Origin of the sequence: Clostridium sulfidigenes, from assembly GCF_000732635.1 — a bacterium.
GTDB classification, from domain to species: domain Bacteria; phylum Bacillota; class Clostridia; order Clostridiales; family Clostridiaceae; genus Clostridium_J; species Clostridium_J sulfidigenes.
Genome location: NZ_JPMD01000003.1, coordinates 57,672 through 103,376 on the forward strand (window position 1 = coordinate 57,672; position 45,705 = coordinate 103,376).

Annotated in this window: 45 protein-coding genes and 1 riboswitch; of the genes, 10 read left to right on the forward strand and 35 right to left on the reverse strand. The window is 28.6% G+C overall.

Features of this window, described 5'->3' with window-relative positions; genetic code table 11:
- Positions 1 to 125: 125 nt before the first annotated feature.
- The 6 genes from IO99_RS02750 to nrdD all read right to left on the reverse strand — a co-directional run bounded on the left by IO99_RS02750 (position 126) and on the right by nrdD (position 6,231).
- On the reverse strand, positions 126 to 734 hold the full coding sequence (locus IO99_RS02750) for a hypothetical protein (RefSeq protein ID WP_035129926.1): 609 nt from the start codon (positions 732 to 734) through the stop codon (positions 126 to 128).
- A gap of 211 nt (positions 735 to 945) precedes the next feature.
- Positions 946 to 2,130 carry an AI-2E family transporter gene (locus IO99_RS02755; protein WP_051823877.1) on the reverse strand — a complete coding sequence of 395 codons (1,185 nt, stop codon included), beginning with the start codon at positions 2,128 to 2,130 and terminating at the stop codon, positions 946 to 948.
- 240 nt (positions 2,131 to 2,370) lie between these two features.
- A complete protein-coding gene (locus tag IO99_RS02760; protein WP_035129928.1) occupies positions 2,371 to 2,895 on the reverse strand; it encodes a hypothetical protein in 525 nt (174 codons plus the stop codon).
- An 89-nt stretch (positions 2,896 to 2,984) separates the two neighbouring features.
- Entirely contained in the window at positions 2,985 to 3,440 is a 456-nt protein-coding gene (locus IO99_RS02765; RefSeq protein WP_035129931.1) for a dCTP deaminase/dUTPase family protein, read from the reverse strand.
- A 37-nt stretch (positions 3,441 to 3,477) separates the two neighbouring features.
- Entirely contained in the window at positions 3,478 to 3,972 is a 495-nt protein-coding gene (nrdG, locus tag IO99_RS02770) for an anaerobic ribonucleoside-triphosphate reductase activating protein (RefSeq protein ID WP_051823879.1), read from the reverse strand.
- Between the two features lie 15 nt (positions 3,973 to 3,987).
- Positions 3,988 to 6,231, reverse strand: a complete 2,244-nt coding sequence (gene nrdD / locus IO99_RS02775; protein ID WP_051823880.1) for an anaerobic ribonucleoside-triphosphate reductase — start codon at positions 6,229 to 6,231, stop codon at positions 3,988 to 3,990.
- A 373-nt stretch (positions 6,232 to 6,604) separates the two neighbouring features.
- On the opposite strand from nrdD, the gene rbr reads away from it, so the two are divergent.
- Complete coding sequence (rbr, locus tag IO99_RS02780) at positions 6,605 to 7,213, forward strand: rubrerythrin (RefSeq protein ID WP_035129934.1); 609 nt, start codon at positions 6,605 to 6,607, stop codon at positions 7,211 to 7,213.
- A gap of 100 nt (positions 7,214 to 7,313) precedes the next feature.
- Positions 7,314 to 7,472, forward strand: coding sequence for a DUF1540 domain-containing protein (locus tag IO99_RS18625; RefSeq protein ID WP_084178046.1), 159 nt, complete (start codon positions 7,314 to 7,316; stop codon positions 7,470 to 7,472).
- Between the two features lie 139 nt (positions 7,473 to 7,611).
- Here the strand turns inward: IO99_RS18625 and IO99_RS02785 are convergent, their stop codons facing one another.
- The 3 genes from IO99_RS02785 to IO99_RS02795 all read right to left on the reverse strand — a co-directional run bounded on the left by IO99_RS02785 (position 7,612) and on the right by IO99_RS02795 (position 11,780).
- Positions 7,612 to 8,481 (reverse strand): cation diffusion facilitator family transporter, encoded by an 870-nt coding sequence (locus tag IO99_RS02785; RefSeq protein ID WP_035129936.1) that lies wholly within the window; start codon positions 8,479 to 8,481, stop codon positions 7,612 to 7,614.
- 236 nt (positions 8,482 to 8,717) lie between these two features.
- Positions 8,718 to 10,919 (reverse strand): type IA DNA topoisomerase, encoded by a 2,202-nt coding sequence (locus IO99_RS02790; protein ID WP_035129939.1) that lies wholly within the window; start codon positions 10,917 to 10,919, stop codon positions 8,718 to 8,720.
- Between the two features lie 438 nt (positions 10,920 to 11,357).
- Entirely contained in the window at positions 11,358 to 11,780 is a 423-nt protein-coding gene (locus IO99_RS02795; RefSeq protein ID WP_035129942.1) for a carboxymuconolactone decarboxylase family protein, read from the reverse strand.
- A 137-nt stretch (positions 11,781 to 11,917) separates the two neighbouring features.
- On the opposite strand from IO99_RS02795, the gene IO99_RS02800 reads away from it, so the two are divergent.
- Entirely contained in the window at positions 11,918 to 12,364 is a 447-nt protein-coding gene (locus IO99_RS02800) for an Lrp/AsnC family transcriptional regulator (protein WP_035129945.1), read from the forward strand.
- A gap of 145 nt (positions 12,365 to 12,509) precedes the next feature.
- Here the strand turns inward: IO99_RS02800 and IO99_RS02805 are convergent, their stop codons facing one another.
- The 5 genes from IO99_RS02805 to IO99_RS02825 all read right to left on the reverse strand — a co-directional run bounded on the left by IO99_RS02805 (position 12,510) and on the right by IO99_RS02825 (position 15,498).
- Entirely contained in the window at positions 12,510 to 12,860 is a 351-nt protein-coding gene (locus IO99_RS02805) for a zinc ribbon domain-containing protein YjdM (protein WP_035129948.1), read from the reverse strand.
- A gap of 134 nt (positions 12,861 to 12,994) precedes the next feature.
- A complete protein-coding gene (locus IO99_RS02810; protein ID WP_035129951.1) occupies positions 12,995 to 13,441 on the reverse strand; it encodes an MOSC domain-containing protein in 447 nt (148 codons plus the stop codon).
- An 18-nt stretch (positions 13,442 to 13,459) separates the two neighbouring features.
- On the reverse strand, positions 13,460 to 13,939 hold the full coding sequence (gene moaC / locus IO99_RS02815; protein WP_198028549.1) for a cyclic pyranopterin monophosphate synthase MoaC: 480 nt from the start codon (positions 13,937 to 13,939) through the stop codon (positions 13,460 to 13,462).
- A 21-nt stretch (positions 13,940 to 13,960) separates the two neighbouring features.
- Positions 13,961 to 14,971 (reverse strand): GTP 3',8-cyclase MoaA, encoded by a 1,011-nt coding sequence (moaA, locus tag IO99_RS02820; protein WP_035129957.1) that lies wholly within the window; start codon positions 14,969 to 14,971, stop codon positions 13,961 to 13,963.
- Between the two features lie 23 nt (positions 14,972 to 14,994).
- Positions 14,995 to 15,498, reverse strand: a complete 504-nt coding sequence (locus IO99_RS02825) for a MogA/MoaB family molybdenum cofactor biosynthesis protein (RefSeq protein WP_035129960.1) — start codon at positions 15,496 to 15,498, stop codon at positions 14,995 to 14,997.
- 371 nt (positions 15,499 to 15,869) lie between these two features.
- Here IO99_RS02825 and IO99_RS02830 point away from each other — a divergent pair, with 371 nt between their 5' ends.
- Positions 15,870 to 16,928 (forward strand): hypothetical protein, encoded by a 1,059-nt coding sequence (locus tag IO99_RS02830; protein WP_156964275.1) that lies wholly within the window; start codon positions 15,870 to 15,872, stop codon positions 16,926 to 16,928.
- Positions 16,929 to 16,957: 29 nt separating this feature from the next.
- Here IO99_RS02830 and IO99_RS02835 read toward each other — a convergent pair whose 3' ends face one another.
- Positions 16,958 to 17,548, reverse strand: coding sequence for an MgtC/SapB family protein (locus IO99_RS02835; protein ID WP_051823881.1), 591 nt, complete (start codon positions 17,546 to 17,548; stop codon positions 16,958 to 16,960).
- 141 nt (positions 17,549 to 17,689) lie between these two features.
- On the opposite strand from IO99_RS02835, the gene IO99_RS18945 reads away from it, so the two are divergent.
- Complete coding sequence (locus tag IO99_RS18945; protein WP_156964276.1) at positions 17,690 to 17,944, forward strand: hypothetical protein; 255 nt, start codon at positions 17,690 to 17,692, stop codon at positions 17,942 to 17,944.
- Positions 17,945 to 18,009: 65 nt separating this feature from the next.
- Here the strand turns inward: IO99_RS18945 and IO99_RS02840 are convergent, their stop codons facing one another.
- The 4 genes from IO99_RS02840 to IO99_RS02855 all read right to left on the reverse strand — a co-directional run bounded on the left by IO99_RS02840 (position 18,010) and on the right by IO99_RS02855 (position 21,652).
- Positions 18,010 to 18,651, reverse strand: a complete 642-nt coding sequence (locus IO99_RS02840) for an HAD family hydrolase (protein ID WP_035129965.1) — start codon at positions 18,649 to 18,651, stop codon at positions 18,010 to 18,012.
- Positions 18,652 to 18,686: 35 nt separating this feature from the next.
- Positions 18,687 to 19,013: a hypothetical protein gene (locus IO99_RS02845; protein ID WP_035129968.1), complete on the reverse strand. Its 327-nt coding sequence runs from the start codon at positions 19,011 to 19,013 to the stop codon at positions 18,687 to 18,689.
- Between the two features lie 144 nt (positions 19,014 to 19,157).
- On the reverse strand, positions 19,158 to 20,804 hold the full coding sequence (metG, locus tag IO99_RS02850) for a methionine--tRNA ligase (protein ID WP_035129971.1): 1,647 nt from the start codon (positions 20,802 to 20,804) through the stop codon (positions 19,158 to 19,160).
- A gap of 473 nt (positions 20,805 to 21,277) precedes the next feature.
- On the reverse strand, positions 21,278 to 21,652 hold the full coding sequence (locus IO99_RS02855; RefSeq protein ID WP_035129974.1) for a YbaN family protein: 375 nt from the start codon (positions 21,650 to 21,652) through the stop codon (positions 21,278 to 21,280).
- Positions 21,653 to 22,309: 657 nt separating this feature from the next.
- On the opposite strand from IO99_RS02855, the gene IO99_RS02860 reads away from it, so the two are divergent.
- From IO99_RS02860 to IO99_RS02870, 3 genes are all read left to right on the forward strand, one after another.
- Positions 22,310 to 22,936: a GntR family transcriptional regulator gene (locus tag IO99_RS02860; RefSeq protein WP_035129977.1), complete on the forward strand. Its 627-nt coding sequence runs from the start codon at positions 22,310 to 22,312 to the stop codon at positions 22,934 to 22,936.
- Between the two features lie 181 nt (positions 22,937 to 23,117).
- On the forward strand, positions 23,118 to 24,242 hold the full coding sequence (locus IO99_RS02865; protein WP_035129979.1) for an ABC transporter ATP-binding protein: 1,125 nt from the start codon (positions 23,118 to 23,120) through the stop codon (positions 24,240 to 24,242).
- A gap of 4 nt (positions 24,243 to 24,246) precedes the next feature.
- A complete protein-coding gene (locus IO99_RS02870) occupies positions 24,247 to 25,818 on the forward strand; it encodes an ABC transporter permease/substrate-binding protein (protein ID WP_035129982.1) in 1,572 nt (523 codons plus the stop codon).
- Between the two features lie 145 nt (positions 25,819 to 25,963).
- Here IO99_RS02870 and IO99_RS18250 read toward each other — a convergent pair whose 3' ends face one another.
- The 5 genes from IO99_RS18250 to IO99_RS02900 all read right to left on the reverse strand — a co-directional run bounded on the left by IO99_RS18250 (position 25,964) and on the right by IO99_RS02900 (position 31,017).
- Positions 25,964 to 26,932, reverse strand: a complete 969-nt coding sequence (locus tag IO99_RS18250; RefSeq protein WP_051823882.1) for a GH25 family lysozyme — start codon at positions 26,930 to 26,932, stop codon at positions 25,964 to 25,966.
- Positions 26,933 to 27,110: 178 nt separating this feature from the next.
- Positions 27,111 to 28,067: a siderophore ABC transporter substrate-binding protein gene (locus IO99_RS02885; protein WP_035129985.1), complete on the reverse strand. Its 957-nt coding sequence runs from the start codon at positions 28,065 to 28,067 to the stop codon at positions 27,111 to 27,113.
- Positions 28,068 to 28,358: 291 nt separating this feature from the next.
- Positions 28,359 to 29,114, reverse strand: a complete 756-nt coding sequence (locus tag IO99_RS02890) for an iron ABC transporter ATP-binding protein (RefSeq protein WP_035129989.1) — start codon at positions 29,112 to 29,114, stop codon at positions 28,359 to 28,361.
- Positions 29,115 to 30,074, reverse strand: a complete 960-nt coding sequence (locus tag IO99_RS02895; protein ID WP_035129992.1) for an iron chelate uptake ABC transporter family permease subunit — start codon at positions 30,072 to 30,074, stop codon at positions 29,115 to 29,117.
- Positions 30,064 to 31,017, reverse strand: coding sequence for an ABC transporter permease (locus IO99_RS02900; protein WP_035129996.1), 954 nt, complete (start codon positions 31,015 to 31,017; stop codon positions 30,064 to 30,066). The genes IO99_RS02895 and IO99_RS02900 overlap by 11 nt, the downstream gene beginning before the upstream one ends.
- 473 nt (positions 31,018 to 31,490) lie before the next feature.
- Here IO99_RS02900 and IO99_RS02905 point away from each other — a divergent pair, with 473 nt between their 5' ends.
- Positions 31,491 to 32,417, forward strand: coding sequence for a DMT family transporter (locus IO99_RS02905; RefSeq protein ID WP_035129999.1), 927 nt, complete (start codon positions 31,491 to 31,493; stop codon positions 32,415 to 32,417).
- An 82-nt stretch (positions 32,418 to 32,499) separates the two neighbouring features.
- On the opposite strand, the gene IO99_RS02910 is transcribed toward IO99_RS02905, so the two are convergent.
- The 11 genes from IO99_RS02910 to IO99_RS02960 form a co-directional block, all read right to left on the reverse strand.
- The gene (locus IO99_RS02910) at positions 32,500 to 33,051 is read right to left on the reverse strand and encodes a GNAT family N-acetyltransferase (protein ID WP_035130002.1); all 552 of its coding nucleotides are present in this window, start codon (positions 33,049 to 33,051) and stop codon (positions 32,500 to 32,502) included.
- Positions 33,052 to 33,266: 215 nt separating this feature from the next.
- Positions 33,267 to 33,782: a hypothetical protein gene (locus tag IO99_RS02915; protein WP_035130005.1), complete on the reverse strand. Its 516-nt coding sequence runs from the start codon at positions 33,780 to 33,782 to the stop codon at positions 33,267 to 33,269.
- A gap of 1 nt (position 33,783) precedes the next feature.
- Entirely contained in the window at positions 33,784 to 34,185 is a 402-nt protein-coding gene (locus IO99_RS02920; RefSeq protein WP_167403019.1) for a DUF4430 domain-containing protein, read from the reverse strand.
- 405 nt (positions 34,186 to 34,590) lie between these two features.
- Positions 34,591 to 35,124, reverse strand: coding sequence for a putative ABC exporter domain-containing protein (locus IO99_RS02925; RefSeq protein ID WP_423219412.1), 534 nt, complete (start codon positions 35,122 to 35,124; stop codon positions 34,591 to 34,593).
- Entirely contained in the window at positions 35,039 to 36,163 is a 1,125-nt protein-coding gene (locus tag IO99_RS02930) for a putative ABC exporter domain-containing protein (protein ID WP_035130011.1), read from the reverse strand. The genes IO99_RS02925 and IO99_RS02930 overlap by 86 nt, the downstream gene beginning before the upstream one ends.
- Positions 36,163 to 36,870 carry an ABC transporter ATP-binding protein gene (locus IO99_RS02935; protein ID WP_035130014.1) on the reverse strand — a complete coding sequence of 236 codons (708 nt, stop codon included), beginning with the start codon at positions 36,868 to 36,870 and terminating at the stop codon, positions 36,163 to 36,165. Before IO99_RS02935 ends, IO99_RS02930 begins: the two co-directional genes overlap by 1 nt.
- A gap of 240 nt (positions 36,871 to 37,110) precedes the next feature.
- Positions 37,111 to 38,091 (reverse strand): sodium:calcium antiporter, encoded by a 981-nt coding sequence (locus IO99_RS02940; protein ID WP_035130017.1) that lies wholly within the window; start codon positions 38,089 to 38,091, stop codon positions 37,111 to 37,113.
- Positions 38,092 to 38,374: 283 nt separating this feature from the next.
- Positions 38,375 to 39,649: a hypothetical protein gene (locus IO99_RS02945; RefSeq protein ID WP_156964277.1), complete on the reverse strand. Its 1,275-nt coding sequence runs from the start codon at positions 39,647 to 39,649 to the stop codon at positions 38,375 to 38,377.
- Between the two features lie 38 nt (positions 39,650 to 39,687).
- Positions 39,688 to 40,743 carry an HD-GYP domain-containing protein gene (locus tag IO99_RS02950; RefSeq protein ID WP_035130020.1) on the reverse strand — a complete coding sequence of 352 codons (1,056 nt, stop codon included), beginning with the start codon at positions 40,741 to 40,743 and terminating at the stop codon, positions 39,688 to 39,690.
- Between the two features lie 678 nt (positions 40,744 to 41,421).
- Positions 41,422 to 41,598: riboswitch (cobalamin riboswitch) on the reverse strand.
- A 168-nt stretch (positions 41,599 to 41,766) separates the two neighbouring features.
- Positions 41,767 to 43,434 carry an ABC transporter permease subunit gene (locus IO99_RS02955; RefSeq protein WP_035130023.1) on the reverse strand — a complete coding sequence of 556 codons (1,668 nt, stop codon included), beginning with the start codon at positions 43,432 to 43,434 and terminating at the stop codon, positions 41,767 to 41,769.
- A 25-nt stretch (positions 43,435 to 43,459) separates the two neighbouring features.
- Positions 43,460 to 44,404: an ABC transporter ATP-binding protein gene (locus tag IO99_RS02960; RefSeq protein WP_035130026.1), complete on the reverse strand. Its 945-nt coding sequence runs from the start codon at positions 44,402 to 44,404 to the stop codon at positions 43,460 to 43,462.
- A gap of 461 nt (positions 44,405 to 44,865) precedes the next feature.
- On the opposite strand from IO99_RS02960, the gene IO99_RS02965 reads away from it, so the two are divergent.
- A complete protein-coding gene (locus IO99_RS02965; RefSeq protein ID WP_035130029.1) occupies positions 44,866 to 45,288 on the forward strand; it encodes a hypothetical protein in 423 nt (140 codons plus the stop codon).
- Positions 45,289 to 45,705: the final 417 nt, after the last annotated feature.

Sequence of the window (45,705 nt, forward strand, 5' to 3'; positions counted from 1 at the left end):
CCCCTTATATGCAAATTAACAAAGATCCGCTAAAAATCTGTCATAATTTCCACTCCGCTAAGGGAAGATAAATAAAATAAAATATAAATATAATATAAATATAATCGGCCATTAAACCTGTTTAACTATTTTTCTATTCTTCTATTTATTGCATCAAGAGTAGCCTTTGCTATTGCCTCATTTACATCATTTCTTACAATGGCAGTTCCTATTAGAACCTCTTCTGCAATGTCATTTATCATATTTACAATAACGGTTACATAGGATATGTCTCTAATTGAATTTATTACTATATCCTCTACATCAAAAACAGAGACTTGTCCAATTATTTCCTCTATAGCTGACACAGTAGCTTTAGCTACTACCTTAAGTCTATTAATACTTGTTCCAATTGCAGTTTGTGTAGACGTATACTCATCATCATCCATATTCAATCTAATTTCACATCTTACGTTATTATCTTTAACTTCTAAAGAAATACCTTCATATCTAATTCTCTTTATAGACTTCGTTTCCCCAGTATCTATTTGAGCTATACTAATTAATTTTCTATCTATTCTATAATTAAATATCGCAAGAAGTGCTGATTCGATGTCTCTTACAATCTGTTTAGGTGATCTTGTAGTATTGGCAATTATATGAACCTCTTCTACTTCTTCCTCATTATATACTACTTTACTATGAGTTACACCTTGAATTTTCGCTATAACATCTTCAAAGGACATAAAATCCATAATTAACACCTCATTTTTATATTTTCAGTTAAATTATACATCATATTTCCTTTATTAACAATATTAATATCTGTAATTTTTTTGAAGTGTGCTGTTTACATTATATTATCATTGAAATATGAATTATTTTTCACTAGAGTTTAAGACTATAAAATAAAAATATATTGAGATATAGATTTATCCCATATCTCAACATATTAATGTACATTTTCTAAAATTTAATTTTATTTTCTGGAGCTGCATACTCTTTAGCTTCTACTGGCAATCCCTTTTCCTTTAGTGCATTATTAATTACACTTACTATAATTGAATAAATTACAGCAAATGTTGGAACTCCTAATATCATTCCTACCACTCCAAATAATCCATTTCCTAAAAGTATGGCAAACATTACCCAAAAGGCAGTCAATCCTGTGGAGTTTCCTAAAATCTTAGGCCCTAATATATTTCCATCAAACTGTTGAAGCACTAAAATAAATAATATAAACCATAATGCCTTAATTGGACTAGCAATAAATATAATTATAACGCTAGGAACTGCCCCTATAAATGGTCCAAATACCGGTACAACGTTAGTTATTCCTATTATAAAGCTTACAAGAAGTGGATATGGCATTTTAAATATCTTCATACCCACAAAACATATGATTCCTATAATTAATGAATCTAACAACTTACCACCAAGAAAACCTATGAAGGTTTTATGACTAGACCTAGTGAGCTCTATTACATATTTTACAGGTTTCTCCGGCAACATAGCATATAAGAATTTTTTAATCTGTGCAAAAAATTTTTCTTTTCCTGCTAATAAGTAAATAGATATAATTGTTGCTATAAATATGTTTAGTATATATTGAGTAATATTAGCAGAGAATTGGAATAAATCTAACACTGCTGTACCTGCAATACTGGTTATATACTTAGATATACTATTAAAATCTTTTACTAGATCTTCTACCATATCCCCATTCAAATTTAAGGCTATAACGATATTATTTATGTATTCCTCTAGAGCCTTAATATATTCAGGTATATTTTCTAAAAGTGTATATATACTACGACTTAGCTCTGGAACTAATATAGAAAATACAATACTAATTAATATAGCTGCAGATATATATGTAATAGTTATTGAAATAAACCTTTTTGCTTTGTACTGATTTTTCTTGTCCATAAATTTAAGAACTTTATCTTCTAAAAACTTTAATGGTATAGCTAATAAATATGCCATAGCAAAACCATATATAAATGGCATTAATAGTTTAATTATTTCTCCTACTTTATTAAAAATACCTCCTAGATTTTTTATTATAAAAAACAGTATAATCCCTACTGAAACTACAATAATATTAGATATGGTTCTTTTAGCAATATTGGAGTTTAGTTTTATTTTCATAATTGTCTCCCTTATTTTACATTTTAAATTTTTCTATGTTCTAAATTATATATCAACAATACTTATTTAATACTTAAGTTTATTGTTTTTTTCCACATTATTAACTTAGGCTACACAATTATACTATTTTTTAAGCTTATTTACTACAATAAACCTCGAAACAAAAGAAGTTCTTATATATCGCCATAAATAAGAACTTCTTTATAACATATTTATCTACAAATTATCTACAAAGTTAATCTACCTTATACTTGAAATAGCCCATTTATTATCATTGTACATTATAGTTAATGTGTTATAGACTGGTTTCTCATTGCCCTCTGCTGTAGCTAAATTGAATTTTATCTTATGCAATTTAACCTTGCTACTTACATCAACTTGGTCTATGATTTCATAGCTAGTAATCCATGGACTTGAAGTCCCTGTTACCCATGATGTATTATTTTCATTAGAAAGATGATTTTTAAAATCTTGCTGAAGTTCCTTATTCATAACAGCGTATTGAAGTACTCCATTTCTAGTCATCATTCCCTTTGCCCAAAGCTTTGCAGCTTCTTCACTACTCATAGCCCCGAACTCCTTTAAAGCTTCTTCTGCTAAGCCTATATGCTCAATGATTTTATTATTAACTAATAAATTATCACTTACCATAGCTTCTACAAATGGTTCATTTTCTTTTCTTTCAATAATGTTTAAAAAATATACCATAGAAATAGCTGAAATAATTAAAGTCCAACTTACTACTGTTATCATAGTTCTTTTCATTTACCATATCCCTACCTTTATAAGCGTTAATAAAAGATTAAGAATATAGTGCCCATATTCTAAAAAATAAATACACCTATTAAAACTTATTATTTACCTGTACTACCAAAACCTCCAACTCTTTCCTCTTCAGTATTACAGTTATCACTTACTAAGAAAGGTATAAACATAGCTTGAGCTATTCTATCACCTTTTTTAATTATATAAGGCTCTTTTCCTAGATTTAAAAGATTTATTCCCAAATTTCCATCATTCTTAGGATTGTTATAATAGTCACACTCTACCCAGCCTTGAGCATTAGCCATTAAAACTGGATGACTTCCCATAGAACTTCTAACATTAATAATCAAAGCTTCCCCTGGTTGAAAATATGATTTTACATCCGTCCATATTAATTGCTTACCCATAGGCTCTATAACTACATCTATAGGTGAATATATATCATAGGCTATAGCATGCTTGCTTCCCCTTGTTGGTAACTGTATGTCTTCTTGCAGATGCTTTCTTTTCTCATCTGTAACTATTTCAAATCCTCTTGTTCTCATTGCGTCTCCCCTCTTTCTAATGCTCTTATATAAATTTTTATAACTTAAACTCTTTAACCTTATTTTCCCTAAGGCTTTCTTTAACATCTATAATTCTTTGTGAGCTACTTCCTCTAAATTTTAGAGTTACATCCCTTTCGCTTATTTCAAATCTTCCATCTACAATTACATCTACATAATTTAAAACTTCTTCTTTATTTAGTTCAAATAATTGCTCCCAAGTATAACCCGTATATAACCATATATTCTTATTACATTTTTCTTTTAATCTCTTAAGTAATTCTAAGGTATTTTTATATTGAACAGTTAGTCCATCTCCACCACTAATAGTTATACTCGTAATTGGATTTTTAGTAAGCTTATCTACAACCTCATCTATTTTATATAAATCCCCTTTTTCATACCAATACTTTTCATTGTGACACCCATGGCATTTATGTGTACACTCTGCTATATAGCACACTTCCCTAAGACCTATTCCTTCATTTAAAGAACAGGGATTATACCCTATTAACCTTATAGTATCAATCACTTTTTACTGTCCTTCCTATAGCTTAGTTATAGTGCTATGCTTAAATCTTTCTTTAACTTCAGCTTGCTTAGCTTTATTAAAGTTGCGATAATCTGTAGTCAAATATCCTGTAACTCTTCTAAGTTGTTCTATTTCTTCACTATGGCAAATTGGACATCTATCATTAAATTCTCCTTGATAGCCACACTTTAAACAAGTATCTATAGGGAAGTTAAATGCTAAATAAGGAATATCTAAGCTAAAGGCATAATCTATTATTTGTTCTATTGCTTTTGGATTTTCTACTACAGAACTATCTAACTCTACATAAGTTATACATCCTGAAGTGGGATATTTAGTAAATGGAGCCTCAAGTTGTAACTTAGTAAATACATCTATATTTTTCCAAACTGGTATGTGATGTGAATTAGTTATCCACTCCCTGTCCGTTACATTTTTTATAATTCCAAATTCATCCCTTAAACCTTTAATTTCTCTATTTCCTGTTATTATAGTTCCACAAGTAGACTCAATTGGCGCTGCATAACAACCAAAGTTCAAATCATATCTTTCTGAAGCTTCCTCTGCAAACTTTGAAATTCTTTCCACCACCGATAATGCAAACTTATGAACATCCTTATCATCACCATGATCTTTTCCAAAGAGAGCTTGACACATTTCTGCAATACCTGCATATCCTATAGCTTGGCTTCCATGTTTCATTACATCATAAATACAAGTGTCTGAGTCATATTCTCCACCTAACATACTTTTATTTCTATACATGAAAGGGGCCGATTTAGCACTTTGTGAACATATATATTTAAATCTATCTACTAAGGCTGTAGCTGAAAGTTCTAAAAGCTCATTTAATTCATTCCAAAAACCTTCAAGATTAGCTTCTTCTCTTTCTCCTAAACATATCCCATGTTTTATACCTACTTTTACCAAGTTAATTGTTACTGGAGTAACATTTCCTCTTCCTACCTTTGAATATCCCATACCATGTCTATCAAATCCAACTAAGGTTCTACATCCCATAGTTGCCATAGCTGTATCTGGATTACTTAAATCTTCTACATTCTTACTCCAATCACAGTTTACCCAGTTAGGATATATTCTTTTAGACATAGATTCTATAGCTAACTTCTTTAAGTCATAGTTTGGAGTTTCTTCTATATCATTAACCCCTTTTTTATATTGGAAGATTGCTATTGGGAATATACTTGTTTTATGATGTTTTCCTATTCCATCTATACTAGCAAGCATAAGCCATCTAGTAAGCATTCTACCAGCAACTGTAGTTCTTCTTCCTAAATTTATAGATGTAAATGGTACTTGGGAACCTGGTCTTGATTCTAGTGTATTCAGATTATGGTATAAGCCTTGAGCTGATTGCATACCCTCTCTATCTAACTCTCTTAATGCAAAAGCTGTTAGCTTAGGATATTTCTTCTTTAGCTCTTCTTTATTTTCTACGCATATTTCAGAATCTAACTCTTTCCAGCTTATTTCTTTATCTTCAAAGTAAAAAAGTGCATCAGAAAAATGCTTTTTGAAAGATATATCCACCTGCTCTTCTAAATCATAATCTATATGGCAACTTCCTGTACCTCCAAATTGTTCTTGGCTTTGTATTTGGAATATTACTGCTACTAATTGAAATGCTGTAGATAGTCCATTAGCTCCTCTTACATCCCCATTTCTAGTAATAAATCCATTGTTAACCAGTTTCTTTATATCTGGGAAACTACAATTATGCATTCCCGTAGCATAACTATCTAAGTCATGTATGTATAATCTATTTTCAATATGTGCCCTTGCTATTTCAGGCTTTATTACCTTATCTAGGGTATACCTTTTTAATATTACATTTGCACTTTCAAATTTACGACCACCAAAACTATGCTCGTCCACATTAGCATTGGAGTTCATAATATCAGAACATTGAAGTACTTTATCTAATTTTTTATATGTATCACCATTAGTATCTCTTGCAATTCTACGCTTTTCACGATAATCTTCATAGGCCTCTGATACAGTTTTATCTTTATTATTTAAAGCCTTAACTACTATGTCTTGAATTTCTTCAATAAACAGTTCTTCTTTTCCTAACTCTATAATAGTTTTTTCTATGTTAATTTCTAAGTCACTCCAATGATCTTTAAACACAAAGTCATTTCCATGGACTTCTTCATAAGCTTTTTTAATGGCTATATGTATTCTCTCCATATCAAAGTCTTTAACTCTTGAATCCCTTTTAATAATACTTAATTTCATATTATTCCTACCTTCCCTGAAATTTTTAATTACTACTTTTGTCCCTCAGCAGTAAATTTTTCATATTTTCATGGGCTATGAAAATATAAAACCACAGATAGATTTATTATATCTTTCACTCTATTTTAAATCAATGTCTATAAATTGAAGTAATCTACATATACCTACTGTATTAACATTTAATTCTACCTCATACTCTTTTTATCTTTATCAGATTCTAAGTACATACTATTTCAACTTATATAATCCAACTCTGATAATGTTCTCGTATCAATTTAACTCTTGCTTTAACTTACTTTTAAAAGTTATGAATAAAATTACTCTATTTTTGGAAACTTAGTAATAAGATTTAAAAATTTGGAGGTAATAAAAAATGAATTTTAAAGATAGTGAAACTCGTATTAACTTAATGAGATCCTTTGCTGGTGAAAGTCAAGCAAGAAATAGATATACTATTGCTGCAAGTTTTGCAAGAAACGAGGGACTTTACATAGTTGAGCAAGTATTTAATTACACTGCAAATCAAGAATTGGCTCACGCTAATCAATTTTATCAAAGACTAAAAGAAGAGGCAGGAAATAATATTGCAATAGGAAATGGATCATATCCTGTAGACTTATATGATTCAACTCTAAAATTGTTAAAAGCCGCTCATCACAATGAATATGAAGAATATGATGATGTTTATAGTAATTTTTCTAAAATTGCTAAAGAAGAAGGGTTTAATGCTATTTCCACATTATTTAGCAACATAGCTTCTGTAGAAAAAATTCATGGAGATAGATTTAATTATTTTGCTAAGCAATTAGAAGAAGAGACTTTATTTAGACGTGATGAATCAATTCAATGGTTTTGTACTAATTGTGGATATATATATGAAGGAAAGGAAGCTCCTAAATCCTGTCCTGTTTGTCTACATCCTCAAGGCTATTTCATAGAATTCTGTCGTTCTCAATTTGGTTCTAATTACACTACAAAATAAATTTTTATATTTTTAAGAAACTTTACAATGAATAATAACAAATATAAAAGCCATACTAACTTTGTAGTTAATACAAAAACTTTTTAAGGAGTGAATTAAAATGGATAAAAATGAATCTATTAAATGTACAATCAACAACTGCAAGTACAATAATCGTAACGAAAACTACTGTACATTAAATCAAATTAAAGTGGGAACTCATGAAGAAAATCCTACAGTAGTTGAATGTACAGACTGCCAATCTTTTGAACTTAAGTAGAATATAATTAAACGTAACCCCTTACTAAAAAATACTATATGCAATACAAAATTATATTGCATATAGTATTTTTACACTTATTTAAGCGAAAAAATTATTTAGGTCAAATATAATCCATCGTTTTAGTTTAATATTCATATTAATTATACTTATAAGGATTAATATGAACCATGCAATGCTTGATATTATGATTTTTTTCGACACCATGGTGTATGTTTATTGCTATGTCATGTCCTTCTTCTACTGTAAGTTTTGAGTCTACAGACACTTCTACATCTACATATACTCTACTAGCATGTTGTCTCGTTTTTATACTGTCAATATGTCTTACGCCCTCAATAGTCTGAAGTTTTTCATTGATATCACTTATAATTTCTTCATCTGCAGAAGTATCTATTAATTGATTTATACTTTGCTTTAATACATCACAGGCTACTTTTATAATTACAACACAAATAACTATGGCAACTACTGAATCTAAAATTGGCCATCCCTTTCTAGCTCCAACTATTCCAATTAAAGCTCCCACTGAAGAAAAAGAATCTGATCTATGATGCCAAGCATCTGCTCTAAGAGCAGAGCTATTTATTTTGTTAGCATATTTTATTGTATAAAAATACATCCACTCTTTAACGATAATAGACAATATAGCAGCCCAAATAGCAAGGATTCCTGGATTCTTTATTTCTCCTAAAACAATATTTTTAATACCGGAATATCCTATAGATATAGCAACTACAAAAAGCATTATAGATAGAAACAAAGAAGAAATACTTTCAATTCTTTCATGTCCATAAGGATGGCATTTATCATCAGGTTTATTAGAAAGCTTTAGTCCTATTATTACCCCTATAGTACTAATTACATCAGAAAAAGAATGGATACCATCTGCAATCATCGCATTACTACTAGACATAATACCTACCAATACTTTAATTGTTCCTAAAATGGCATTAACTAAGATTGTATTTTTACTAACTCCTACACCTATACTTGTTCTTTCATCCATAAATTTCCTCCATTATCAATTGACTTTAGTCTAATGTTGAACCACTATTATTTTTTTCCTTAATATCGAAAATCAACAATAATATTGCCATACACCAGATAAAATATATTATTATAATACTCAGTTACCCTTAATTTGTGAGTTTTCTCAATAACTTTCTTGTACAATGTATTATCAATTGATAATGAATCTACTTTAATTATCTGTAGTTTAAATATAATTTCTTGTTTATCTTTTTAAATAAATTCCATCTTCCAACTTAAATAACCTGTTTCTTCATTCTTTTCATATCTAAAATAAGCAGCAAAGGTATTTCCTTTCTTACTTCTCAAATTTCTAAATCCTACTTTGCCATTTTTAAGAAGTATTTCTACCATTTCTTTTGTAACCTTCTTACCATAGGATTCAATGTATTTATCATTCTTCCAAATAGTGAATTTACAACCATTCTTCCAGTTACTACATCCAAAGCTTTTTTCTCCTTCCACTACTGGATTTCCGCATATAGGACAATTACCTACACTGACCGTCCCAGGAGAAAGCTCTATCTTTATTTTGGATAACATTGATGTATCCTTTTTTATAATTTCCACAGATTTACTAGTAAAATCACAAATATGCTTAATAAAGGTGTCCTTTTCTACAGTTCCTTTTTCTATATCCGATAGAGTTTTTTCTAGCTTACCGGTGTATTCTAAGTCGAACAAATCCCTTACAGGGAACATCTCTACCATTGTCCTACCTAACGCTGTACAAGTTAGGTTTTTTCCTTTAGTAGTAATATATCCTATATCTTTAAGTTTTTTAATAGTTTCAGCTCTAGTAGCTGGTGTTCCTATACTAAAACCGCTCAATATGGACTTCATTAATTCTTCCGAAGTTTCCTCTAAATTATCTTCTGAAGAGTTTTCATCATCATCATTATTTTCTTCTTTTCCTAAACTCTTACCACAGGTTTCCATAACCCTTAACAAAGTCTTTTCTGTATGATTTTTAGGTGGCTTCTTTGTTACGGTGTTAACTTTATTTCCTACAATATCCACTACTTCCTTTTCCATAACTAAAGGAAGTATAGTGTCCTTAGTTTCTATCTTTTCTACCACACGCCAGCCTTCAACAATTTGAACTTTACCCTTGGAAACAAATACGCCTTTAATATTTTCCTCATAAACCTTAGCCGTAATTTTTGTTTCCTCAAATTCAGCAATAGGCATAAATTGCATTATAAATCTATTTTTCACTGCATTATAAACAATTGCTTCATCAGCACTAAGGTTGCTTGGTTTTATATAAGTTGGAACTATAGCACTATGACTCTCCACCTTAGAATTATCAAAAACCCTTTTAGTTTTTGCAAATTTTATTTGATTTTCGTATGGTAGACCCTTTTTAAGACTCTCCAAAACCTTCCTTGTTCTATCCTCTAAGCTTTCTTCCAGAACAATACTGGCAGTTCTAGGATAAGTAATAAACTTTTTTTCATAAAGAGACTGGGCAACCTTTAAAACCTTATCCGAAGTCCATCCTTTAAATTTACTAGTAACATGACCTTGAAGATTTGATAAGTTAAATAGATAAGGTGGATATTCTCTTTTCTTCTCTGTTTGCTTATCAACTATCTCTGCTCTTTGTCCTTGTAATAATTTACCTATATTACTTAGATAGGACTTTTCCTCAAATTTTTCTGAATCATTTTCATAATATAGACCTTCGTACTCTTCATTAGCCTTAGTCTTAAAGGTAGCCGATAACTTATAATAAGTAGTAGCCACAAAGTTTTCAATTTCCATGTCCCTATCATAGATTATCTTTAGAGTTGGTAATAACACTCTTCCTATGTTTAGCATTTTAACATCTTCAAATTTATATCTCAAAGTTGCCACAGATGTAAGATTTATCCCAATAACCCAATCTGCCCATTGCCTTCCTATTCCAGCATCTTGTAAGGACTTCATTTCTTTATTAGGCTTTAAAGCTTCCATACCCTTTTTTACTTCATCTGGAGTCCACTCATTTAAAAGAAGTCTATATACAGGCTTTTCTTCATGGAAATATATAAACAATTCATCTGCTATAACCTGACCTTCTCTATCAAAGTCGGTGGCGGATATTATTCCATCTACATTCTCTCTATCTATAAGTGATTTAATAATGCTAAGCTGTTTCTCAGCTCCCTTATCAGTAATATTTCTATTAAGTGAATCACTTTTTATCTTATATTTAAACTCCTTAGGTATAAATGGAAATTTAGAAAACTCCCACCCTTTCATGCTTTCATCATAATCTTTAGCATCATATAGTTGTAATAAGTGACCAAATGCCCATGTAACTAAATAATTTTCACCCTCAAAGTATCCATCTTTTCTAGTTTTTATATTTAAAGCTTCTGCAATATTCTTTGCCACGGATGGTTTTTCCGCAATAATAACCTTAGCCACATCTCTCACACCTTACTTATTTTCTCTTACTTAAATAAACAGAGTTCTTTGCTTCAGAGGGAGTTTTTACTCCCTCTGAAGGTTAGAAATCGTTATCCAGGGTCGTAGCCGCTCTTTACTCCCACTTTGAAGAAGATGGGAGTATTAGAGCGGGTAGTCATCGGATAAATTTACTTATATTCATAGTTATTTATAATTCTTAAAACTTTTCACTTAATTATACAATAAAATAAAACTTTATTAAAACTAGACATTTATTTTACAATATAAACTTTTTTTTGACTAGCCCCTAAGATAGGAGATTATGCTTTATCCGAGGTAATAATATAGAGATTTCATCTATATGAATATATAAATATTTTCATATATAAATAAGGAGCTATTTTAAATAGCTCCTTTGTTAATACTTAACAACTAACTTATCTTAAACTAGCCCTTCTAAATATATATTGAACAGCTAGGTTCCAAATCAAGCAATGCTCCGAATCTTTGAGATGCTGTAAAAAAGCAAATTAGTGCAAAAAGCTCTGAGATTTCTTTTTCACTGAATAGCTCTCTTAAACTTTTAAAAGTCTCCTCTGTTAAAACTATATTCTTTGAAATCATATCTGCAATTTTCGTTGCCATTCTTATGTTTTTATCCTCTATATCTTCAGAAGGCTTTCCCTTTGCCATACAATATTTACATCCATTGTTAAAAGCAAGAGTACGTCTTACTTCTTCTTTTAACTCATAACCAAAAGTTTTAGATTTTAAAAAACTTATTTCTAAATTAGTCCAACCTTTCATTATCTCACTGTTATATCCAAGTAGTTGTTCAAATGGTGTTATCCCCTCATTTGAAAAATTTATTTTTGTCATAATATCTCTCCTTTATTAATCAAATCTAATTTTATTAATATTATATATAAATAAAATTGAATTTTGTATTTCATATGACATATAATAAAACCTATATATATATCATACAAAATATTAAAAAGGAGAAAATATTTCAAATGAAATTTGACGAAATTGATGTAATGATTCTATCCGAATTAGAAAAAAATAGTAGATTATCCATAAGAGAGTTGTCAAAGCGAATTAACCTATCCCCATCCTCTGTTACAGAGAGAGTAAAAAGACTTGAAGATAACAGAATAATAGAAGGCTATACTATTACTATAAATAAAAAGAATCTTGGTCTATCCATTGATTGTATAATAAAAATCACCATGAAAAATGGTGAATATGAGCGATTCAAAAATTTTATTAAAGACTACAATCATAGTGAATGGTGCTATAGAATTGCTGGGGATGGTTGTTTTTTAGTTAAACTTTCAGTTAAAGATTTAAGTGACATTGAAGAATTTATTAATGAAGTATCTCCCTATGCAACAACTAGTACTAATATTGCATTCTCAGAAGTAGTCATAGAGAATTCTATAAATAAGTTTTTAATATAAGTTTTTTACTCTGTCCATAGTTCCTATGTTAAAATACTCTGATCATAATCCTGTTACCGTAGTGTTTAGATTAAAATAAAAAAAGGAAATCTCCATGAACTACATGTAATTCATGGAAGTTTCCTTTTGTATAGTTAATTATAGCTTATATTTTTTTAACGAATTCGGATTTTAAACTCATAGCTCCGAAACCATCAATTTTACAATCAATGTTATGGCCATCAGATGCATCAGGAACTAAACGTATATTTTTTACTTTCGTTCCTATTTTTATTGATGATGAAGCACCTTTTACTTTAAGATCTTTAATTATTGTTACAGAATCACCATCTTGTAACACATTTCCATTTGCATCTTTTATAACATTAATATCTTCATTATTTTCATTTTCAGCTTGTACTCCCCACTCGTGAGCACATTCTGGGCAAACAAAAATACTTCCATCTTCGTAAGTGTATTCTGAATTACATTTTGGACAATTAGGTAAATTACCCATAACTTCATTTCCTCCATTCGCTACTATAGTTCTGATACATAAGATTCACTTTATAAAATAATATATACAGCTTCTTATGTTCTTATATACTATCATAGTCTTCCTATATTGACAAATTCTATTTATAATTAAACTCAAGCTTTCCAATACTTAATTACAGAAATCTCATCACCAGGTTCTATCCATCCTTCTTCTAATACTTGAGCAAAAATTCCTTCTCTAGGCATAACACATTCCCCTGTAGTCTTCATTATTTCACAGCCCTTATGACATTCTTTCCCAATCTGTGTAACCTCCATAATAACTTCTCCAATGGAAAGCTTTGTTCCTATGGGTAGTTCATATAAAGTTATTCCTTGTGTTGTTATATTTTCTGCAAATATTCCTGGGACTAATTCTTTATTTATTTTCCCTCTAAGCTTATCTATGCTTTCTTCTCCTAACAAGCTAACTTGTCTATGCCAATTACCACCATGAGCATCTCCCTCTAATCCGAAGTCTATCTTAAAGAAACCTCTTTTTATAGGTGTTTTTATAACCCCTTTCTCAGTACTTATATTTATACTAATAACCTTTGCCATAGCCATCTTCTCCTAACTTTAAAAATAATTAATCTCTCCAGATTTTCCACCAATCTTTCGAAATAGTCTAATATCACTTATAACCATTGATTTATCTACTGACTTACACATATCATATATAGTCAATGCCGCTATGGATACCGCTGTTAACGCTTCCATTTCTATTCCGGTTTCCCCTCTTGTTTTAGTTGTAGCTATTATATCTACCTTACTTTTCTCATGATCTAGCTGAAAGGTAATATCACACCCTGACATCATGATAGAATGGCACATTGGAATTATATCTGAAGTTTTCTTTGCTCCCATTATCCCACCCACTTGAGCTACAGAAAGTACATCTCCCTTTATAATTTCCCCTTTGTCTATTTTTTCTAAAGTAGATTTCTTCATATAAATAGAACCACAGGCTATTGCCTCTCTATCTGTCTTTTTCTTTTCACTAACATCTACCATTCTAGCTCTTCCTTGCTTATTTATATGAGTGAATCCTTCATCTATTTGAACATCTTTAATCATATGTTATCCTCCTATTTGAAACATTTGCTTATTGCTTCTACTTTTTCCTTCCATAGATAGTCTATGTCCTAATGGCTTATTATACATAGCTCCTAAAATCTTTTTCTTAAGAATACTATATTCTCTACTCTCTCGTAAATCACAGTATGATAAATTATATTTTTTTAATAAATCTCGTACATCTGATAGAATATTAATTTCCTCTTCACCATGCAAACAAGACTTAATTCCACCTTCAGCAGTTAATCTAACTCTATTACACTCACTACAAAAATTACAACTTAAAGGACTAATAAATCCAATTCTCCCTTTTCCCTTACTACTTTTATAAAGTTCTGCCGTTGAAGATACTCTATGATCTTCAGGTATAAGATTATGATGTGACTCTACTATATCCTTATAGGGTATAAAATGATTTTTAAATAACTCTGTACCTGCTCCTATAGGCATTAATTCTATAAACCTCACATCTATAGGCATTTTCTCTGCAATTTTAATAAACTCATCAACCTCATCTAAGTTTATACCTTTCATAAGCACCACATTAATTTTCACCGGAGTAATGCCCTTATCTAAACATACTTCTATACCTTCTTTAACTTTTTTAAGATATGATCGTCCTGTTATTCTTTCATACTTGTCTTCCTTTAATGTATCCATACTAACATTTACTCTATTTAACCCAGCCTTCTTTAATTCATCTATTTTATCTTTCAAAAATATGCCATTAGTAGTTAAAGATATATCTTTAATTCCTTTAACTTGGGATGCATTATATATAATCTTAGAAATATCCTTTACAATCAACGGTTCTCCACCAGTAAATCTAACTTTCTCAACACCATATTCAGCAAATATTCTAATAATTAAATCTATTTCTTCTATAGACATTTTCGAACTAACATAATTTTGATTACACTTTCCTTCTGGCATGCAATACATACATCTTAAATTGCACCTATCCGTAAGAGAAACTCTTAAATAATTTATGTTACGTCCATGGGAATCTTCCATAAATACTCCTCCCTTTATACTCCCTATAAATCAACTTCACTCCTAGCACATTCTGAAGTTTCTCCAGATAAAATCTTTAATCCATGATCTAAAGATGGTAAAATAAACTCTATATTTTCTTTAGCACCTCTAGGACTTCCTGGTAGATTTATAATTAAAGAATTCTTTCTAATACCTGCGATTCCTCTAGACAGCATAGCTCTTGGTGTAATTTCCATAGACTTCATTCTCATAAATTCTCCAATACCAGGTATATACTTTTCTATAACTTGTAAAGTTGCTTCTGGAGTTACATCCCTCTTTGAAAATCCAGTTCCTCCATTAGTAATTACCAAGGGTATATTTAATTCATCACACATATATATAAGTTCTTTTTTTATATCTTCAACTTCATCAGGTATAATTTTATAATAATGAACTATATATTTATTTTTTTCTAAATACTCCCTTAACACTTGCCCTGTCTCATCTATACGCTGTCCTTCAGAACCTTTATCACTTATAGTTAAAATTGCAGTTTTTTTCATACTATAACCTCCATAAAGTTATTGTTAATTCAAATATTTAGATAAATATAATTTTTATATTAAACGCAAAATTATATCCTGACAATCTCTCAGTTTTTATTAATATCAATTATATCACATTTATTATATTTTATGTAAATATATTCAATTTTTTTCAAATTGTACATTATAAAAATAATTAGTTTCCCTACTTTTCTTTTCTATAACATACCTTTTAATACATAATTTCAATTACAAATTTTATGTATCTTTACATTTATTCCTTGATGCAAACCTTCTACAAGTGTAGAATATAATTATATACTACATTTGTAGAAGTGATAATAATGGTTAATACTTTTTCAACCAATTTTAATGGAGGTGTAGATAACATGAAAAAAAGATTTAAAAATATTTTTGATAGAAAGAAAAAGCTTAATGGTATCTCCTTGTTATGTATTATAGTTTTCTTTAGCATAGTTATATCATCCCTAATTGCTTGTGAAAGAGTAAATCCTTCTCCTGATAAAGCCGTTGCAGAATCTTTCATAGAAAATTACTATAATATTTCAGACTACACTTTAGCAGATCAACTTTCTAAACTTATTGAAAGTTCTCTTGAAGGACGTGCTCCTTCTAATGGGGAGACAGGTATTGTTACACTTTCTCCTGAAGATGAAACTAAAATTAGAGAAGCTTGTTTAAAAAATATAGGTGATTCTATTACTTCTCAATTAGGTGATGAACTTATTTTAAATAGATTTCCCCTATCTTCTATAAAAATGGCTAAGGACTATGAATACACCACTACCATATCTAACATTATTCTTGATAAAATCTCTAGTGATAATGATACCGAAGCTTACTACAAATATAATGCTGATATTAATATAATATATAATGATGGATACAAGGAAAAGCAAAATCTAGAAGGAAAAATTAAGCTAATAAATAAAAATAAAAAATGGCTTGTTTCTATTTTTACTCCACTGACAGAAATATTACCAAATAAAAAATATTATAATCCACAAAATTTAGATTCTCATTCACTGCAAACTAATGATTCTACCTCTATAAACCATGATATTAGCTCCGCTGAAGAATTTTGTAATTTATATATGAATGCTATGATAAACGAAGAATATTCCTTCATTTACAATTACACAGTTAATTCTTCTAATAGTGCTACTTTGGAAGAAGGTCAAAAAATATGGGATGAAATAGATATTGACTATGTAAAAATACGTAATACTGAAGTAAGAAATAATAAAGCTTATTACGAACTAGAAATAAACGTTAAAGAACCAGGAAATTCAGCCTTCGATAAAGGTGTAACCGTCAGGTGGCTATATATATTTTATAGTAAAAAAGATAATACTTGGGTTGCAGAGGGACTTATGTCTGATGGTAAACCAGATGAAAGCTGGTGGAATACTATTTATGGTGGTTAATACTAATATTATAAGCCAATAAGTAGAGACTACTCTCTACTTATTGGCTCATTTACTTTCTCGTATAAAGTTATAACATCCTCAATATTTTTTCCTTCAGTAATATTATAATCTTCATCAACCTCATCTTCCTTTTCTTTTTTCCTAAACCCTATTTTCCATTTTGTATCTTTTTGTATAACTTTATCAGCTTTTTTAAATAGGCTTAGAATTATAAATATGATTAAGGCTGCTGTTAAGGATAGTGCATAAAGTCCTCTCCCTACTGCTAAACCTAAGCATGCTACAGTCCAAAGAGTAGCAGCAGTAGTTAATCCCCTTACAGATCCCTTATCTCTTAAAATTGTACCTGCTCCTAAAAAACCAACACCACTTATTACCTGAGCTCCTAATCTAGCTGTATCAACTTTTAGAACTTCAGCATACATAGGATTTTGAGCAATAATCATGATTTTTTGTAGATCATACTCTGCTATTAAAGAAATAATTGTAGCTCCTAAGCATACTAACATATGAGTTCTAAACCCTGCTGGACTATTTTTAAATTCCCTTTCATATCCAACGAGTCCGCCTACTATAACGCCTACTATAAGCCTTTCTAACACTACTATATAATCCATAATTTCCTCCCCATCATAGTATAATTACTTATATTATATTCATAGGTTTTATATTGTTTAAAAAAATGTTATAATTACTTTACAACTTAAAGGCAAGGAGGATTTTAGATAATACTTTAAATTTATCTAAATAACAGTTATATGAAAAGAAAAGAAAATTTAATTCGTATAATTACCGGAATAATCTGTGGATTATCTGTATTATCTCTAATAGTTACCATCGTCTCATCTTTTTCTATGCTTTTAGGATTTGACGTAAATATTCAATCAAAATTATTAACTTTAATAAGCACATCTGATATTATATCTACTGAAATATCATCTTTACTCATACTTATTTGTATGTCCATTGGAGTTATTGTTTGCTTAAATATAAATAAAAATTCAACTAATTAGAATAATAATATTAAAAACTAATCCCAATGAAAAAATTATATATTTTCATTGGGATTATATATTTTTTATTGTCTAAAATACATGTCTACTAGTTCTGGAAACCTATCTATTTTATAATCATAATCTTCCACACTCCCAAATCCATAAGATGCATACACAAAAGGTATTCCTGCTAACCTAGCTGCATTTCTATCTCCTTGTGTATCCCCAACATACATAGGATTCTTTAAATTATTTCTATTAATTATGAGTTTTATATTTTCACCCTTTGTAAGTCCCGTTCTTCCTGGATGTTCAAAATCTATAAAATATTTTTTCATGTTATGAGCATGAAAAAAAGCTTCTATATAACCGTGGTGACAGTTACTAACTATAAATAGCTTATATTTTTGTGAAAGCTTCTTTAAGGTTTCTTCTAGTCCTTGAAAAAGGATTCCTCCATGAAGCGGTAAATATTCATTTTCTTTCTTACAGCAATAATTCATAAATTCAATTGCTCTTTCTTCCTGCAAATCTGGAAGAAGGATCTTAACTAAATCTATAACTGGTACCCCTACTACTGATTTTAATTTTTCCTTTGTAATTATTGCATCTATATCATTAAAATCCTTTATAGCTTCATTCCATATTTCTACAATCGCATCTAATGAGTCCCACATAGTTCCGTCTAAATCAAATATAATGCTATCTACTGTCTCTAATATCATAAACTCACTCCTAAATATCTTATTTTCATTAGTAATTATTCATAATTAGGCTCCAAATAACCTATTTTTTTGCCATGTTCCTTCGCATATTTAATTTCACTTCTGGTGCTAGAGCCTATATACCCATTCTTATTTATAACAAAGATTTCATCTGCCATATCAATTTTTCTTTTATGAATATCATCAAGCATGATTTTAATTTCATCTGTAATTATAGTTCCAAATTCACCATCTGCGTGGCCGAATAATCCTACTGATATTACAATTATCCCCTGAAGAGTTAACTCCTTTTGAACTTTTATAAAATCCTCTTTAAACTTTGTACTTCCGCATAAAGTTACTACTTTATATTTACCCACCATTTTATACTCACTTCCCAACTTTTAAATGTAAAACTATAGCAAATTATAAGTTACCATTCTTACAAAAGAAGTTATCAAAAATTTTAATAATACACTAACATATAAATTATATCATAATATTCTAAAATATTTTGTTAATGGACACTAAGTGGATTTGATATCTTTGCCATGTAGTTCTAATTTACTTAATTCTTCCTCAATAATACTCTTATCTAATCTTTCAAATAAAACATGAAAATTACTTATATTTACTCCTGAATTTAATTGAATCTCTTTCCACCTATTTTCTTCGCAATAAAACCAACTTTTAATCTTTTCTGAGGACTCTGGCAAAAATGGATTTAGAAGATTTGCTAGGTTTACAATAGCATATAAACAATTATAAATAGTATTTTCACACTGTTTATTATCTTGTTTTATGGTAATCCATGGCATTTCTTCATCAAAATATTTATTTATACTTCGTATAAATGTAAATATTCTTTCTATGGCAGATTTTAAATTTCCTTCTTCTATATTTTCCCCAATATTTTTATATAATTCTTCTATAGTACTTTTAATTGACTCTTCAACTTTTCCTTTTGGTACCTTGCTATTAAAATTCTTCTTAACAAATACCAAAGTTCTATTAACTAGGTTTCCATAAGCTCCCAATAATTCACCATTATTTTTATTTATGAACTCCCTCCAAGTAAAATCAGCATCTCTTCTTTCAGGTCCATTTGCAATAAAGAAATATCTTATTAAGTCACTATTATATCTATCTACTATATCTGGTACCCAAATTGCCCAGTTATTACTTGTTGATATTTTCTTTCCTTCTAAAGTCACATATTCACTAGAAATAACCTTATCTGGATTTCTTTCTGGTCCTGTTCCTCTTAATAATGCTGGAAGTATGATTGTATGAAATGGTATATTATCTTTTCCATGAATATAATATGAAATACTGCTACTATTCCAATAATCACTACAATTTTTATTATTTTCTTTTCCCCACTTCTCACTTACAGTTAAATATCCCAATACCGCATCAATCCATACATATACTTTCTTATCTTCAAATCCTTTAATTGGTATATCTATTCCTATATCTAAATCCCTAGAAATAGCTCTATCTTTCAAACCTTCATTTAAGTATCTTTCTGTACTATTTACTGCATTTATTCTCCAGTTTTTTCTAGACCTTTCTAAATGCTTTCTAAGTCCTTTTTCAAAAGTAGATAATGCAAAGTATAATTGTTTAGTGGATTTTACTACTGGCTTACTACCACATAATTTACACAGTCTATCCTTTAACTCTAAAGGATCTAGAAGGGTTGAACAACTTTCACATTGATCACCTCTTGCAATACTATTGCAATGCGGACATACTCCCTCTACATATCTATCAGGTAAAAATTGTTTGCACTCCTCACAATAAACTTGACTTACTTTTTTTTCATATATTAAGCCTTTTTCATATAGACTTATAATTATCCTTCTTACTTCTTCTTTATGCTGATTATCATCAGTTCTTGAATAACAATCATAGCTGAAATTTAACTTATCAAAACAATACTTAAATTCCTCATGATATCTATTAGCTATAACTTCTGATAATACACCCTCTTTTTTTGCTCTAATAGAAATAGGTGTTCCGTGACAATCACTTCCTGAAATATATAATACATCATCCCCTTTTGCTCTATAATATCTAGCTATAACATCTCCAGGCAATAATGCTGCAATATGTCCTATGTGCAACGAACCATTGGCATATGGCCATGCTCCTCCAATTAAAATATTCATTCTACGCTCCTCCTCTTATACTATTTAATTTTTCACTTCTCCAAATTATAAATTTGGAGTAAAACTAAAAAACTCCCGCTCCTAAGAAATTAATCTTAGGAACGAGAGTTAAAACTTCGTGTTACCATCCTACTTCATTTACATTTCACAATATAAATCTCTTCAAGTACGCTATAATTAAAATTGCTTATATGAAATTTATTCCACGACTAGTACATAGATAAAATTTCTCATAAAAATCCTGTTTATAGTTATACTCTATCACTATTACGGGTGAACCCGTTGCAGCCTTAATATTAAATCTCGGTGCACTGCTCCAAGGCCATTTTCTCTTTAATATCCTTTGCTTCTTCTCACCAATGAAAGCTCTCTGTATAAGTATTCTTAAAGTTACTTTCCTTTTCTTTGCATTTAGCTATTATACTTATAATTATATATATATTTACCAACTTGTCAATTGAAGTTTAAAACTATTAATTATTAATAGTTTTTATTACAAATAAAAAATAGTAATATTTAATTATTATCATCAAAACAATAATGCATTTTATAACTAAACTATCTAAAATTATAAGTGGAAATGCCATCATAAAATCAGCAAATAACAATATAGTCATCTTTTGTTTTAAAGTCATTGCCTTTTCCTTTACAAAACTATCTAGGTGTTTTTTATATATCTTTGTGTTCTTGAACCAAATATCAAATCTCTCAGACCCTTTTACAAAGAAAAAAGAGGCTAACAGCAAAAATGGTGTTGTAGGGAGTATAGGTAATATAATCCCTATCGCTCCAAGTGTAAAACATATCAACCCTACAGATACACATATAAACTTTTTACACTTATTCATAGTAACTCCCTTCCTAAATCCTTATAGAGGTAATCATTTTAATATGTATACATTATAATAACCAACAATTAATTTCAATATATTTTATCAATTATTTTTTTCTATTTTAATAATTTAAATCTTTATCTTTAGTGAACAAGACAAAAACAGAAAAAGCCTACCATCTATATGGTAGACTTTTTCTGTCTGTGTCTTGTTTAATGTCTAGTTCTTTTAAAATTATAGGGAAATTTTAAATGAAACTAATTATATATATTAAATTGTTAATATATAGCATAAAAAATTTGTTCTATAATGTTATTATAATACAAAATACTAAAATTTCAAAATATATTTTTCTACAAAATTTTAATTTTTTCTTAATTCTAGTCTTTTATTCCAATATATTAGGGTATACTCTATATAATATCATCTCTAAAAATATTTAAATTAATTTTAACATATTCTTTAAGGTGTTATTACTTTTAAAAGTAGCTTATTTCCTACAAACTGTAAACGTTTATAGGTGGTATTAATTAAAGTATATCACTATTATATTCTATGTCAATTCATTACAATAAAGTGGAATGCTAATTTTATTTGTACTAATATATACTAATTTAAAATTAAATATGATATATTTAATTTTGTTATTAATATAGTTATAGGAGAATTATTATGGAGAATAAATTTAAAATAACAAGCCCTAGATATCAACAAATAGCAGCCGATGTTGCAGCCAAAATTGTTGATGGTCATTATAAAGTTGGTGATAAGATTTATGCAAGATCTTCTCTTGCAAGTCAATATGGTGTCTCATCTGAAACTGCAAGGCGTGCTATTTGTGTATTATCAGACTTAAATATTGTAGATACTTCAAAAGGTAGTGGAGTTACTATAAAGTCCTACGAAAATGCTATAAAATTCGTTAAACAACATGATGATATTAATACTATAAGTAATCTAAAGCAAGATATTATTGATAGTGTTGACAGACAAAAAAAAGAAATAAAATTTTTATATGGATGTCTTTCTGATTTAATAGATAAAACTGATAGATTACGCTCTGTAAATCCATTTACACCATTTCAAGTAGAAATAACATCTGCTACACCTTATATTAATAAATCTGCATCTGATATAAACTTTTGGCATAATACTTCAGCAACAATAATAGCAATCAGAAGAAACGACTCTTTACTTATGTCACCAGGACCATACGCAGTTTTTCAAGAAAATGATATATTTTATTTTGTTGGAGATGAAAATTGCATTGAGCGTGTAAAAAAATATTTATATCCCTAATTTAAATTGTATGTAATAAAATTAATATAAATTAATTAAACTATCAGAAAATAATTTATTAATCTTTGCTAGTATATGAACTAAGATTAATATATTTTTGCGATAGTTTATTTTTTTGAATTTGACAAAGTAACAACTTGCATTTATAATTAGGTTGTTACTTTACAAAGGAGGATTTACATTGATAAAATTCGAGAATATTTCAAAAAAATTTAAAAATACCACTGTTCTTTCTGATGTCTCTTTTGAGATTGAAAAAGGTAAATTAGTAGCTATTATAGGTGAAAGTGGTTGTGGAAAGACAACTACACTAAAAATGATAAATGGTCTCATAACACCAACTTCTGGTAAAATCTATATTAACAATGAAGATATTAGCACTAAAAATGTAATAGATCTTAGAAGAAATATGGGTTATGTTATTCAGCAAACAGGTTTATTTCCTCATATGACCATAAGAGAAAATATTGAACTAATACCAAAAGTTCAAAATAAAAATCCTGAAGACATTACACAACAAACATATAATTTAATGGATATGGTTGGTCTTGATTGTGATAAATTTCTTAATCGATACCCTGTAGAACTAAGTGGAGGGCAACAACAAAGAGTAGGTGTCGCAAGAGCCTTTGCCACTAATCCAGATATAATATTAATGGACGAGCCATTTTCAGCTCTTGATCCAATTACACGTTCAAGTTTGCAAGATGAACTTGTGAATTTACAATCAAAACTAAAGAAAACTATTATATTTGTAACCCACGATATGGATGAAGCTATAAAAATATCAGATAAGATGTGTATCATGGATAAAGGCAAAATTATTCAATACGATACACCTGAAAATATATTAAAAAACCCCGTTAATGATTTTGTCTCACAATTTGTTGGTAAAAAAAGAATCTGGACCTCTCCTGACTTTATTAAAGCTGAAGATATTATGATAGAAAATCCTATAACTTGCTCTAGGAACCTATCAATATTTAAATGTATAGAAAAGATGCGTTCGTACAAAGTTGATAGCTTAATGGTTGTTGATAACAAATCAAAAAAACTGCAAGGAATAGTAAAGGCAAAACAAATGCGATCAATTGATGATAAATCAATTCAAGTCAGTTCTATTCTTAACAATAATTATATTTATGTTTCTCCAAATGATACTATAATTGATATTTTAAAAATTGTAAATGAGAATAATATTTCAACAGTTCCTGTTTTAAATGATAGTAGCAGTCTTATTGGATTAATTACTGAAAGTAGTCTTGTTACAACGCTTAGTCAACAATATATAGAAGAGGAGGCGTAGTAATATGAATATTTTAGAATACATTTTACAAAATAAAACACAAATTATATCATTATTGATTGAGCATATCAGACTTACTGCAATTTCAGTTGGCCTAGCAATTTTAATAGGTGTTCCCCTAGGAATTCTAATTTCCTATGTCAAGAAGTTAAATAAACCAATTCTTGGAGCAGCAAATATTATTCAGGCTATCCCTAGTATGGCTTTATTAGGATTTTCCATACCATTTTTAGGTATAGGAACTCTCCCTGCAGTTACAACAGTAATTCTATATTCCCTGTTGCCTATAATCAAAAATACTTATACTGGGATTTCTAATATTAACCCACAGACAATTGAAGCCGCAAAAGGAATAGGATTGACAAAATTTCAAATTCTAACAAAAATTCAAATTCCATTAGCTCTCCCTGTTATAATGGCTGGAGTTCGAATTTCTTCTGTTACTGCTGTTGGCTTAATGACCATTGCTGCCTTTATAGGTGCCGGTGGATTAGGTTACCTTGTATTCTCTGGAATAAGAACTGTGAATAATAATCAAATACTAGCTGGTGCAATCCCAGCATGTATACTAGCTTTGGCTGTAGATTTTCTAGCTAGTATTGTTGAAAAACTAACAACTCCAATCAGTTTACAAAAGGTTAAGTCTAATACAAAAAAAGATTTCATGAAAACTCGTAAAATACAAAAAGGAATATTAGCAATCTCAAGTATTTTTGTTATTCTAATATTTATATTTTCTGCAATTACTAACGTTAATACTAACTCAAAAGTAATTACTGTAGGGAGTAAAGATTTTAGTGAACAAATGATATTAGGCCACATGGTTTCAGATTTAATTGAAGAAAATACAGATATTTCAGTAAATCGTAAAATAAATCTTGGTGGTACTCAAGTGTGCTTTTCTGCTTTAAAATCTGATGACATAGATTTATATATTGAATATAGTGGGACAGCTTATGGAGATACCTTAGGCAACCCTCCTATAAGTGATATGGAAAAAGTATATGCTACTGTAAAAAATGATTTCAAAGAAAAATACAATATTGAAGTTTTAAAACAAATGAACTTTAATAATACTTATACCTTAGCTGTTGAACAAGAAACAGCTGAAAAGTATAATTTAGAAAGCATTAGTGATCTTTCACTCATTGCTACTAACCTAAAGTCTGGAACTACCTTAGAATTCTTAAACAGGGATGATGGTCTTCCTGGACTAAGCAAAAAATACAATTTTTCATTTAAAGATTCTATAGGACTTGATGGTTCTCCACGATACACTGCTTTAATCAGCAAAGAGATAGATGTGGTAGATGCCTTCGCAACAGACGGATTGCTAAAGAAATTTAAATTAAAGACATTAAAAGATGATAAAAACTTTTTCCCACCCTATTATGCTATGCCTATAGTTAGAGGTGAAACTCTTAAAGAGTATCCAGAAATAATTCCTCTATTGGAACAATTATCAACTATCCTTAATGATGACATTATGATGGAACTTAATTATAAAGTTGATGAACTACAGATGGAACCTGATGATGTATCACGAGAATTTTTAGAAAAACAAGGTCTAATATAAATATAATAACTTTTTATTACAATAAATAAGTTATAGATTAGATTTTAAATACAACAGATAAAAAATACCCTGTAAGGTAACACAGCCTCTTTTCTGTGTATACCTTACAGGGTACAGTTTATCTCTTTTTCTCATTAAGGTTATTTTACTTTATTTTCAGTACTTGTCCTGGGTATATTAAATTTGGATTTGATATATTATTAAGCTTAACTAGAGTTAAAGTAGTAGTGCCAAATCGCTTCGCTATCCCACTTAAAGTATCCCCTGATTTTACAGTATAATATGGTGAACTACTAATATTACCTTTTGATGAAGAACTATCTGATGGCAATATTATTTTTTGTCCTGGATAAATTAAGTTTGGATTTGATATACCATTAATAGATGCCAATATTTGATAGGTTGTACTATATTTTTGTGCTATTCTTCTTAAAGTATCCCCTGATTGTACTATATAATATTTATCATTTTTATTATTTTCATTTGTTCTTGGACTTTCTGGTACACTTTGTCCATTTAATAATATTCCCTCATTGAACTCATTTAGGTCACAATTTCCACTTACACCTGGTACTTGTCCATTACTTGAAAATTGAAAACCAACCCATTGATTCCATATTGGATTACTAGCAGGTCTGCTTACCCCATATTCCGCAATCCATAAAGGATATATTCCTAACCTACTATCTAAACTAGTTCTTGCAAAATTAGTATAGGTATAAACTACGATACCTTTACTAGTTAGTTTCTTGACCTCTTCTAAAAATATTATTACTGCGCTTGTTAAAGATTTCTTATTTAAGCCATTAGTCTGTTCTATATCTATAGCTAGTCTACAATCAAATTCTCTATTCCCGATGGTATTTACAAAATGCCTAGCTTGAGCTTTAGGATCTACTCCTCCTAGAAAGAAGTGATAAAATCCAATCTTCAAACCCTGCTCTTTAGCATTTTTATAGGATGAAGAAAAATAATTATTAACATAGCTTATACCTTCCGTTGCTTTAATATAAACTATTTCTATCCCACTGTCTTTTACCTTTTTAAAATTTACATTTCCTTGCCAACTACTTATATCAATCCCCTTATAATTACTACTATTTCTACTTTCCATAGAAACACCTCCTCTCTATATAAATATGTTCTTAATTAATTTATTCTACTCTCAATTATAATTTTTTATATTATATAACTAACTTAATATGATTAGAGTATTATAACAACTAAACACACTATGAAAATAGCTATTTGACTTTTAAGATGTCAAATAGCTATTTCTATTTTACCAATTATTATTTTGTGATACCTTCCATATCCTCTATAATTAAATCTGCTGCTTGAAGCCCAGCTCCACCCACATACCAAGCTTGAGCATTTAGATAAACTATATTTCCATTTTTATATGTGTCTGTAGTTTTTACTAATTCATTCTCTATTACTTCTTTAGCTGCTGAATAATCTTCTGATCCACTTGTTCCTGCTGACTTATCAACTACAAAAAGATAGTTTGGATTTTTAGCTAACAAGTACTCATAAGTTATATTTTGACCATGCTTTGATACTTCTATATTCTCATCTGTTGGAACAAATCCGAACTTTTCAAATATAATTGAAAATCTTGATCCTGCTCCGTATACACTCATAGAACCATCTGTAATTATAGTAGCTAACGCATTAAAACCTTGCTCTTTTACTTTTTTGCCTACTTCTTCAACTCTTTTATTAAGTTCTTTTAATTTAGATGTTGCTGCATCTTCTTTCCCAAATATTTGTCCTATTATGTTTACATTTGACTCTAATGACTCTAAATACTTTGTAGTATCTGTTCCTAATTGTATTGTTGGAGCTATAGCAGAAAGTTCCTCATAATAATCAGCTTGTCTACCTTCAATTATTATTAAATTCGGTTTGATCTCATTGATTACTTCTAGACTAAATTCTTTTAATCCACCTAAATCTGTATATTTTTCTTCCTTATATTCTGAAAGATAAGTTGGCAGATTTTTCTTTGGTAATCCCACTAATCCTTTTATATCTAATGAATCCATAATATCTAAAGATGCATAGTCTAATACTACTACTTTTTCTGGATTCTTAGGTACCTCAGTTTCTCCAGCAGTATGAATTATTTTTATAGTTTCACCTTTTTCCCCTTCATTCTCTTTGTTACCAAGTTTTGTAGCTGCAAACACACCAATTAAAGCAACTATTGCAACTCCTACTATTATACTAATTTTTTTCTTATTCATTTGTTTCACCTATTCCTTTCATTTATATCCAACTACTATTTTCCTTATATGTTAATATTTATTTGCAATAACTTTCTTTAATTTTAAATTTAAAAAGAAATTATACTTTATTGTTATGCAACTCATAGATTTCTTTTTCTCGCTTTGCTCGTAAGGATACTCCTTGTCACCTTACTATTTGAAATGAAACTCCTTTTCGTTACACTCAAATGAGTAAGTTTCCATAATTAAATCATAGATTTAAATGGTCACTTAAGTTCGACCAGCCAAATCATAGATTTGGGGTCTCACTTAGAAATATACGCAGATGTTGTTTCCGTTTATATTCTTTATGTGAAAATCTATTTCATATACGTCTTCTAAAACATCTTTTGATATTATGGCATCAGTTATATCATCTTTAACTATCTTTCCATCTTTAAGAATAACTATTTTATCTGAGTAAACTGATGCAAAGTTTATGTCGTGCATAACTATCACTACAGTTTTTCCAAGATCATCCACTAGTCCTCTTAATACTTTCATCATCTGTACTGAATGTTTCATATCTAAGTTATTTAATGGTTCATCTAATAGTACATACTCTGTATTTTGAGCTATTACCATAGCAATATATGCTCTTTGCCTTTGTCCACCGCTAAGCTCATCTAAATATCTATCTTCAATATCCTTAATTTGCATATATTCTATGGCTTCATCTACATACTTTGTGTCTTCCTTTGTCAGTCTACCTTCACAGTGAGGGTAACGTCCAAAGCTAACTATTTCCTTTATAGTTAATCTTACATTTATATTGTTAGATTGTTTAAGTATAGCTATTTTTTTAGCTAGTTCCTTAGTGTTCCATTTTTCTAACTCCCTACCATCTATAATAACTTCGCCTTCATCTTTCTTCATAATACGAGATATCATTGATAGTAAAGTACTCTTTCCTGCTCCATTAGGTCCTATGAAAGAAGTAATCTTACCTTTTTCTATGTTTAAAGATACATTGTCTACTACTGGATTATCTCCATACTTTTTAACTATACCTCTAACTTCTATCATTTATTTTCCCTCCTTCATTAAAAGATATATAAAGTAAATTCCACCAATAAAATTAATTATTATACTTATTGTACTTCCAAAGTTTAATATTCTTTCCACTATGAACTGTCCAGCTATTAAAGCAATTATACTTATCAATATACTTCCTGTTATTTGATAACTATGTTTATATGTATTAAGAAACTGGTAAGATAGATTAACCACCAATAATCCAAGGAAGGTTATTTGTCCAACTAAAGCTGTAGATATTGATACTAATACTGCTACAACTATTAATATTTTTTTAGAAAATCTATCAAAATCTATTCCTAAGTTTATAGCTTGATCTCTTCCTAAAAGCATAACATCTAATTTTTTTACATCATCATAAAATAATACAAAAATGATTAGTAAGGCTATTACTGATATTAACAATATATCTGTATTAACATTAGCAAAGCTAGCAAACATTTTACTTTGTAATGTTTCAAATTCATTTGGATCAATTATTACTTGCATAAAAGATGTCATACTTTTAAACAAGGTTCCCAATACTGTTCCCACCAATAGCAAAAAGAATATATTACTATTGCCATCTTTCTTAAATAATATTTTATAAAGAACTAAAGTTCCAACTAACATTATGGTAACTGAAACCATAAAATTCACATTTCTGTTTATCATAAATATACTTGATGCTCCGAATAAAAACACGGATATGGTTTGTACAAACATATATAAGGAATCAAGTCCAAGTATGCTTGGCGTTAGGATTCTATTATTTGTTACTGTCTGAAATATCATAGAAGAAAAGGCTATTGATCCTCCAGTAATTGCTATAGCTATAACCTTAGGTATTCTCTTTGATAGGTTGTAATCCCAGTTTATACCATTTAATCCTTCAAACAAAAATAAGCCAATAACAAATAATGCAACTATCCCAAGTATATATAACTTCTTTTTATCTATATTATCCTTCATTTCTATTCCTCCTAAATATCAGGTAAAGGAATATAATACTTCCTGTAACTCCTACAGTAAGACTTATAGGTACTTCATAGGGATGAATTACAAGTCTACCTATAATGTCACATGCTAGTACAAATATTGCCCCAAACAAAGCTGTATCCCAAATATTCTTACTAAGATTGTCCCCTTTAAACATAGATACTATATTAGGAACTATTAATCCTATAAAAGGTATATTCCCAACATTTATTACTACTAAAGCTGAAATCAATGCAACAATTATAACTCCAATATTGGCAACCTTATTATAGTTAATCCCTAAATTTGATGAGATATCCTCTCCCATTCCTATAATAGTAAATTTATTAGCATACAAAAGTGCTAATATTAATAATGGTATAGTCAAATAGAGTAGCTCATAATTTCCCTTTATAATCATGGAAAAATCTCCTTGGAGAAAAGTTCCCATACTTTGAATTAAATTGTTTTTATAAGCAAAGAAATCTGTCATAGACCCTATAACATTTCCTACCATTATTCCCACTAGAGGTATGAATACAACATTTTTCATTTTTATGGTTTTAAGTATTTTCATAAATACAAAGGTTCCCAAAAGGGCAAATATAAATGCTGTTATCATCTTTTGCATCAAAGTTGCTGATGAAAATAGTAGCATAGAAACTAGTACCCCAAGCTTTGCTGAGTCTACGGTAGCTGCTGTACTTGGAGAAACAAATTTGTTATTACTAATTTGCTGCATTATAACTCCACCAACGCTCATTCCTACTCCAGCTACCACTATACTAATAAGCCGCGGCAATCTAGTTAAAATTATTATATTCATCTTACCGTGGTTCCATTGCATTATATCTGTAATACTTATATTTTGAACCCCTATAAATATTGAAGACATACACAGTATTATGAATAAAGGAATTAAATATTTCTTTTTCATATTTCCTCCAAAACTTTATTACGTATCCTAAATATCTTTATGTATTAAATTATGTGATATTCTTAAACACTTATATATACTTGATGTAACAATAAAACTACATTATTAATTGAAACATAATTTTAATTGATAATACTTATCGTCACTTCATAATAGCTTAATTGATAATCATTTTCAACTTCTTAAAACTTAAATACACTTGATTAAATTACTCAAAATTCTCCATTCTCCATTTTTCTGTATTTCTCTTATATATTTGTATTGAACTTTTATATTGAAATTTCGTTTTTAAATTTTAGATAAGATGAATTTTATTGTTAAAAATAACAAATAATAATGCTCATTTACATTGGTTGCATATAATAGTAAAATTCTAATTGAGATAATTAGATATTTAAAACTATATTCACAATAAACATAAGTTAATTTGTAATTATTTAAGTTTTAAATGTACAGAGGGGATTATTAAAATTATGAGTAAAAAAGATGTTTTTCAAAAAAGTGGTGTGATTTTATTATTAGCTTTACTATGTACCTTACTATGGGGAAGTGCCTATCCATCTATAAAGATTGGCTACTCTTTATTTTCTATAGGCGAAAATGATATTTTTAGTAAACTTCTCTTTGCAGGCAATCGATTTGCTTTAGCAGGTCTTCTAGTAATTTTATTAACTTGGATAATTCAAAAAAAATTTCCTATTCCTAAAAAAGATGCCTTAAGTCATATTGCACTACTTGGGTTTATTCAAACTACTTTAGAATATTTATTTTTCTACATAGGACTTTCTCATACTACCGGTGTTAAGGGGTCCATATTAAACGGTACTGCAACTTTTATGGCTGTAATTCTTGCTCATTTTATATATTCAGATGATAAATTAAATTTCCAAAAAGTTTTAGGATGTATTGTTGGATTTATGGGAGTAGTTATAATTAACTTAGGTGGTAAAGTTGGAAGTGGTTTTACCTTTACTGGTGAAGGATTTATTATTCTTGCTGCTGCTTCCTTTGCAATTGGATCTCTTATAAGTAAAGAAGCAGCTAAGAGAGAAGATAGCATGATAGTCACAGGATGGCAACTACTCTTTGGAGGGGCTTTACTTATAATTGTAGGCGCACTTGGAGGTGCACGAACCTCTATACCTTCTACTGAAGCAATGCTATTACTTTTATATCTCTCCCTTCTTTCTTCAGTGGCTTTTACAATATGGACTATCTTATTAAAACATAATAATGTTGGTAAAATTTCTATATACAATTTTTTAACACCTGTGTTTGGTGTTTTTCTTTCTGCTATATTTTTAAAAGAATCTATTTGGCATTGGAAAAATCTGTTGGCACTTGTATTTGTATGTGTTGGAATATATATAGTAAATAAGCCTAAAGTTAAAAATAGTTAACTAAAATTAATAGACTCTACGAACTAATTATTCATAGAGTCTATATTTTAAATCTATTCAATCTATAATTATTATACTTTACCTATAAATATTTAATTTTATATTCATCACAATACTCCATTTTAGTTATGGAGTAGCATAGATCATCATATATTCTTCCATCATAAGTTTCGCTAGCCATTCTTAATGTTCCATCATATTTAAATCCGCACTTTTCTATAACCCTTTTAGATTTATGATTTCCGTGATAATGATAACAAGATACTACTTCACATTTTATTTCTTCGAACAAATATTTTATTACCCTATTTACTGCTTCAGTCATAATTCCTTTTCCCCAATATTCTTCTGAAAGTACATATCCTATCATTCTTGCCTTTAATAAATTTCTTTTCACATCTCTATGATTACCAATTGAACCAATTACCCTATTATTTTTCTTATATACAATTGCCCATACCTCATCATTCTTTATAAATGACTGAAGTATCCCTTTAGAGATTTCTTTATTCTTATGGGGTTTCCATCCTGCCATAGGACCAACATTAGGATTTTTAGAATACTCATAAAAATCATCCAAATCCGATATTTTCCAGCTTCTCAAAATCAATCTTTCTGTTTCTAGCAACTTCATATTACACCTCTTAACTTTTACAATTTATTCCTTAACCTTTTAGTATATATTTTATATAAATTATATGTTATGGCAATGACACTATATGATAAATATAACATAAATGCATTTTAATTACTTCATTTATTAGCTTAATTCTCCAATCCAATCCTAAAAAAATAAAAAAGAACTTTGAAATTTCAAAGTTCTTTTTATATTTTTAAACCTATCTATCTTCAAAATTTAGTGCCTAAATTATATTTTGCTACTAAATTCTTCAATAAATTATATACCCTTTTTCCAAGCATTAACATAATAAAATAATTACCTACCATATGAATTAAATCATAGGGTATTCCATTTATCCAATAAGTTAAAGCAAAGGTTGTGGATACTGTAAAGATATATGGTATTGAATACAGTGCTCCAAATAACATTCCAAACACACCGGATATTATACTCCAACCTAAAAAATTTTCTTTAATTATTTTTCTAAATAACAGTACTACTAGTACTAGTATAGGCCAAACAATCCAGTATCCAAACCACCAAGTTCCCATTCCACTAACAAGACCTAGCAAAAAGTTAAATACCACTACAACTACCAATGCTCTTCTGCCTAATACTAAAGTATATATTACCAGTAAAAAGGATACTGGTTCTATATTAGGTATTCCACTCATCATAACTTGCAACACAAGCATTAGCGCTCCAAGTAATGCCAATATTATCAAATCTTTAGTTTTATACATATTACCAACCTATTGTAAGTATAAGTTCTATCTTATCACCATCTTTTATAGCAGTATCATCTATACCAGTTTGAGAATTTTCTCCATTTATTTTTAGATTCCACCACTCTTGCTTGTTAGCATCTGCATTTAGTCCATCTACTCCAGTTATAAATCTAGTAGCTTGAGATGTATCAGCTACAATTATCTTCATTTCATCTAGTGCTTTTCCTAGAGTTTCTGCATTGGTTTTATGTGTATAAGTTTTTTCATGCTTATCCTTTTCACTTATAACAGTAACTTCTATAGTTTTATCTCCTTCAACTTTTTGTTTTGCATTAAAGTTTTTGTAGATAAAAAATCCACCAATTGCAATAATTATAACTATTAAAGAAATTATTATTGACTTCATATTTTTTTTCATAGCTTCTCCTCCTAATAAATAAAATAACTCTCCTTCATTAGAGAAAGAGAGATTTTCATGACTACTATTAGCCTTATCTCTATGTAAAAACTCCATTTCCATGCTATCATATATATTTTATAAAATCAATGTATTCTGATTCAAATCCTATTATGCATATAAAATATTTAATATGCGTAATAGGATTTGATATTTTATAATTGCTTTATATTCTTAAAACTTTTCATAAATATACATGTATCACTTAAATAAGTACTGTATTATTCTATTCAGATTAAATAATTATTATGATAGAAACTTTATTATAATTATACTTTCATACTTTTCAAAAATAGTTTTTAACAGAAATCTAACATTTATCATATCTTATATATATCTGAATAAATTGAACAATTATAAATTTGCTTATACTAAATTCTGTTCTATATTATTTAATATATTCTTACATAACCATATAATTATAAAAGATATGAACACATTCCATACAAATGTAATTATTATTGAAATTGTTCCTACATCAAAGATAATTGCTACAATTATAGAACCTATAATTCCTGGTAGTGCAATTATTATCAATGCAAGTATTGTTAAAAACATTAATAAGCCTTTCCCTGTAACTTGTTTGAATATTTTTTGAGACAATACATCTCCTGCTATAAATAACATTCCAAATCCCAATCTTGCTATTATGCATACTAATATTTCTATAGGTGAAGAACCTAATATGATTCCCGCAATAACAAATAGTATAATTCCATCTATAAAACACTTTATTAAGTTTTCAGAAACTATATATAGAAGTTTTTTAAGTGGACTTTCAGGAATTAAATATACGTAATGCATTTTTAGCTCTCTAACCCAGCGCCCTGCAAAAGTCATAAATAATTGAATATATGTGGCCATAGCAAAGGTAGCTATTATACTTCCTATGTCCTTCATTGTTAATGTAAATATGACCACAACTACTATTTGAATTAAAGTAGTATTGTCTAAAAAAAAATTTTCCTGCTCTCCTGTTTTCTAACATATGCTTAAAAAAGAATACAGAAGCTCCTCTTCCTTTATTTATTCCAACATTTTTTAATTTTATCTTCTTAGTATCTTTAACTTCTACTATTCTGCCTTCTTTTACATCTTCCATGCGTTTATGCATAGTTTCTGTAGCTTGAAGTACGTCTTCATAATATTCATTTTTACTTTTCATAAGAATAACTATAGTTAATACTATGCCTATAAGTGTTGCTATAATATATATTAACGCATTAGAGGTTTCGCCTATCAAAATACCATAAATTACTCCTTTTATCCATCCTACAAAAGGAATAAATTCTAGATAACTTACATTTATCCCATTAACTATAGCTCCTATACCTCTTCCACCTTCTTTTATATTAAATAGAATAGAAATTATCAAAGGTAATACTAGGAGATAAATTAAGATCTTTACTGCTTTCTTTTTACCGTCATCTCCGCTAGTAATTGAATAAATAGCCATAGATATGATACTACTTATGAAAACTAACATAAAATATCCTAGGAATATTACTATTACACCTAGCGGATTTACTCCATACCTCTGTTTAAGTACACCAGCTTGAAAGAGTATAAAGATGGATATAAATAAAGATGTACCTAACTGTCTTATAAGTCCATATATAAGTACTTTTTTAGATGATATGGGAGAAACAAAGAGTAAGTTTACATCAGACATTTTAAAAAATGTAGCTCCTGATGATAATCCTTGGATGATTTGAGTTGTAAATAAAAACATAAATAGTGCATATATTATTGCTCCTAGCTCCGCCATTGGACTTAAGCTATTTACATCAACATTATTAGAAGTTTTAGCTGAGGTTATAAAAACAAAAACCATTAAAGCTATCAAAATTATATATCCTATTAATTTACCAGGATGATTCTTTAAATCCTTTATTCGATTTTTTAAGGTTGTTCTCCATAGATAAATTATTCCTTTCACTACTGATCACCCTTTCCTTCAGTGATATGAAAGAATAATTCTTCTAATCCTTCATTAGATTTTTCAGCATCTTCTTTTACCCTTGTAGCCGCAATTTTTCCATTCATCATGATATGTGCTACATCCCAGAACTCTTTCACACTATCAATCATATGAGTACTTATTATCATTGCTGCACCTTGATTTTTTAATTCCATTATTAACTCTTTTAATGCTTTAATTCCATGGGGATCAAGACCTACTAAAGGTTCATCAAAAATTATAACCTTAGGTTTTGGAAGTAATGCACAACAAATACTTACCTTCTGCTGCATTCCTTTAGAAAGTTCTTTCCCAAACTTTTGTTTTTTGTCATCTAGTTCAAATATCCTTAACAGTTTTTCAGCATATTCTCTCCAGTCAGTAAGATTATAACCTCTTGCAATAAATTCTAAATGCTCTTCCACTGTTAACATATCATATAGTACAGGTACTTCTGGTATATATCCAATTATTCTTTTAGCTTCTACGGATTTATTATCAAAACCTTCTATGGATATATTTCCTTGAAATCTTAATAGTCCGCATATACATTTAATAATAGTAGATTTTCCAGCACCATTAGGCCCTAAAAGTACTGCTATCTCTCCATCGCCCACTTGAAAACTTATATTATCATTAGCAACAAATTTTCCATATTTCTTCGTGACATTATTTATAACTAACATCAAAATCACCATCCCTTAAAGTTTAACTTAATACTAGATTTTTTACTAAATATAGTTATCCACATTTGCACTTGATTTTAATTACCAATATTAACATTTTATACAATAACCATTTTAATTACAAGTATAGATGATAAAATGTTAACAATTCATTCTAATACAACAAATAAAGTGGCTTTGTTGAAAATTTCAGTAATAAAATAATAGGTTTTAAAAGCAGAGCTTCTAAAACCTATTATTTTATATTGACATTGTTAAATATGTTACATAACTAGCCACTATTGCCATACTCGCTAATACATAAGGTAACGAACTTGATACCTTATGTATCTCCTTTGCTTGTTCTTTTTTTATCTTTAACATACCATAAGCAACTACAGTACATATAAATCCAAATATTATTAATAAGTATCCTTGGTTTGATGGTTGATAAATAGATCCTTTTATGTATAGTATATCAGCTAAAAACAATATGCAAAAATTAAATAAATTACTTCCTACAATGTTTCCAATCATAGCATTAAAATTACCTTTTTTAGCTAAAGATATAGAAGATGTTAATTCTGGAAGAGAAGTTGCAACTCCAAGGAACAATGCCCCCGCCAAGGTAACCCCTAAATTTAACTCCTTTGCAATCATATCTGTTACTATAGTAATACCTATACTAAACACAATTAATCCTATACTTAATAATGTAAATCTCACATATATTTGCTTTACTGTAAGATTGCAATTACTTTCTCCACTATCTTCTGCAGATTCATCCCCAGACATAGCCTTAACACCAAAGATATATAATAGCATAATTGCTATAGAGAATATGCTTACACTAAAAAATGAAAATTCTCTTCCAATATAATTAGCAACAAACACCATTACATAAATCACCATTAAAAGTTTCAGTGTATTCCTATGGCTTGATGTTACTACAGAGCTTTTGAATCTCTTAACTCCTACTAAAACTAATACTGCTAAAATAGTTAAGTTAAACACATTACTACCAAGAATATTACCTGAAACTAATTGTACCTCATTCAAAAATATAGTAGATGAAATACTTGTAAATAACTCTGGAAGTGAAGTTACTGCTGCTAACATAACACCTCCAATAAAAGCTCCTGATAAATTTGTTTTTTTATCAAGCTCGTCTACATAATAAGACAATTTAATTGAAAAACCAATTACAAATGCAGCAAAAATTCCATATAAAGCGTATATCATTTTCATTCCTCCTATGTATTTTAACAAAATAAAAGAGACTTATATTCTAATATCAGAATATAAGTCTCGTCTTTTAAGATTAAACCAGAATATTAAATATCCAGTATGTTGACCTAATCCCATGAAGTCATTTAATACTTCCTGCTAACTACTCCCTTAATATATAAATTATTATATTATAACCTGTACAACGTTTTAATCATACCATTTTTTAAAAGTTATTTCAACTAAAAAGTTTTATAGATTTTGTGAATTAAATTAAATATATCCTTATATAAATCTTTTATTGAATTAAGTAGTAAATTATTTCTTCTAATGAAATGCCATGATAAGATTTTTTAATATTTTCAAACTTCCTTCGTAAATTTCCCTTAATATTTTCAATATATGATATGGTAAAAGGTAAGTATTTAGAAATTTCTTTTACATATTCCTTTGAAAAATAATTTTTGTTCATAACAACAGCAAAGATTATCATTAAAATACAATTATCTTTTATTAATTTTTTCAAATCTTCAATGTTTTTACCTTTAAAACAAGTTGCGTCATCTAATACATGGATAGTTAGATTAATAAGTTTATTTACAATATTATCTAGATAATATTTTCCTGCTAGTTGAGACATTATAGTCATGTGTTTATTCTCATAATCTATCCTTACATCTTGCAAATCATCGCATAATTGAAGCAGAAATCCATACCCATAGGTAAAAATCTCCTCCTCTTTGTTTAATCTTCCATTTATAAGATAACCATCCACAATAACAGATGCTCCGCCCTTTTCAATAGATATATCTAGCATATCTCTTTCATAGGGGTTACTTATACCTTCTTGCTGAATTAGGCTGTTTACTTGCCCTTCATGAATTAATAATAGACCTTGAAAGACTTTTGGATAATCATTTCTATTAAAAATAGATTCTATATATTCAACTAACTTAAACACTTGCTTTTCATGAGAATTTCTCCCCTCTATCTCTTCACCACATAGTCTTTTATAAAACCTGCTATTAAATTCTTTCTTTTCTTCTATTGATATATCTAAATTATCTAAATAATTGTCAGTATATGGATACAACATACTATATCCAAAAATAGCCATGGTAAATGATATATCTATATCCTTCATCTTTTGAAGAAGACTAACAATCCACACATTTCTCATAGCTTGACCAATATCTTCATAATTCATTTCTTTATCAAAGATCTTGCACTGATTTATAAATACCTTAGTGCTTGCAAAAAACTGATCCTTCATTTTTTTATCTATGGTTCCTAGCTTAAATAATTCTTCTCCCAATATCATATTTTCAAGATAAGAGTTACTATTTTTCTTCCATAATTCTCTATTCTCTTCTTCCAAAGGAAACCTTTCAATAATTTTGATAAATTCATCAACAAATTTCTCAAACTTTTTCTCATTTTTCTTCTTCCTAATATATCCATTAGCTTCTAAGGGAATATCTACACATGTAGGCATACTCCACCATATTTCTTTATATAAATTTTTTAAAACCTTAATATTTCTCATATAGCTTTCACCTACATTACTATTCATGATAATCATCTCCTTAGATACCATTTACTTTACAAATACTACACTATAGTACTTATTATTGTTAAATTTATAATATCCTTTAAATCAATCTCATAAGGACTAATTTTATTATTGTATTCATCCTTCACAATTCTTACTACTGGTCTATCAGGGAACCCATTATTTTGACTTACCACATACCCAAATAAATTATTTGATAGATATACAGGACATCCTAATGGATAAACTGCAAATGTATCTTTAAACAACTTAATTATTTCAGGATCAAAACTTGTATATGTCTCTGCTAAAATTAATTCATAAGCTTCTCTAGGATCAAATTTTTTTCTATAGCATCTATCTGATGTTATGGCCGTAAACACATCACATATAGAAATAATTTTTGCAAATTGTGATATTTCATTATCTTTTAATCCATAAGGATAACCTGTACCATTATACTTCTCATGATGTTCTATTACTCCACCTATTATATCTTCATTTATTATAGGATTACCAAGAAGTATGTCTCTTCCATATAACGGATGCATTTTAATCTGTTTAAACTCATCTTTAGTTAATTTATCTGGTTTATTTATGATTCTACTAGATATTTTCGTTTTTCCTATATCATGAAATAGAGATGATATGGCTAAATCACGTAATCTTGATTTTGAAAGATTCATATTTACTCCTAGAAAAATTGCCATAATACTAGTATCCACAGAGTGTATGTATGTATAATCATCATATAATTTTACTTCATATAAATTTAGATTTATATAGTTTTCACTCTGTATATATTCAACTAAATCATCAACCATAGTTAGAGATTTGCTTAAAGATTTATTATCATAATTTATTAAGTCACTAAACATATTAGGTATGGTTTGAAGTATATTCTTTTTTAAATTTATAAGTTTACTATCATCTTTTATATCTTTTAAGTCATCGTCTTGTACATACAGAAAAAATATCCCTTGCTGTTCAATACTATTTTTTACTTGATCAGTAATTATAATACCTTTTTTTAACAAAGTCTTACCTGAGCCTGTAATAATGTCCTTAGCAAGTATTTCATTTCCCTGCAAATCCTTAAGCAATGTTAATTTCATATAATCCCTCTCCATAAACATAATTGTCTGTATTTTCTTACTTTATCATATCATATCTATAAATTATATGATACTTTAATTTAATTATTTATACATATACTGTATATTATGAAAATAACTTGATAAATCAATGTTGGTAGAAAAAATAATTAAGACTATATCATAAATTTTAGATATAGTCTTAATGTCATTTATATTTAATAATATATTTATTCAATTATAGGGTTATAGGATGTAACCACTACAAATTATAGTGGTTACATCCCTGTGTGAAATTAGTTGGTTTTATCAAAACCACTAAGAGGGACATAAGTAGAAAATTTACATTTATATTGACTAAAGTTTTGGGTTGAAAACTTTAAGTTAATAACTAAAGTAACAATTAAAATATAGTTACTTCATTTGTATATTTTATATAGGAGAAAGCCACGCCTTTGTAGCTTCATAGTTTATTTAAACTGTAAAATAGCTTATATATTCTACAATCCACATCCTTGTAAATTCTCCTAGCAATATAAAAAAAGATAGATATCATTGATACCTATCTTGGAATATACTAAATTTAAATAAGTGAAAGCTTTTACAATTTAATTTATAGTTTAAACCTATAAATATAAATACTATATTTTACCTAAACCATCACTGGATAAATCTTTTAACTCTTCCTCAGAAAGTATCAAATTTCATAATCCCATGGCAGGTCTCCTGGCTTGTGAATCATACTTCTTAGCGCCTTCCCAAAATAAATTAGTGGCTTTTGCTAAGTCGTCCTCACTTACAGTTACTGGGATAGCTTTGGATTTTCACCAAATTCCCTATTAAGTACTTAGTACACCTATCGGACTCTATATATTAAATTTTATTTTTAATCTAATAAGTTTAAAATGTAAGTTGTAGTTATTTTATAAAATTAACTTTCCATTCCCCTTACAATTATTATTCTACTGAACTAGATTAATATTGTCAACCCCACTTTTTTAAATAAATATAGAAATATTTTCACTTAGAATTTCATTGTATAAATTAATTCATTACATCTCTCTTTTGGAACACTAAGAATGAAGCTATAATTAATATTGTAGCAAACACAATCAATTGAATTGCCCCCATAGTTGAACTTAAAACTATACTATATTCACTTTTAAACATTTCAGTATATTGGGAATTTGTAATGAAAGTTGATAAATTCATATAGGGTAATATAGTTTTACCTACCCATCTCATACCTAAATTTGCCATAATCATTGTGGCAACTGAGCTACCTAAATATGCTACAGTAGTAAGACCAACTGCTAAAGCTGTATTTTTTATAATAGTTGATATAGCAAATACTAATGCTATTATAAATATTAAGCTAATGCTTGAGAATAAAAGTTTAGGTATAATTGAAATTATAAAGCTTTGCTCAACTATACTTTCTCCACTGAAAGAAATTACTTTTGTAGCAAGCCCTCCAAAGCCATTTACAATTCCACTTGATATAATATTTAATATAACTGTAGTTAACAGTACACCATATCCTATAATAAACACTGATACTAATTTAGAAAATAAAATTTTCCATCTAGATACTGGTCTAATCATAAGCAATCTAACAGTCCCCGTAGAATACTCTGAAGAAACTATACCTCCTCCAATTATTATGCATAGTATAATTGCAACACTAACATACATTAAATAAGTTCTATCTACAGAATTTCTAATATCATTATCAAATTTAACTTGTGGTATATTATTTTCAAGACTATACCAATCAAGAGCTATATCCTGTTCTATAGATTTACTTTTCTTCTCATAATCTTTTTTGTACTCCTCATAAGTATACCCTTTTGCTATCTTCTCGCTATTGTATTGTGTAAATTCAGTTTCACTAAGTAGTCTCCCACCATTTTCATCAATCTTATAGGCAATATCCCTTATAGTATTGTTTTTCCAATTTTTATTATCATAAGGAATTTTATTATTATATCTATATTCAGTTGCCTTAAGTCTTTTCTCCAAAGCATCAAGTTGAGCTTTAGACTCCTCTAGGGATATAACTAAATTTTTATTATTAGGATTTTTCTTGACTTCTCCTTCTGAAGTCTTAATAGTTGCCTTTAAATTTTTTGTTTCTTCCTTAGAAGCTTTAATATTCTTATCTAAGTAACCTAAATAATCATTTTTTATAACAGAATCATATAATTCCTTACTTTCTTTATTTTTAGAATCTATGGCCTTTTGAATATTTTCTTTACTCATATCAATATATTCATTAAGCATATTTACATCAAATTCATGTATATTAAAAAATAATTCTTCACCTACTAATCCATCTGAAATTCCTGATAGAATAATAGCCTCTTTTGATTTGTTAGAAGCCTCTCCAGCTACTTCGTTTCTCCAATCATCCCAAGAAACATTATTATCTATTAAAATTTGTGACTTTTTGATATTTTCTTCAAAAATTTTCTTCTGAATGTCTTTATTTTTCTTACTTGAATCAATATTAGTTATTTCTGTTTGTTGCCATTGAATTTCCTGATTATAGCTATTTATATACCACTTTGACTCATCTCTATTCTGTAAAAATTTTAAAGCTACTGGTAACATTATGCTAGCTAAAAGTGTTAAAATCACTATTACTTTAACACTAGTTTTTTTATATTGCTTTATCAATTCATTTTTTATTAGTCCACATACTTTACTCATTAAACTCTGCTCCTTTTCTACTATATTACACTATTTGCATTTTAGATCCTGTTGTTACCTTCATAAATTCATCTTCAAGAGTGTTATTAATAGGCTTAATAGTGTAAACTAATATATTCTCCATAATTAAAGCTTTATTAACATTGGCAATTTCATCACGAGAACAAGAAATTAATATTTTATTTTCTTTGAAGTCTACAGTAATCTCTTCAGATATTTTGTTATAATCATTCTCTATAATTTTCCTCGCTAAACTATAATTACTTACTTCTAATTCATAGGTTATCAAGCTTTCGATATTTTGCTTTTTAATATCTTTTAATGTTTTAATATCTATAATTTTTCCATTATCTATTATTCCAACTCGATCACACATAAGCTCCATTTCACTAAGTAAGTGACTTGACACTAAAACTGCTAGTCCCTCTTTTTCTGCCAAATGTCTTAGGGTATCACGTAACTCTTTAATTCCCATTGGATCTAATCCATTAGTAGGTTCATCTAAAATTAAAAGCTTAGGATTGTGTAATAATGCTTGAGCAACACCAAGTCTTTGACGCATTCCAAGAGAATATTTTTTTACTTTATCATTAATACGATTTTCAAGTTTCACTAATTTTATAACTTCATTAATACGTTCTTTAGAAATATTACCATGCATTCTGCCATATATCTCTAAATTTGTACGTCCTGTAAGATATCCATACATCTCTGGATTTTCAATAATCCCCCCTACTTGAGAAAGAGCTTTTTCAAAATTTTTCTTTACATCATTATTACTAATTAAAATATCTCCTTCATCAATTTTTAAAAGTCCTGTAATCATCTTAATAGTAGTAGTTTTACCTGCACCATTTGGTCCTAAAAATCCAAATATTTCTCCTGAGTTTATTTCAAAACTGACATTGTCAACTATTTTACGATTACCCATAATCTTAGTAACATTTTTTAATTCTAGAACTTTAGACATTTCCTCACCTCATAATCTTTGATGATGTTAGCATACAATACCTTTAATACTTTGAAAATAAGTTCCCTCTAATTGTAAGAAAGATGTAATAATCACTTTAATTTTTCTATCAAAAGTAATAATTTCTTAAGAATTAAATTCTGATATAAGTAACATTTATAAATAACATCTAAATAATTATTTTAAAAGCTTTACTCTTTCAGCCATGATATTTTAACCGAGTTTCATACTTTAATTTACTAATTTTCAAATCTATATCATATATATAATAAATATTTAACATTTTAAAAATCCTATTTCATAAAATATTAAAATTCTTTCCTCATAAATCACTTTAAATAGGTTGTCCTCTTGTACTATAATATAGTACAAGAGATATGTAGAAATTATATATTTAAAACATATTTTGATATTTTAATGTTTCAATAACAATTAGTTATAATATATTAAGAGGTGATCAAATGAATTTTTTCAACGAATCCTATGGAATTGACTTATTTTCATTATTTCTTATTCTAGTATCATCTATATTAAATTTATTTTCTGTTACTCGTCTTTTAGCTGGAGTTATTTTATTTTATGCATTATACAGAGTTTTCTCAAGAAATGTTGAAAAGCGTGAGCAAGAACATAGAAAATTTTGTATGTATGCCAATAGATTTTTAAGTAAATTTAATAAAGCAATTCCTAGCAACCTACCTGTGTTCCACTTTGGTGATTGTGCTCCTATTTTTAGTAATTTCAAAAGATGGTTTAATGAAAAGAAAAATTATAAAATAGTTAAATGTCCAAAGTGTGGACAAAGGCTTAGATTACCTAGAGGTAAAGGTAAAATCACTGTTACTTGTAAGCGATGTTTATATGAGTTTAAAATGAAAAGCTAAAACCTAATACAATTCCACAGACTATCAGTATGAATTATGTACTGGTAGTTTTTTCTTAACATTTGACTTTTTTACATTTATCTTTAATTAAATTTAATTTTCAACAAATATTATTGATTTTCTTTGTAGTTCCATATAATATATAAATAATACGATAAATTATTCGAGAATTTTATTTCCTATAATTTTTGTATTTTAAGAATTATTGTAATTTTTCATAAACAGAGTTCTTTGCTTCAGAGGGAGTTTTTACTCCCTCTGAAGGTTACTAACAGAATTCTTAGTATCAGTATTTTCGATACTTAGAATTCGTTGTCCTTTAGGGGAAATCGTTATCCAGGGTCGTAGCCGCTCTTTACTCCCACTTTGAAGAAGATGGGAGTATTAGAGCGGGTAGTCATCGGATAAACTTTTATA

Excerpts from the sequence above, each read along its gene's own strand:
- IO99_RS02750 (WP_035129926.1), bottom strand. The coding sequence starts at position 734 with ATGGATTTTATGTCCTTTGAAGATGTTATAGCGAAAATTCAAGGTGTA.
- IO99_RS02755 (WP_051823877.1), bottom strand. The coding sequence starts at position 2,130 with ATGAAAATAAAACTAAACTCCAATATTGCTAAAAGAACCATATCTAAT.
- IO99_RS02760 (WP_035129928.1), bottom strand. The coding sequence starts at position 2,895 with ATGAAAAGAACTATGATAACAGTAGTAAGTTGGACTTTAATTATTTCA.
- IO99_RS02765 (WP_035129931.1), bottom strand. The coding sequence starts at position 3,440 with ATGAGAACAAGAGGATTTGAAATAGTTACAGATGAGAAAAGAAAGCAT.
- nrdD (WP_051823880.1), bottom strand. The coding sequence starts at position 6,231 with ATGAAATTAAGTATTATTAAAAGGGATTCAAGAGTTAAAGACTTTGAT.
- rbr (WP_035129934.1), top strand. The coding sequence starts at position 6,605 with ATGAATTTTAAAGATAGTGAAACTCGTATTAACTTAATGAGATCCTTT.
- IO99_RS18625 (WP_084178046.1), top strand. The coding sequence starts at position 7,314 with ATGGATAAAAATGAATCTATTAAATGTACAATCAACAACTGCAAGTAC.
- IO99_RS02785 (WP_035129936.1), bottom strand. The coding sequence starts at position 8,481 with ATGGATGAAAGAACAAGTATAGGTGTAGGAGTTAGTAAAAATACAATC.
- IO99_RS02795 (WP_035129942.1), bottom strand. The coding sequence starts at position 11,780 with ATGACAAAAATAAATTTTTCAAATGAGGGGATAACACCATTTGAACAA.
- IO99_RS02800 (WP_035129945.1), top strand. The coding sequence starts at position 11,918 with ATGAAATTTGACGAAATTGATGTAATGATTCTATCCGAATTAGAAAAA.
- IO99_RS02805 (WP_035129948.1), bottom strand. The coding sequence starts at position 12,860 with ATGGGTAATTTACCTAATTGTCCAAAATGTAATTCAGAATACACTTAC.
- IO99_RS02810 (WP_035129951.1), bottom strand. The coding sequence starts at position 13,441 with ATGGCAAAGGTTATTAGTATAAATATAAGTACTGAGAAAGGGGTTATA.
- moaA (WP_035129957.1), bottom strand. The coding sequence starts at position 14,971 with ATGGAAGATTCCCATGGACGTAACATAAATTATTTAAGAGTTTCTCTT.
- IO99_RS02825 (WP_035129960.1), bottom strand. The coding sequence starts at position 15,498 with ATGAAAAAAACTGCAATTTTAACTATAAGTGATAAAGGTTCTGAAGGA.
- IO99_RS02830 (WP_156964275.1), top strand. The coding sequence starts at position 15,870 with ATGAAAAAAAGATTTAAAAATATTTTTGATAGAAAGAAAAAGCTTAAT.
- IO99_RS02835 (WP_051823881.1), bottom strand. The coding sequence starts at position 17,548 with ATGGATTATATAGTAGTGTTAGAAAGGCTTATAGTAGGCGTTATAGTA.
- IO99_RS18945 (WP_156964276.1), top strand. The coding sequence starts at position 17,690 with ATGAAAAGAAAAGAAAATTTAATTCGTATAATTACCGGAATAATCTGT.
- IO99_RS02840 (WP_035129965.1), bottom strand. The coding sequence starts at position 18,651 with ATGATATTAGAGACAGTAGATAGCATTATATTTGATTTAGACGGAACT.
- IO99_RS02845 (WP_035129968.1), bottom strand. The coding sequence starts at position 19,013 with ATGGTGGGTAAATATAAAGTAGTAACTTTATGCGGAAGTACAAAGTTT.
- metG (WP_035129971.1), bottom strand. The coding sequence starts at position 20,804 with ATGAATATTTTAATTGGAGGAGCATGGCCATATGCCAATGGTTCGTTG.
- IO99_RS02855 (WP_035129974.1), bottom strand. The coding sequence starts at position 21,652 with ATGAATAAGTGTAAAAAGTTTATATGTGTATCTGTAGGGTTGATATGT.
- IO99_RS02860 (WP_035129977.1), top strand. The coding sequence starts at position 22,310 with ATGGAGAATAAATTTAAAATAACAAGCCCTAGATATCAACAAATAGCA.
- IO99_RS02870 (WP_035129982.1), top strand. The coding sequence starts at position 24,247 with ATGAATATTTTAGAATACATTTTACAAAATAAAACACAAATTATATCA.
- IO99_RS18250 (WP_051823882.1), bottom strand. The coding sequence starts at position 26,932 with ATGGAAAGTAGAAATAGTAGTAATTATAAGGGGATTGATATAAGTAGT.
- IO99_RS02885 (WP_035129985.1), bottom strand. The coding sequence starts at position 28,067 with ATGAATAAGAAAAAAATTAGTATAATAGTAGGAGTTGCAATAGTTGCT.
- IO99_RS02890 (WP_035129989.1), bottom strand. The coding sequence starts at position 29,114 with ATGATAGAAGTTAGAGGTATAGTTAAAAAGTATGGAGATAATCCAGTA.
- IO99_RS02895 (WP_035129992.1), bottom strand. The coding sequence starts at position 30,074 with ATGAAGGATAATATAGATAAAAAGAAGTTATATATACTTGGGATAGTT.
- IO99_RS02900 (WP_035129996.1), bottom strand. The coding sequence starts at position 31,017 with ATGAAAAAGAAATATTTAATTCCTTTATTCATAATACTGTGTATGTCT.
- IO99_RS02905 (WP_035129999.1), top strand. The coding sequence starts at position 31,491 with ATGAGTAAAAAAGATGTTTTTCAAAAAAGTGGTGTGATTTTATTATTA.
- IO99_RS02910 (WP_035130002.1), bottom strand. The coding sequence starts at position 33,051 with ATGAAGTTGCTAGAAACAGAAAGATTGATTTTGAGAAGCTGGAAAATA.
- IO99_RS02915 (WP_035130005.1), bottom strand. The coding sequence starts at position 33,782 with ATGTATAAAACTAAAGATTTGATAATATTGGCATTACTTGGAGCGCTA.
- IO99_RS02920 (WP_167403019.1), bottom strand. The coding sequence starts at position 34,185 with ATGAAAAAAAATATGAAGTCAATAATAATTTCTTTAATAGTTATAATT.
- IO99_RS02925 (WP_423219412.1), bottom strand. The coding sequence starts at position 35,124 with ATGAAGGACATAGGAAGTATAATAGCTACCTTTGCTATGGCCACATAT.
- IO99_RS02935 (WP_035130014.1), bottom strand. The coding sequence starts at position 36,870 with ATGTTAGTTATAAATAATGTCACGAAGAAATATGGAAAATTTGTTGCT.
- IO99_RS02940 (WP_035130017.1), bottom strand. The coding sequence starts at position 38,091 with ATGATATACGCTTTATATGGAATTTTTGCTGCATTTGTAATTGGTTTT.
- IO99_RS02945 (WP_156964277.1), bottom strand. The coding sequence starts at position 39,649 with ATGAATAGTAATGTAGGTGAAAGCTATATGAGAAATATTAAGGTTTTA.
- IO99_RS02950 (WP_035130020.1), bottom strand. The coding sequence starts at position 40,743 with ATGAAATTAACATTGCTTAAGGATTTGCAGGGAAATGAAATACTTGCT.
- IO99_RS02955 (WP_035130023.1), bottom strand. The coding sequence starts at position 43,434 with ATGAGTAAAGTATGTGGACTAATAAAAAATGAATTGATAAAGCAATAT.
- IO99_RS02960 (WP_035130026.1), bottom strand. The coding sequence starts at position 44,404 with ATGTCTAAAGTTCTAGAATTAAAAAATGTTACTAAGATTATGGGTAAT.
- IO99_RS02965 (WP_035130029.1), top strand. The coding sequence starts at position 44,866 with ATGAATTTTTTCAACGAATCCTATGGAATTGACTTATTTTCATTATTT.